We start from the raw sequence: 51716 nt of genomic DNA, 5'->3' as shown, positions 1-51716 counted from the left end.
GATTCAATGCCTATGATTATAGCATAACATTGGTGAAGTCCGACAGGCTGCTAGGCCGGTTGCCTGCCGTAGAGCACCGGAAATTCCTCCTTGATATAGGTCGCGAATTCCCGGTCGTCGCTCAGGACGTGCCGGACAAACCAGGCTTCGAAGAAACCGACCAGGTTTTCGCCCGACGGATTCCGCTGCAGCTTGTCCTCCAGTTCGTCCATCAGCTCGATGATTCTTGCGTGCCCGTAGCGATGTTCCTGCAGGTCAGGATAACGGGTGATTTCATGCAACGACTCCTCGACGGCGAGGTGGAACTTCATGTAGGCGGAAAGCTGCGACAGCAGGAAGTGCAGGATATGCCAAGGATCCCGCTTCGCAATCGAGTTTTCGATAGCCAACAGGTGCTCGAAGATTTGCTTGTGTTGATTGTCGATCGCCTCAATGCCGATCGCCAGATCGTTGTCCCACTTCATCATGCCGCCCTTCTCGGTGACCGTTAAAACCACAGTGCCTGCCGGTTGATCCTTACTTCAGCCGTCCACCACTTGCACGAATGATACCCGCCAGATCGCGGCACTGTTCGATATCGGCGAGACCCGCGGCTGCCAGCAGTTCACGCACAGGCTCGGCCTGATCGTAGCCGTGTTCGAGCCAGAGCCATCCACCGGACGCCAGATGTGCAGGCGCGGCGGCAAGGATGCAGCGAATTGCATCCAGTCCATCCGCGCCGCTTGCCAACGCCGCGGCCGGCTCGTGGCGCAGGTCGCCCGCAGCAAGGTGCGGATCGGCTGCCGCGATATAGGGAGGATTGGCCACGATCAGATCGAAGCGTTCGCCGCCAAGGGCCGAGAACCAGTCGCTTTGCAGGAAGCGCACGTGCGCACCGAGCCGTTCCGCGTTCTTGCGCGCGATCAGCAAGGCGGCTGCCGAAGCGTCCACCGCGGCAAGCTGTGCCTGGGGGATTTCCAGCGCCAGCGTGACCGCAATACAACCGCTGCCGGTACCCAGATCGAGAATCCTCGCCGCAGCGGACTCTGCCTGCCGGGAATTCCGCTCGCCCGCCGCGAAGCGGAATCCCGGGTGTGTCGAGACCGCGGGCCGGCAAGCGCCGACTTTTGCCAGGGCGATTTCGATCAGCAGTTCGGTTTCGGGACGCGGGATCAGCACTGCCGACGAGACCTCGAATTCACGCCCGAAAAACTCGCGAAACCCGACCAGGTAAGCGATTGGCTCGCCGCCCGCACGCCGCGCCACCAGCGACGCGAAGGCCAGCAGTTCGTCTTCATCGAGCACCTGGTCGTCATGGGCAAGCAGCCAGGCCGCCGATTGTTGCAGGACATGCCCCAGCAGCAGGCGCGCCTCGCCGGCCGGCAGCTTGGCCCGCGCTGCGACAAGCGCCGCCGCTACTGTGGTCATTCGGCCAGCGCCGCCAGCAGTTCCGCCTGGTGCTCGGCGGTCAGGGCGCCGACCAACTCGTCCAGGTCGCCGTCCATGATGGCGTCGATCTTGTACAGCGTCAGGTTGATGCGGTGGTCGGTGATCCGTCCCTGCGGAAAGTTGTAGGTGCGGATGCGCTCGGAGCGATCGCCGGAGCCGATCAGGCTCTTGCGCTGCGAGGCGATCTGCTGCTGCTGGGAGCAACGTTTGGCGTCGTTGATGCGGGCGGCCAGCACCGACATGGCCTGTGCCTTGTTGCGGTGCTGCGAGCGGTCGTCCTGGCACTCGACGACGATGCCGGTCGGGATGTGGGTGATGCGCACCGCCGAGTCGGTCTTGTTGATGTGCTGGCCGCCGGCGCCCGAGGCACGGAAGGTATCGATGCGCAGGTCGGCCGGATTGATGTCGATGTCGACCAGCTCGTCGGCCTCGGGCATCACCGCGACAGTGCAGGCCGAGGTGTGGATGCGGCCCTGGGTTTCCGTTACCGGCACGCGCTGCACGCGGTGGCCGCCCGACTCGAACTTGAGCTTCGAGTAGGCGCCCTGGCCCTCGACGCGGGCGATGATTTCGCGGAAGCCGCCGAGGTCGGATTCGCTGCGCGAGACGATCTCCACCTTCCAGCGCTGGCGCTCGGCATAGCGGCTGTACATGCGGAAGAGATCTGCGGCGAACAGCGCCGACTCGTCGCCGCCGGTGCCGGCGCGGATTTCCAGGAACAAATTCCTGTCGTCGTTGGGATCCTTCGGCAACAGCGCGGTCTGCAGCTCGATTTCGAGCCGGGCCATGGCTGCACTGGCCGATTCCTGTTCGGCCTGGGCCAGTTCCTTCATCTCGGGATCGCCGAGCATTTCGCCGGCACTTGAATAGTTGGCGCTGGCGCTACGGTAAAGATGAAACAGGTCCACCACCGGCGTGATGTCGGCGCGCTCGCGGGTTAGTTTGCGGTAACTGTCCATGTCGCGAGCGGCGTGTTCGCCGCCCAGCAGGCCGTCGATTTCGGCCAGGCGTTCGCTCAGGCGTTCAAGTTTGTCGAGTATGCTTTTTTTCATGGGATCAGGTCAGTTTGCCGGCGAGGATGCCGCGCGGGCGATGAGTTGTATGCTTTGGCGCACATCGGCGGCGAGCAGCAGTTCGGTCTGCGCCGCGGCGAGGGTGATGCGTTCGTCGAACTGCAGCAAGCCGGCCTCGTCCACCTGCAGGATTTCGGCATCGATCAGATTGCGGATCACGTTGCCGAACAGCAGTTTTTCCGAAAACTCGGCCGAGTTGAACTGGTAGAGCATGGTCAGCCGCTGCGCCAGCAGGTGAGCGGCTTCCTCCAGCGCATTGCGGGTCAAGCGGCCGCTGCCGTGATGCTGCAGCAAGGCCAGGGTGAGGAACTGGCGTTCCAGCGTGGGCCGGATGATTTCGCCGAGTTGCCGCAGTTCGGGACTGGCCTCGCTGTTGGGCGGCGGCGCACGCAGAATCTCGCTCTGGCTGTCGCCGAGGATCAGGCCGCGCCGGGACAATGTCGCTTCGGTGCGATCGATCACCGCATCGAGTTCGGCGGGTTCCCACGGCAGGAACAGTTCGGCGCGCAGCAGGCCGTAGATGCCCTTGATCGCCTCCCGAGCGCGCTGCCGCGGCAGCCGCTGGTTGTGGCTGATTAGGCAGGCCAGCAGCGCGGGCAGGGCGAACAGGTGCAGCACGTTGTTGCGGAAGTATGCCAGCAGCGCCGCCTGCTGCTCGTCGGCGCGGATGATGTCGCCCAGGGGATGCGGATGGCATTGCACCAGGTCGAGCCGGCGCACGTAGTCGATCACCTCGCCGGCCGGCAGTTGGCAGGGAACGATCTCGCCCCACGCCGTCTCGGCCAGCAGGTACTGGATGTGCTCGATCTGCTTCTGCAACAGCCGCAGATCGGCGGCGTGCTTGGGCGTGGACAGCAAGGTCAGCGCCAGCAGATTGACGGGGGTGACCACCGCCTGGGCATTGATGCGGCGCGCCAGGGCCGTGGCCGTGGCCTCCACGGCATTGCGCAGCCACGGCGCCCTGGCATCGAAGCTCTCCTCCCGCCATGCCGGGTGCTGCGTGTCGAGAAACTCGGCCAATGCCAGGGGCGGGCCGAAATTCACATGGACCTTGCCGAAGTTGCGCTTCAGCAGCCGCGCCGCGGCGAGCAGGTCGCTCAACGACTCGGACTGCTTGGGCCGACCATGGAGTTCGGCCAGATAGCTGCCGCCTTCCATCAACTTCTCGTAGCCGATGTACACCGGCACGAAGACCAGCGGTCGCGCGCGGCTGCGCACGAAGCTCTGTATGGTCATCGCCAATATGCCGGCCTTGGGTGCCAGCATGCGCCCGCTGCGGCTGCGCCCGCCCTCGATGAAGTACTCGATCGGAAAGCCGCGGTCGATCATCAGGTGCAGGTACTCCAGAAACACCGTCGCATAGAGCTGCTCGCCCTTGAACTTGCGGCGCAGGAAGAAGGCTCCAGAACGCCGCAGCACGGAGCCGAGCAGCGGCAGATTCAGGTTGGCCCCGGCCGCGATGTGCGGCACCATCAGGCCGCGGTTGAAAATGATGTAGGACAGCAGCAGGTAATCGACGTGGCTGCGGTGACAGGGTACATAGACGATGCCGTGGCCCGGCGCCACCGCCGTGACGCGCTCGAAGTTGTGCACTTCGACGCCGTTGTAGACCTTGTTCCAGACCCAGGTCAGGAACAGCGAAAACGCCCGCACCACAGCATAGCTGTAGTCGGAAGCGATCTCCAGCGCGAACTCCCGCGCTGCGCGCTGCGCGGCGACTTGCGAAATCGACTTGGCCTGCGCTTCGGCAACGACGGCCTCGCGCACCGCAGGCGTGTTGAGCAGGGCGCGCAACTGGGTGCGGCGATGCGACAGATCGGGACCGATCGCCATTTCGCGCTGGCGCCGGAAGTGCACGCGCAGGATACGTCCCAGCTTGCGCAGCGCGCGGGGCTCGTCGATGTCTTCGGAGAGCAGTTCGCGCAGCGAGATCGGCGCATTGAAACGCACCACGGTATGACGGCCATGGATCAGGATGGCGAACAACTGCCGCAGCGTGCTGACCGACTGCCAAGTCTCGGCGAACAGGGCCTCGAGTATCGAGTCCTGCTTGCCGGGTTCGCGCCCCCAGAGGATGGTCACCGGCACCAGTTGCACGTCGAAGCGGGGATCGGCGACCGCAGTCCGCACCAGCGACTTGAGCAGCGCCGAATGCTCGCTGCGCGGATTCGGCGCGAATTGCCCGCGCGTATTGCGCGAGAGGAAAAAGAAGGATCGTCGCGCGGAAAACGCCGCATCGCGCAGGGGCCGCAAGGCGGGCGGCAGGCCCAGTTCGCGGCATTCCCGGTCGAGTACCAGCAGATTCGAAAGACGACGCACGTCAAGTACGTAGCAAACCGCCAGGTCGGGTCGCAGCTTGAGCATTTCCGGAGTTTCCGGGAATACCCGGGTACGCGTCGCCAGGTAAAGAATTCGACGCAGAAGGTCCAGCGTCCAGCCGGTTAAATCGAAGAAGGACTGGCGGCTCACTGGCGGACAGGCTTCTGCGCCGTGCAGGCGCCGGACGGTCGATGCGGGACCACGCACCTACTCCCCGGAATTCAGGCGATAGATACGGGAGATTAGGGCTGAAACCTCGGTGCGCTCGGCGCCTTCCGCCTGATTCAGGGCGTGGGTCGGGGCATGCAGCAGCTTGTTGGTGAGGCCGTGCGACAGCGCGTCGAGCACCTTGGCCGGATCGTCGCCGCGCGCCAGGAGCTTGAGCGCGTGCTCGACTTCATGGCGGCGCGCGCGTTCGGCGGCATCGCGCAGGGCGCGGATGGTCGGCACTGTCTCGCGCGATTCGAGCCAGTGCAGGAAACCCGAAACGCGATCGGTGATGATGGCCTCGGCCTCGACCACGGCGGCCTGGCGCGACTCGAGGCCGGATTCGACTATCTGGCCGAGGTCGTCGAGCGTGTAGAGAAACACGTCGTCCTGCCGGCCCACTTCTTCCTCGATGTCGCGCGGCACGGCCAGATCAACCATGACCATCGGCCGATGGCGGCGCGCCTTGAGGGCACGCTCGACCATGCCGAGGCCGATGATAGGCAGCGAACTCGCGGTGCAGGAGACCACGATGTCGTAATCCGCCAGGCGCTCGCCGAGCTGGTCCAGTTTCATGGCATCGCCGCCAAAGCGCGCGGCCAGATCGGCGCCGCGCTCCAGGGTGCGATTGGCGATGGTGAGCCGCTTGGGCTTCTGCGCGGCGAAATGCGCGGCACACAACTCGACCATCTCGCCGGCGCCGATGAACAGCACTTTTTGCTCCGTCAAGCTGTCGAAAATGCGCGCAGACAAATGCACGGCCGCCGCCGCCATGGAAACCGTGTTGGCGCCGATCGCGGTGGTCGAACGCACTTCCTTGGCCACGGCGAAAGTGCGCTGGAACAGTTTGCCCAGCAGCGTGCCAAGGGTTCCGGCCTCTTCCGCGGCACGCGCCGCCTGCTTCATCTGGCCGAGGATCTGCGGCTCGCCGAGCACCATCGAATCAAGCCCGGCAGCAACACGGAACATGTGGCGCACCGCATCCCGCTGCGGATGCTGGTAGAGGTAGGGATGGATTTTCTGCGGCGACAGCGAGTGATATTCGGCCAGCCAGTCCGCCGCGACCTGCGGATTCTCGGCGGCGCAATACAGTTCGGTGCGATTGCAGGTCGACAGGATCGCGGCTTCGCGCACCGATTTCGCCCGCAACAGGTCGTGCAGAGCCTGCCCCATGTGCGATGGGTCGAACGCCACCTGCTCACGTACTGCCAGCGGGGCCGTATGGTGGTTGATACCCAGAGCGAACAACTGCACGGAGATATGACCTTGAAGCGACTGGAAAATGGCCGATGGTGAGTATTAGAAACCGATCGGCCCCAAACAACAAGACCAGCCGCTGCTCCCGCAGTCGACCGGGCAGGGCTAGACTTCGCATTATATTGGGGCGGCGCGGCGTTCGGGAGATGCCGCGCCGGCTCATTTTCAAACGGAGCGATCCACTAACCGACTCGTGACGGAACCATGAACAACGACATCCTGCAGTCCGCCCTCGCCGATTACTTTGCGCCCTGGGTTCAGGCCCTGGGCCTCAAGGTGGAAGCCGGTTCGCCGGAATCCGTTCTCCTGCGCCTGCCGCAGAACGACCAGTTGTCCCGCGTCGGCGGCATGCTTTGCGGCCAGGCCATGATGGCGGCGGCCGATTCGGCCATGGTGCTGGCCTTGATCAAGCACTTCGGCGAATTCCGCCCCTGCACCACAGTGCAGCAATCCACCAGCTTCCTCAAGCCGCTCTCGGGCCAGGATGCGCTGATCGAAGCCCGCGTGACCCGCGCCGGCAAGGCGCTGGCCTTCGGCGAAATCGACATTCGCGGTGCGGCCGACGGCAAAAGCGTCTGCCGCACCAGCACGACCTACGCGCTGCTCTGAACTCAAACAGGTAAAATCGCGCCCTTTCGCGGCGTTCGCCGGCGACAATCGCCGTATCGCCAGCGCCGACTCTTGGAGAATTTCAGTGCAACTCGTCTGTCTCGACCTCGAAGGCGTACTCGTTCCCGAAATCTGGATCGAGTTTTCCAAACGCACCGGCATCCCGGAACTTTCCCGCACCACGCGCGACGAGCCGGACTACGACAAGCTGATGAAGTACCGGCTGAACCTGCTGAAAACCCACAAGCTGGGCCTGCCCGACATTCAGAAAGTGATTGCCGACATGGGGCCGATGGCCGGCGCCAGGGATTTCCTCGACGCGCTGCGCCGCGACTACCAGGTCATCATCCTCTCCGACACCTTCTACGAATTCGCCATGCCGCTGATGGCGCAGCTCAACATGCCGGTGCTGTTCTGCCACAAGCTGGAGACGGATGCCGCCGGCTTCGTGGTCAACTACCACCTGCGCATGCCGAACCAGAAAATGGAATCGGTGAAGCGCTTCAAGGAACTCAACTTCAAGGTGATCGCCGGCGGCGACTCCTACAACGACACGGCGATGCTGGCCGAAGCCCATGCCGGCATCCTGTTCCATCCGCCGCAGAACGTGATCGACGAATTCCCGCAGTTCCCGGTGACCATGAACTACGCCGAGCTGCGCACCGAAATCGACAAGGCCTCGACCAGAATCTGATGCACGCATCCGATGCATAAAGCGCGCTTCTACACGCTGACCGCCTCCTGCCCCGACCAGGTCGGCATCATCGCGCGCGTCACCGGCTTCATCGCCGAGCACAAGGGCTGGATCCTCGAATCGAGCTTTCATGCCGATGACGTCCTCGCCGCCGAGCCGCCCCAAGGCGGGGACAAGACAATACCCGGAGCCGGCGGCGCCGGCGAACTCCAGTCACCTCCTTCCACGGGAAGGGGGCGGGGGGAAGGCCAGCCGAATGGCCGTTACTTCATGCGCATCGAGGTCAGGGCCGATTCCCTGCCCTTCCATCTCGCCGAGTTCCGCAGCCGCTTCCAGCCCCTTGCCACGGAACTGCAACTGGACTGGCGCATCAACGATTCGGCGGTGAAAAAGCGCGTGGTGGTGCTGGTCTCGAAGCAGGAGCATTGCCTCTACGACCTGCTGGCGCGCTGGCAGTCGAAGGAACTCGACATCGAGATCGCCTGCGTGATTTCCAATCACGATACCTTCCGAGGCTTCGTCGAATGGCACGGTATCCCCTTTCACCATGTACCGATGCCGGCCGAGAACAAGGCCGCGGCCTATGCCGAGGTCAAGCGCCTGTTCGAGCAAACGCGCGGCGACACCATGGTGCTGGCGCGCTACATGCAGATTCTTTCGCCGGAACTGTGCGCCGCCTATCCGGGGCAGATTCTCAACATCCACCACAGCTTCCTGCCCTCGTTCGTCGGCGCCAAGCCCTACCACCAGGCCTACACGCGCGGCGTCAAGCTGATCGGCGCCACCTGCCACTACGTCACCGCAGACCTCGACCAGGGCCCGATCATCGAGCAGGACGTGATCCGCATCGACCACTCGGATTCGGTCGAGGACATGGTGCGCTACGGCAAGGACATCGAGAAAACGGTGCTGGCGCGCGGACTGCGCTATCACCTCGAAGACCGCGTGCTGGTCCATGGCAACAAGACCGTGGTATTCCGCTGAGATCTTGTGAATAAATCTACTGCGCGTGCCGGATCGGGGCTTGGGCGGTGCTCGCTATCCTCATGTACAGAAACGTACATTCCGGTAGCTGCGCTCCGGCCGCACCCCGCTGCGGCCCGCTCGCTACGATTTCTTCACAAGCTCTGAGATCTGAAGACTGAAGGATTGATCCGGGCTTTTCGGCGGCCGATCGGCACCGAGCGCTCCGGTCCATGCCGCGCCGCTGGCGCTTACGCCGCCGCTTTCAGTTTGCGGTAGAGCGTGCGCATCCCCAGATTGAGGCTGGCCGCGAGCGATTTGCGATCGCCGTCGAACCTGGCCAACAGCCAGCGCAGGTAGCGGCGTTCGAGTTCATCGAGAGCCAGCGCGGAGTCGACGACGAACGCGGTTTCAGGCAGTGCTGCTGAAACCCGCCGAGCAGGCGGCGGATCAGCCAAGGTGGATTCCATATCGAGATGCTCCGGGGCAATCTCGTTACCGTCGGCCAGGATGGACGCGCGCTCCACCAGATTGCGCAACTCGCGGATGTTGCCCGTGTAGGTTCGCTCCTTCAGCGCGGCCAGCGCCGCGGCAGAGAAATGCAGCCCGCGATCGCCGGCGACGCGCTGGAGAAAGGAATTGGCCAGTAGCGGAATGTCCTCGACGCGCCGGTCAAGCGCCGGCACGGCGATCGGAAAAGTGCTGATCCGGTGATACAGATCGCGGCGAAAGCTTTCTTTTTCCACCATGCTCACGATGTTCCGGTGTGTCGCACAGACCAGCCGGAAATCGGAGCGCAGCGTCTCGACCCCGCCGACGCGCCGGTAGGTCCCCGATTCGAGCAGGCGCAACAGCTTCACCTGCAGTGTCAGCGGAATGTCACCGACTTCGTCGAGAAACAAGGTGCCGCCGCTGGCCGCCTCGACCAGGCCGATCTTGCGATGGCTGGCGCCGGTGAAGGCGCCTTTCTCATAACCGAACAGTTCGCTCTCGAACAGGGACTCGGTCAAACCCGAGCAGTCGACGACAACGAATGGGCCATCGGAGTTGCGGCCGGCCTCATGCACCACCCGCGCCACGAGTTCCTTGCCGGTGCCCGTCTCGCCCAGCAGCAGCACCGCCGCGTCGGTCGGCGCGACGCGCATCACCAGCGACAGCATCCGGCTGAACGAGGCGGCGCGCCCGACCAATCCTTCGGCAGCCGGGCGGCTCGACGCGTGCTTGACCACGCGCATGGTCTCGACAAAAAAAGCCATCCTGCCCTGCTCATCGCGGATCGGCGCCGTCGCGACGTCGACGTGCTCTTCGCCGCGCGGTGTGTGGTGCAGGTGCAGAGCGCGATGCATTTGACCGCTGTGCCGGCTCATCCGCAGCGGACAGGATTCCCCGGCCTGGTCGCAGGGTACGGCGAAGTGATGCGACACCTCGTAGCAAAACTTGCCATTGACATCCTGCCCCTGGGCGAATTCCTCCGTGTAGGCCTTGTTGGCACCGACGATGCGGTACTCGGCGTCCATGACGATGCTGGGTTCCGGCTGTCCGTCGAGAAAGGAAATCAGCTCGGGAAACGACTTGGTCGCAGAACTCATGGCGGATAGTGTCTAATTTGGCAGTTGATTAGACCATAAATTGCATTTGCGTCATTGTTGTCACTTCGAAATCTGCAGAGCCATCCGCGAGCGCGTCCGGGCGATAGATAAATATCATATTATTCATTGTGTTACATGTTAACAAGGATCGCAATCGCTCTCTGGCACATAACTCGCAGTAGTAGTGGCATTCCAAGTAGGAGTGCCGGATATGAACACCTGCAGTCATGATGATCAACGCCGCAAGCTGGTGTTCGCGGTATCCGCAATTGGGGGGCTGGGCGCGGCGGCAGCGGTTGTCCCGTTCGCCGCCAGCCTGTTGCCGTCGCAGCGCGCCAAGAGCGCCGGCGCCCCGGTGGAAGTCGATATCGGCAAGCTGCAGCCGGGCCAGATGATCACCGTGGAATGGCGCGGCAAGCCGGTCTGGATCGTGCATCGCACGCCGGAGATGCTGGCCGGCCTGGAAAGTTTGTCGAGCCGATTGACCGATCCCGAATCGGCGCGTCCGATGCAACCGGAGGACTGTCGCAATACGCAGCGCTCGATCAAGCCCGAGATTCTGGTCGCCGTAGGCATCTGTACCCATCTCGGTTGCTCTCCCAACGAGAAGTTCAAGCCCGGCCCAGAATCCGCGATTGACGCGGACTGGCTCGGCGGCTTCTTCTGCCCTTGCCACGGGTCCACCTTCGACCTGGCCGGCCGCGTATTTCGCAACAAGCCGGCCCCCGACAATCTCGAAATCCCGCCCCATCGCTACCTCAGCGCCACCCGCCTGATCATCGGCGACGACACCCAGGCGTGAGTGCCCTCCGTTTTTCCATTCCTGCAGGAGCACATCCATGAACAAGCCAAGTCTGCACTCGAAGTCGCTGACGATCGCCTCCATCCTTTTCGGGGTACCGATCCTGTTCGCATTCGTCATCGGCAGCATCCCCGTGTTGATCCCGATCCTGCTGTTCCGCTGGCTCGCGCGCCTGATCAAGCCCGTGACCGTCGAAGCGCCGGCAATCGCTCTGCCGGCCTGAGCAATCCGTCCTTGCCGCCAACCAATCGAGACCCCGATGAACCAAGCGTCCGGCACTACCGCCAGCGTTGCTCAGGGTCGACGTGATCCGCGACCAAGGCATGCTCGGGCGCGGGGTTGAAGGCGGGCTGATCGAGAACGCCTACACCCTGCGCATCATGAACAGCGACGAGAAGCTGCGCCGCTATCGGATAGCCGTGTCGGGCCTCAACGGGATTGCGCTGGGCAAGGTGCCAGACGCCGCGGTGGATGCCGCCAGCACCCATTCATTGGTAGTGTCCGCACTGGTAGTGTCCGCGCGCGTGTCCCCGGAGGCGGGAGCAAAGGGTTCGCTGCCGATTCGCTTCGATATCGAAGCGGCGGAAAACCCGTCGCTACGGCGGCAGGAAAAGGCCGTGTTCATCATGCCCTGAACGGGTCATCGCCTCACGCTGCTGCAGAACGAATCTGTTTATCGAGCAGCGACGCCGTGCCGCCATCCGCAGCGGCGAGGAGAGCGTACTTTGCTCGACCGCCTTGCTGCGCAGGGGCTTCATCAGCGCCAACTTTCATTTTCCGGCGGAAGGTTTCCTCAGCAACAGCCAGAACCCGATCAGCACCATCGGCAGGCTCAGCCACTGCCCCATGCTGACCACGTAGGACACGCCGAAGATGCCGTGATCCGGTTCGCGGAAATATTCGGCGGCAAAACGCAAGCTGCCATAGCCGACCAGGAACATGCCGGAGACGGCTCCCACCGCACGTTGCCGCGCGGAAAATAGCCAGAGGATCGCGAACAGCAGCAGGCCTTCGCCGGCCGCCTGGTACAGCGGCGAGGGATGGCGCGGCAAGCGGTCGACATGCGGGAATATCATCGCCCAGGGCAGGCTCGGATCGGCCACCCGCCCCCACAGTTCGCCGTTGATGAAGTTGCCGATGCGCCCGGCCATGAGGCCCAGCGGCACCAGCGGGGCGATGAAATCGGTGACCTGAAAAAATGTCCTGCCGGCCTTGCGGCCCCATAGCGCCATGGCCACGAACACGCCGAGCATGCCGCCGTGAAAGGCCATGCCGCCCTTCCATACCGCGAGGATTTCCAGCGGATGCGCCAGGTAATAGCCCGGCTCGTAGAACAGCACCTGGCCCAGGCGCCCGCCGAGGATCACGCCGAGCACGCCATAGAACAGCAGGTCGTCGACGTCCTGCGCGCTCATTGCATGCCAGGGCTGGGACGCGGCGCGGCGCTTGCCGAGCCAGAGGAAGGCGACAAAGCCGGCCAGATACATGAGGCCGTACCAGCGCACGGCCAGCGGGCCAAGCTGGACGGCAATCGGGTCGAACTGGGGATGGATCAGCATGGAGGTCGTATAGGTCGGTGAAAAGTTATGCGAAGCGGTATCCCCGGGGGCGGCGCTGGCGCTACGGCGTCCCGCCTATTCCGGCTGCGGCGAGTTTGCCGTGATTTCCCACGGATTGAACACCACCGGCAAGGCCGCCGCAAAGTCACGATCGTTGCGCGTCACCAGTACCAGGCCGTGTTCGACCGCCATCGCCGCGATGATCGAATCGAAGGCAGCCATGGTGCGTCCGCCGGCTTCGACGCGGGCGCACATTTCGCCCCAGTAGGCGGCGGTCTCGCTGGTGAAGGGCATTATCCGGTCGGCGAACCCGGCCTGCAATTGCTCAAGCCAGGCTCCCAGATCCGTCTTGCGCCGCGACGCGGGCAAGCGCGCCACGCCGCGCCACAATTCGGCCAGCGTCATCGCCGAGACGTACAGATCGCTTTCGGCGCGCGCATTGATCCACGTCAGCACCCTGGCCTCCGGCGTCGTCTTGACGAATTCCGACAGGACGCAGGTGTCGAGCAGATACTTCACAAGTCGAGCGCCCGCACCGCCTCGGCGGAACGGGAAACATCCAAGGCTGCGCCACGCGGAGCGCCGTTCAACACTGTCAGCAAGGACGGCCCAGCCAACAGGCGCCGGTATTCCGGCGCGGCAATCACGACCACCGCCTCTTCGCCACGCCGCGTGACGAGCTGCGGCCCTTCGGCGAGCGTGCAATCCACCAACTCGCTGAAGCGGCTTTTGGCCTCCTGCAATTGCCACGTGTGCATGATGATCTCCTTGCCAATTAACTAGTCAGACTGACCAGTTAATCATGATTGAATGCTCGCCGGATGTCAATAAGACCGATACCACGGGGCGTCAGCTCGATACATCAAGAGTCGGCGCTTGCCGGCCCGCAAAGCGGAATCCCCGGCCGACAGAGTCCGCGACGGTGATTTCGCTCGCCACAGGGCTTCCGCTAGAATTGACGGCACTTTTCCGGCCGTCGCGCCCATTGCAGGAGTTCACCATGCCCGCCTACCGTTCCCGCACTTCCACCCACGGCCGCAACATGGCCGGCGCCCGCGCCCTGTGGCGCGCCACCGGCATGCAGGACGGCGATTTCGGCAAGCCGATCATCGCCGTGGTCAATTCCTTCACCCAGTTCGTGCCGGGGCATGTGCATCTGAAGGACATGGGCCAGCTCGTCGCCCGCGAGATCGAGGCGGCCGGCGGCGTGGCCAAGGAATTCAACACCATCGCGATCGATGACGGTATCGCCATGGGCCACGGCGGCATGCTGTATTCGCTGCCCTCGCGCGAGCTGATCGCCGACTCGGTCGAGTACATGGTCAACGGCCATTGCGCCGATGCCATGGTCTGCATCTCCAACTGCGACAAGATAACTCCGGGCATGCTGATGGCCAGCCTGCGGCTCAATATTCCGACGATCTTCGTTTCGGGCGGCCCGATGGAAGCCGGCAAGGTGAAATGGCACGGCGAATACCGCATGGTCGACCTGATCGACGCGATGATCGAAGCCGGCGACAGTAAGAACAGCGACGCCGAAGTGGCGTCCATGGAGCGCTCCGCCTGCCCGACCTGCGGCTCCTGCTCGGGCATGTTCACCGCCAACTCGATGAACTGCCTGACCGAGGCACTGGGCCTCTCGCTGCCGGGCAACGGTTCGCTGCTGGCAACCCATGCCGACCGCGAGAAGCTGTTCCTCAAGGCCGGCCGCCAGATCGTCGAACTCTGCCGGCGCTGGTACGAGAAGGACGACGCCTCCGCGTTGCCGCGCTCGATCGCCTCGTTCGCCGCCTTCGAGAACGCCATTGCGCTGGACATCGCCATGGGCGGCTCGACCAATACCGTGCTGCACCTCCTGGCCGCCGCCCAGGAAGCCGGCGTCGACTTCAACCTGGCCGACATCGACCGCATGTCGCGCAAGGTGCCCTGCCTGGCCAAGGTGGCGCCGGCGACGCAGAAGTACCACATGGAAGACGTGCATCGCGCCGGCGGCATCATGGCCATCCTCGGCGAACTCGACCGCGCCGGCCTGATCAACCGCGATTCGCCCACCGTGCTCTATCCGACCCTGGGCGAAGCGCTCGACTGCTGCGACGTCAAGCGCAACCACGCTCCGGCCGTGCATGAGTTCTATCGCGCGGCGCCGGGCGGCGTGCCGACCCAGGTCGCCTTCTCGCAGCATCGTCGTTACCCGACGCTCGACCTCGATCGCGCCGCCGGCTGCGTTCGCGACCGGGCCCACGCCTACTCGCAGGACGGCGGCCTGGCCGTGCTCTACGGCAACATCGCGGAGAAGGGCTGCATCGTCAAGACCGCCGGCGTCGATGACTCGATCCTCAAATTCACCGGCCGCGCGCGGGTCTGCCAGTCGCAGGAGGAAGCCGTGGAGAAGATCCTCGGCGACCAGATCGTCGCCGGCGACATCGTGATCGTGGTCTACGAAGGGCCGAAAGGCGGCCCCGGCATGCAGGAGATGCTCTATCCGACCTCGTATCTCAAGTCCAAGGACATGGGCAAGGTCTGTGCGCTGCTCACCGATGGTCGTTTCTCCGGCGGCACCTCGGGGCTGTCGATCGGCCACGCCTCGCCGGAAGCCGCCGCCGGCGGCGCCATCGGCCTGGTCGAAGAGGGCGACACGATAGAAATCGACATTCCCAACCGGCGCATCCACCTCGTGGTCGAAGAGTTGGCGCTGGCGGCACGGCGCGCGGCGATGGAAGCCCGCGGCGTACATGCCTGGAAACCGCTCAAGCGCCAGCGCGAAGTCTCCAATGCACTGCTGGCCTATGCGGCAATGACGACTTCAGCCGACACCGGAGCAGTGAGGGACGTTTCACAGCTTGGTTGACCTACGTCAAATTTCCATCGGTATATAAGCAGATAATTATTTTCAAGTTACTTGTTATGCAATTTCCGATGGAGATGATTCATGAGACATGCACTTACCCGCGCTGCGCTGCTGCTGTGCAGCGCCGGCTGGCTGGTCACCGCCGGCGCCGCACTGGCTGAGGAAGCACAGCCGGAACCTAAACCGCTCAAGCTCACCACCACCGCCGACCACACCAAGTTCAAGCAACTGCAGAAGACCTTCAATTCCGGGCCGGAAGTCACCAAGGCCTGCTTGGAATGCCACACCGAAGCCGCCGGCCAGATCCACCGCACCAAGCACTGGAAATGGGAGTATCTGAATCCCGAAACCAAGCAAATGCTGGGCAAAAAGACCGTCGTCAACAACTTCTGCATTTCCATCGCCTCGAACTACGCATCCTGTACCGCCTGCCACGTCGGCTACGGCTGGAAGGACGCCAGCTTCGACTTCAAGTCCGAAGAGAACGTCGATTGCCTGGCCTGCCACGACACCACCGGCAATTACAGGAAGCCGCCCGGCTTCGCCGGCAACCCGGTGGTCAAGGACACCGAGTTCCCGCCCGGTTCCGGCAAGACCATCAAGGGCATCGATCTCTCCAAGATAGCGCAGAAAGTCGGCAAGTCCAGCCGCGACACCTGCGGCGCCTGCCACTTCAACGGCGGCGGCGGCGACGGCGTCAAGCATGGCGACATGGACAGCTCTCTGGCCGCGCCGACCAAGGAACTCGACGTGCATATGGACGCCGAGGGCCTTGATTTCACCTGCGGCACCTGCCACAAAACCTCCAGCCACGACGTCGCCGGCAGCCGCTACACACCGACGGCCAAGGACAGCAAAGGCGCTCACGTCCGCGGCAAGGCCGACAATGGCAACCCGGCAACCTGCGTCGCCTGTCACGGCAACGGCCCGCACAAGAAGGAAGCACGGCTGAACCTGCACGCGACCAAGATCGCCTGCCAGACCTGCCACATTCCGACCTATGCGCGCGGCGGCATCCCCACCAAGATGGTGTGGGACTGGTCCACCGCCGGCAAGCGCGATGCCGAAGGCAAGCACATCACGAAGAAAGACGCCAAGGGTCACATCATCTACGAATCGCGCAAGGGCGACTTCACCCTGGCCGAGAACGTCAAACCCGAATACGCCTGGTTCAACGGGCAGGTGAACTACACGTTGGTGACCGACAAGATCGAGAAGTCCGAGCAGCGCACCCAGATCAACAAGATGGGCGGCAGCGCCAGCGACGGCAAATCGATGATCTGGCCGATGAAGGTATTCCGCGGCTCGCAGCCCTACGATCCGGTGAACAAGACCCTGGTCACGCCGCATACGGCCGGCAACGACGACACCGGTTACTGGAAGAACCTGGACTGGGACAAGGCCATCACGGTCGGCATGAAGGATTCCGGCCACCCCTACTCGGGCAAGATGGAATTCCTCAAGACCGAAATGTCCTGGCCGATCACCCACATGGTCGCACCCAAGGAAAAGGCGCTGGGCTGTGCCGAGTGCCACAGCAAGGATGGCCGGCTGGCCGGTATCCAGGGCATCTACATCCCGGTCCGCGACAACAACAAGCTGCTGGACACCATCGGCTGGGCAGTCGTCTTCCTGACCCTGTTCGGCGTGTTCGGTCACGGCGCCCTGCGCATCGTCACCAGCCGTAAGCACTAAGGAGAACTGAAATGGCTGAATGTATCTACGTCTTCAAGCGCTTCGAGCGTTTCTGGCACTGGTCGCAGGCCGGTCTGATCATGTTCCTGATGCTGACCGCCTTCGACATCCACGGCACCTACACCATCTTCGGCTTCGAAAAGGCGGTGGCCTACCACACCATCGCGGCCTGGTCGCTGATCGGGCTCTGGGTGTTCGCGATCTTCTGGCACTTCACCACCGGCGAATGGAAGCAGTACATCCCGACCACGGAAAAAGTCGTGGCGATGATGAACTACTACCTGTTCGGCATCTTCAAGAATGCGCCGCATCCGTTCAAGTTGACGCAGTTGCGCAAGCACAACCCGCTGCAGCGCCTGGCCTATCTCGCCATCATGGTTTGCGTCGGCCCGCTGATCTGGGTCACCGGGGTGCTCTACCTGTTCTATGACAACTGGGCAGCCTGGGGGCTAGGCAAGCTGTCGCTGGAATGGGTCGCCAACGGCCACATCGCCGGCGCCTTCATGATGCTCGCCTTCCTCATCGCCCACGTCTATCTGACCACGGCCGGACACACGCCGATGGCCCACATCAAGGCCATGATCACCGGCTGGGAAGAAGTGGATTGATCACCAAATTTTAATAAGGAGTATGACCATGAAATTCAGCACTCAACTCACGGTAGGCGTCGTGCTTTCGCTGCTCGCCTCCGCCGCCTTCGCCTACGACGCCGACTGGAAGCGCGGCCGCGTCTACTACCGCAGCGTGTGCACCTCCTGCCACGCGGTACAGCCGGTCGGCACCATCAACCCGAGTTCCAAGACCAAGGCCGAATGGGCGGCCTACCTCAAGGCCGACAAGCATGCCAAGAGCAAGGACACGGTCAAGCAATATGTCAGCAAGGCCTACCGCGCCAGCATCAAGTCCGGCAACAAGGCTGCCGAGAAATTCGCCGCCGTGCCCGACCAGGAACTGCTCGATGACGTCGCAGCCTTCCTGACCAAGGGCGCCAAGGACGGCGACTCGCCGGCCAGCTGCAGCTAACAGGGGCAGAGCCGAAGGCGTGCGCCTCGCGGGGCGCACGCACCGGCTTCGCACCCGATTGTCAATGAGATAGACGCCCGACAGCGACAGCGATTCGGCCATCGAAAGGCAAACATCATGAGCACAGCAGAAAAGCACGGCAATCCGGAAATCAAACCCTTTTGGCCACCCCTGGCTGCAGGCATCGCGCTCGGCTTGGTCTTGCTGCTGACCTTCGTTCTTTCCGCTCACGGCCTGGGGGCCAGCGGGGCGGCTACCGACGTGGTCGCCGGCGCGGGGCTGACGCTGGCGCCGGAGGCAACCCGGGCGAACGGCTACCTGGGCCCGATGGTGGCGGACGGCAGCCCGATCGGCTCATGGATGACCTGGGAAATCCTCGGCGTCGCCATCGGCGCGCTGGTGGCGGCTTTCACGGCGGGTCGCTTTCGCGTGCAACTGGACGGCGCGCGCAGCGTCGGCACCTCGAAGCGCCTGATCACCACATTGGGCGGCGGCTTCCTCGCCGGCTTTGGCGCCCGCATCGCGGGAGGTTGCACCAGTGGTCTGGGGCTGTCGGGCGCCGCGGCACTGGGTATTTCGGCCTTTGTCTTCCTGGCTTTGTTTTTTGCCGCCGGGATGATCGTCAGCCGCTTGGTCAAAGGAGTTTGACATGTTCCCCTTCAATGAAACTGGCATGCTGTCGGGTCTGCTGAGCGGAATCCTGTTCGGCTACGTGCTGGAAAATGCCGGATTTGGCAGCCCAGTCAAATTGAGCGCCCAGTTCAAGCTGACCGACTGGGCGGTATTCAAGGTCATGTTCACCGCCATCGTGGTGGCGGCGGTCGGCCTGTGGCTGCTACGGCTCGTCGGGCTGATGCGGCCCGACTCGATTGCCGTACCGCAGGCGGCGCTGATGGCATCGGCCGTGGGCGGCGCGCTGGTGGGCGCGGGGTTTGCGGTGGGCGGCTACTGCCCGGGCACTTCGGTGGCGGGCCTGTTTTCCGGTCGCCTCGACGCCCTGGTATTCGTCGTCGGCGTGCTGCTCGGTACTACCGGGTTTGCGGTCTTTTACGGGACAGCGCTCAGGTCCCTGAAGGCCGCCTGGCTGATCGCGGAAGGTGACACCTTTACCGACGTTTACGCGGTTCCGGAACCCGTTGTCCTGGCCATTCTCGGAGTCGCGCTGATTGCCGTGTTCTATTTCGGCTCCTGGTTCGAGCGCCGCGGCACCGGTACGGTCACCGCGCAGCAAGCCGTGGAGGGTGCCCGATAGCTGCCAGGTAGCGCACCTGCAGTACCGCCACACCTCGGTTTGTCGCGCAGGACGGATAGGAAAAGAACGATGAGCAGCAACAACGAGTCCGCTTGGCGCGCCGGGTTCAAGGCCGACTACCAGACCATTTTCGTCGAGGAATGGTCGCCCTTCGTCGGCGCCATGCTTTTGGTCCTGGTAATCATCGGCCTGATGCTCTCCGGCCTGGTCTGGGGAGTGTTCGGCGGCGTCAAATTCTGGGGCGACTGGTTCAACAACCTGATCGGCCTCGGTCCCCTGCTCGGCCTGCCGCAGCAAACCGACAGCTTCCTGATGCACCGCATGTCGCTGATGAACATCATGCTGGTGGTCGGCGCCCTGAGTGCCGCCTTGCTGTCGCGGCAGTTCAGCCCGAACCGGCCGCCGCCCCTCGAATACCTCTGGGCCGCCCTCGGCGGCAGCCTGCTCGGCATCGGCGCCGCACTGGCCGGCGGCTGCACCACGGGCGGCTTCTTCAATCCGGTGCTGCACTCGTCGCCTGCCGGCTGGGCGATGTGGGCGGGCCTGCTGGCCGGCGCCGCGATCGGCCTCAAGCTGCTGCTATGGACCCTCGACCACATCGAATGGGGCATGCAAGCGCCGCCGGCGCTGGACATCCCGCCGAGCGTCACGCAACGCTACCCCTGGCTGGGCCTCGCCATCGTCGTCGGCGTGCTGATCTGGGCCACGCAGTGGTACGGATCGAGCGACGAGAAGCTGGCGGCACGTGCCGTGATCGTCATCGCCGGATTCGCCATCGGCTTCATCATGCACCGCTCGCGCCTGTGCTTCGCGCGGGCCTTCCGCGAGCCCTTCATGACCGCCGAAGGCGACATGACCAAGGCCGTGATCCTGGCGCTGGCGATCGGCCTGCCGATCGCCGCGCTGCTGTTCGAGAAGAAGGTGATCGACCCCTACCTGGCGATTCCGCCGGCCTTCTGGATCGGCTCGCTGGTCGGCGGCCTGATCTTCGGCATCGGCATGGTCTTCGCCGGCGGCTGCGCCTCCGGTTCGCTGTGGCGCATGGGTGAGGGCCACCTCAAGCTGTGGGTGGTCATGTTCTTCTTCTCCTGGATGGGATCGACCGCCAGCGCCGTGTTCAAGAAACTCAAGCTGACCGCGATCGACGAAACCAACGTCGAAACCTACGAAATGACCAATGTGGGCTTCCAGGCCTACCTGCCCGAAATGCTCAACGGCTGGGGTTGGACCCTGGCCATCGGCGGCGGCCTGCTGCTGCTCTGGTACGCCCTGGTGCGCTACAACGAATCCACCGAAAAATTCACACTTCTCTAGGAGATCATCATGAGAACCAAGCAACTATCCCTTTACGTCGCCGTCCTCGCCTGCCTTGCCGCTGCGCCGATGGTATTTCCGGTGACGGCCTGCGCCGCCGATGCTGCGGCGATCCAGCCCAGGGACGGCTGGTACAACAAGGCTCTGGTCGATTTCGACTTCGTGAACCAGAACGTCAGCATCCCGCCGAAGAAGGGCGTCATGATCATCGACTCGCGCCCCGCCGCGCGCCAGTACGACCCCGGCCACATCCCCGGTGCGATCAACATCCCCGACAGCCAGTTCGACAAGCTGGTCGACAAGCTGCCGGCCGACAAGGCGACGCTGCTGCTGTTCTACTGCGGCGGACTGGAATGCATGCTGAGCCACAACTCGGCCTTCAAGGCGGAGAAGCTCGGCTATACCAACGTCAAGGTCTACCCGGCCGGTTCACCCGACTGGAAGGCCAAGGGTGGCCAGATCTCGGTATCCGCGGCCTACCTCAAGAAGCTGATGGATGAAAAGTCGCCCTATGTCCTGATCGATGCGCGGCCCAAGCGCGTGGCCGACAAGGGCATGATCCCGACCGCGCTCAACATCTCCGACACCGAGTTCGACAAGCAGGTCGACAAGCTACCCGCGGACAAGGCGACGCCGCTGATCTATTACTGCGGTGGTCTCGAATGCGTGCTCTCCGACAAGTCGGCGGAAAAGGCCAAGAAACTCGGCTACACCAACGTGCTGACCTATCCGCCCGGCTATCCGGACTGGGAAAAGATCCATGGTGCGCCGGCGCCTACCGTCGCCGCGGCGGCTGGCGCTGCTCCGGCGACCGCCGCCACGGCCGCCCTGGTCCCGGGCAAGGAGAAGGGCTCGGTCACCGTGGCCTCCTTCGAGCAGGTGTGGAAGACCAACCCGGGCTCGATCGTGCTGGTCGACGTGCGCGATCCGAAGGAGGTTGCGGCCGGCACCATCAAGGGATCGATCAACATCCCGATGAACGAACTGGAGAAGAAGATCGCCACGCTGCCGACCGACAAACCGGTGGTCTTCGTCTGCGGCACCGGCGCACGCTCGGGCGAGGCCTACGACACCGTCAAGTTGCTGGGTGGCAAGGTGCAAGCCTACTTCCTCGATGCCGACACCAAGTTCAATGCCGACGGCAGCTACGCCATGGTGGCCAAGAAGTAGTCATGCAACGAGCGCTGGATGGCACCCTGCCGTCCGGCGCCCCCGTATCGAATCAGCGGAGAACAAAAATGCATAAACTTTCCCTCGCCCTCGCACTGGGTCTTGCCTGTGCGCTTCCGGCTCACGCCCAGAGCCCGGCCGAACTGTTTGTCGGGGTCAATTCCGGCATTGCGCAAACCCAGGGCGTCGCCCTGGTACTCGCCAGCCAGGCGCTTGCGCAGAAGGCTGCCGTGCGCGTATTGCTCTGCAGCGAAGGCGGTCAGTTGGCGGTCAAGGACAAGGAATCGCCCGCGCTCAAGCCCAGCAACAAGTCGCCCAAGGAAATGCTGCAGGGCCTCATGAAGGCGGGCGCCAAGGTCGAGGTCTGCGCCCTGTTCCTGCCCAACGGCGAGCTCAAGGCCGGCGACCTGATCGAAGGCATCGGCGTCGCCAAGCCGGCCGACGTGGCGGCCTACCTGTTGCAACCCAATGTGAAATCCCTGACGTATTGAACCCCGCAGGAACGATCGGCGCGTCAGCTAAAATTCTGGCGTGACGACCACAAGCAGCCCAACGACGGAATTCCAGCGCCTCAACACCGGCCGCCTCTGGTCGGTGCTGGGCTGGGACCAGTTGACCGCGCTCTGGCAGCGCATCGACCCCGCCGCCGGCTGGTATCTGCATGCGATCGGCGTCTCACCAGCGCCAACTCTTGCGGATGCCGCCGCCGTCGGCGCCTTCATCGCGCGGATCGACGCCCTGCTGCGGGCCGAGCACCATGAATCCTACTGCGGCATCGTTTACGCCGATGACCTCGAAAATCCTCGCCTGATCAAGATCTACGATCCGAACAATCTCGGCTCGTCCTGCGGCTCGTCGAAGAATCCGCCGGGACCGGGATGGATCATGAGCCGCGTAAAACCCGACGAAATGCCGGCAGGCCGCCCGGCCCCGGAAAACCGCAAGCGCTGGTGGCGGGGCTTGCTCGGAGATAGCTAGGCAGTTCCGGCCCGTATTCCCGGTTTTGGCCCGCGGGTGGCTGAGGCATAGTGCCGGCTATGGCGACACCGACCGAATCCATGCCCGATCGCACCGCACTCCGGTTCCTGGTGGTCGATGACTTTTCGACCATGCGCAGGATCGTGCGCAACCTGCTGAAAGAACTGGGCTTTACCAACGTCGACGAGGCTGAGGATGGCGCCGTGGCGCTGACCAAGCTGCGCGAGGGCAACTTCGAGTTCGTCGTTTCCGACTGGAACATGCCCAATATGGACGGCCTCACGCTGCTGCAGAACGTGCGCGCCGACGCCCAGCTGAAATCCCTGCCCTTTCTCATGATCACCGCCGAAGCGAAGAAGGAAAACATCACCGCGGCGGTGCAGGCCGGCGCCTCGAACTACATCGTCAAACCCTTCACGGCCGCCACGCTGCAGGAAAAGCTGGACAAGATTTTCGAGAAAATGGGTATCTAGCAGTCGGGCAGGCGCAGCAAGCCTATACCCGACTAAATCCATCAGGTATAATGCGGGGTCCGAAGCGGACCCGCCATGTCATCGTCACTTTCCAACCGGCTCTCTGCCGAAACTTCGCCTTATCTGCTGCAGCACGCCGCCAACCCGGTTGCCTGGCAGCCCTGGGATGAGCAAGCACTCGCTCTGGCGCGGCAGGAGAACCGGCCAATCCTGCTCTCGATCGGCTATTCGGCCTGCCACTGGTGCCATGTCATGGCCCACGAATCCTTTGAGGACGCGGCGGTGGCGGCGGTCATGAACCGCCTGTTCGTGAACATCAAGGTCGACCGCGAGGAGCGTCCCGACCTCGACCAGATCTACCAGACCGCGCACCAGATGCTGACCGAGCGCCATGGCGGCTGGCCGCTGACCATGTTCCTCGCCCCGGACGGCACGCCCTTCTTTGGCGGCACTTACTTTCCCCGCGAGCCGCGCTACGGCCTGCCCGGCTTCACCGAGCTGTGCGAAAAGGTGGCCGAAGCCTTCCAGAATCGCCGGGCCGACATCGAAACCCAGAACGCCGAGCTGCGCCGCGCGCTGGCCGGCACCACGCCGACCGCGGCGGCGAGCGGCGGGCTCGATGCCGACGCGCTGGCGGCGGCGGGAAAAGCCCTGGCCCGCGCTTTCGATCCCCGCCACGGCGGCTTCGGCAACGCACCGAAATTTCCCCATCCGACCGATCTGGCCTTCCTCCTGCGCCGCGACGATGCAGCCCTGCGCCAGATGGCGCTGACCACGCTGACGCGCATGAGCGAAGGCGGCATCTACGACCAGATCGGCGGCGGCTTCTGTCGCTACAGCGTGGATGAGCGCTGGGAAATCCCGCATTTCGAAAAAATGCTCTACGACAACGGCCCGCTGCTGGGCCTGTGCGCCGACGCCTGGGCGCACAGCGGCGATTCGCTGTATGCGCGCGTCGCCGACCAGACCGCGGGCTGGGTGCTGCGCGAAATGCAAGCGGCCGAGGGTGGCTATTACTCCGCGCTCGACGCCGATTCGGAGGGCGAGGAAGGCAAGTACTACGTCTGGGATCGCGGCGAAATCGAGCGCCTGCTGAGCCCGCAAGAGTTGGCGCTGGCGACACGGCGCTGGGGCTTCGACGGCCCGCCGAATTTCGAAGGCCGCCATTGGCACGCGCGGGTCGCGGCGCCCCTGGCCGCCGACCAACTGCCGCTGCTCGATGCCGCCCGGCAAAAGCTGTTTGCCGCGCGCGAACAGCGCATCCGTCCCGGCCGCGACGACAAGGTGCTGAGCAGCTGGAACGCGCTGATGATCGAAGGCATGGCGCATGCCGCGCGCGTATTCGAACGCAGCGACTGGCTGGCCTCGGCGCAGCGCGCGATGGACTTCATCCGCAACACGATGTGGCAAGACGGCGCCCAGCCGCCGGGCCGCCCCAAGGCGGGGCAAGCCGGCGAACCGGAGCCACGTAGCGACGAACATGCGTCACCACCGCACGAGCGCGGGCCGGGGGGTGGGGGCCGTTTGCTGGCGACCGCCAAGGACGGCCGCGCCCATCTCGACGCCTATCTCGACGACCACGCCTTCCTGCTCGCCGCGCTGCTGGAACTGATCCAGGCGGAATTTCGCGGCGAAGATCTGGCCTTCGCCATCGAACTGGCCGATACCCTGCTGGCCAGATTCGAGGACGAACAACACGGCGGTTTCTTCTTCACCGGCCACGATCACGAGGCGCTGATCCACCGCCCCAAGACCGGCCATGACAATGCCACTCCTGCCGGTAATGGCATCGCCGCATTTGCCTTACAACGCCTCGGACACCTCCTGGGCGAGGCGCGTTACCTTGCCGCCGCGGAAAAAACCCTACTGCTCTTCTGGCCGCAGATGCGCCGCTCGCCGGGCGGCTTCGGCAGTCTGCTGCGGGCTCTTGAAGAAGCGCTCACTCCGCCGGAAATCATTATCCTTCGAGGTCCGGCGGCGGACATGGCGGAATGGCAGCAAGCCCTCGGCGCCGCCCCGCAGCGGCTGGTGCTGGCGCTGCCCAACGGAATCCGCGGCCTGCCCGCCGCCCTGGCCAAGCCGGAAAGCGATCGTGTCAACGCCTGGGTCTGCCGCGGCGTTACTTGCCTGCCCCCAACGGCAAATTTGAGAAGTGTTACAAATTGATATGAAGCATTTTCAGCAGACTTCGAATGCGTTAGGATGCGCAACGTTTTAGGTTCGGCCGCTGCGCTTTCCGCCGACAATGCCGGCGGTGGCCTTCACTGAAATTTTGTTTTCCCCGGCACAACTCAATCTTTTCCACACGACAAGGAACTCAACATGAAATCGGTATTGATCTCCGCGCTGGTTGCTGCCGGCGTTATGGCTTCGGCCCCGGCATTCGCCAACAAGGACCTCGCCACCAAGAGCGGCTGCATGGCCTGCCACGCTGTCGACAAGAAACTGGTCGGCCCGGCTTACCAGGACGTCGCCAAGAAGTACAAGGCCAGCGATGAAGCCATGCTGGTTGCCAAGGTCAAGGCCGGTGGCAAGGGTGTGTGGGGCCAGATCCCGATGCCGCCGAATGCCGCGGTCAAGGAAGCGGATCTGCACACGCTGGTCAAGTGGATTCTCGCCGGCGCCAAGTAATTCCGCCGCAGGCAGCAGAAAAAACCAGTCCCGCGCGATGCGGGGCTGGTTTTTTTTCGTCTCATGGAGCGTGCCGGGCAGCATTGACAAGTCCATGACAGCAGGCAAGAATCTGCCCGGCTGATTCGCCCGCAGCCTTGTCCCTGTAATTCCAGACCCGAACGGAGCATTGCCATGAACCTGCCCACCAAAGCCCTCTCGCTTTCCGTGATCGCCGCCGTCGCCATGATGGGTTGCGGCAAGGAAGAACCGCCGCCGCCCCCGCCGGTCCAGGCACCGCCCCCGCCGCCGATGGTGGTCAAGATCGGCAGCGTCGCCCCGCTCACCGGCGGCATCGCGCACCTGGGCAAGGACAACGAGAACGGCGCGCGCCTCGCGATCGACGAAGCCAATGCTGCCGGCATCAGCCTGGGCGGCAAGAAGGTCAAGTTCGAACTGCTGTCGGAAGACGACCAGGCCGATCCCAAGGTCGGCAATACCGTGGCGCAGAAATTGATCGACGCCAAAGTCGCCGGCGTCGTCGGCCACCTGAATTCCGGCACCACGATTCCCGCCTCGGCCATCTACAATGGCGCCGGCCTGCCGATGGTGTCCGGCTCCGCGACCAATCCAGCATTGACCGAACAGGGCTTCAAGGGCGTGTTCCGCGTCGTCGGCCGCGACGACCAGCAGGGCCCGGCCGTCGCCAACTATCTCGCCGGCCAGAACAAGCCGAAGACCGTCGCCGTGATCGACGACGCCACTGCCTACGGCGAAGGCCTCGCCAACGAAGTCGAGAAGACGCTCAAGGCTGCCGGCATCAAGGTCCTGCCGCGCGAGAAGGGCACCGACAAGACCGTGGACTGGAAGGCGGTGCTGACCAAGCTCAAGGGCAAGCGTCCCGACGCGGTGTTCTACGGCGGCATGGACGCCACCGCCGGCCCGCTGATCAAGCAGGCGCGCGAACTCAAGATCACCGCCGTGTTCGCCTTCGGCGACGGCGCCTGTACCGACAAGATGGCCGAACTCGCAGGCCCCGCCGCGGAGGGCCTGCTCTGCTCGCAGGCCGGTATCCCGGTGCAGGCCGCGGGCAAGAAATTCCTCGACGCCTACAAGGCCAAGTTCAAGGTCGATCCGATCCTCTACTCGCCTTTCACCTACGACTCCGCCAACCTGCTGATCGCCGCGATGAAGAAGGCCGATTCGGCCGATCCGGCGAAATACCTGCCGGCACTCGCGGCGAGCAACCACAACGGCGCCAGCGGCAACATCCAGTTCGACGAAAAGGGCGACCGCAAGGATGCCGAGATGACGATCTTCACGTTGAAGGAAGGCAAGATCACGCCGGTCGCCATTCTCAAGAGCGGCAAGTCGCTGACCCTCGACGAGTACGCCGCACTCTCCGCGCCGGCCCCTGCCGCCGTGGCGCCAGCGCCAACTCCCGCGGCTGGGGCACCCGCTGCAGCAGCGCCCGCAGCGGCTGCGGCGGCACCCGCCGCACCTGCTCCGGCTCCAGCTCCGGCACCTGCTCCAGCCAAGTAAGCCGCCGCCGCTCGCCACCAACGGGGAAGACGCTTAGCGCCTTCCCCGTTTTTATGTTCCCGCGGGATGCGGGGACGGTATCCTCAGGATTCGAGCGCTCCCCGACCATGGACATCCTGCTGCAGCAGATCATCAACGGCCTCACCACCGGCAGCGTCTATGCCGTGGTCGCGCTCGGCTACACCATGGTCTATGGCGTGATCCAGCTGATCAATTTCGCCCATGGCGAAGTCGTCATGATCGGCGCCATGGTGGCCTTCTCGGTCATCAGCGCGCTGGCCGGCAGCAGCCTGCCGCCGCTGCTCATCGTGCTGGCCGGCGTCATCGCGGCAATTCCGGCCTGCATGGTCATGGGCTACCTGCTGGAACGCGCGGCCTATCGGCCCTTGCGCCACGCGCCGCGCCTGGCGCCGCTGATCACCGCGATCGGCATGTCGATCATCCTGCAGCACCTGGCCCTGCTGGTCTGGGGCCGCAACCCGTTGGCCTTTCCGCAGATCATCGACAACCGCGTGTTCGGCATCGGCGGCGCGGCGATCAGCAGTGTGCAGATCGCCATCATCGCCTTGTCATTGACCATGATGGCCGGCCTGTCCTGGTTCGTCTATCGCACGCGCTTCGGCATCGCGATCCGCGCCACGGCCGAGAACGTCCATGTCGCCGGCCTGATGGGGATCAACGCCGACCGCGTGATCGCCGCCACCTTCGTCATCGGCGCCGGGCTCGGCGCCGTCGCCGGCGTCATGTACGGCAGCTACTACGGCATCGCCCACTACACGATGGGCTTCAGCCTCGGCCTCAAGGCCTTCTCGGCGGCCGTGCTGGGCGGTATCGGCAACATCGCCGGGGCCATGCTCGGCGGCATCCTGCTCGGCCTGGTGGAAGCGCTAGGCACCGGCTACGTCGGCGACCTCACCAACCTCTGCCGCTGGCCCGGCGCCGGCGAAGGCATGGGCTGGATGGGCGAGCGCTGCGCCGACGGCGCCCACTTCGTGCTGTTCGGCAGCAACTACCAGGAAGTGTTCGCCTTCCTGATGCTGATCCTGGTGCTGGTGTTGCGCCCCTCCGGCCTGCTCGGCGAGCGGGTTTCCGAGAGGGCCTAACCATGGCAACAATCCCCCCGACCCCCTTTCCGCGAAAGGGGGCGACCAAGGTTCAGCCGCTAACGCGGCTTCCGGGTTCTGACTTGCTGCCTCCTTGGGGCGGCCCGGCAGAGGCAGCATGAGCACTACGAAAGAACGTTTCGGGCTGGCCCTGATCGCCGTCGCGCTGATCGCCCTGCCCTTCGTGCTGGCCTCGGCCGGCACGGCCTGGGTGCGCATCACCAACTTCGCCATGCTGTTCGTGCTGCTCTCGCTCGGGCTCAACATCGTGGTCGGCTTCGCCGGCCTGCTCGATCTCGGCTACGTGGCCTTCTATGCGGTCGGCGCCTATGTCTATGCGCTGCTGGCTTCGCCGCATTTCGGCCTGCACCTGCCGTTCTGGGTGATCCTGCCGATCGGCGCCGCCGTCGCCTGCATTGCCGGCGTCATACTGGGGGCGCCGACCCTGCGCCTGCGCGGCGACTACCTGGCCATCGTCACGCTGGGCTTCGGCGAGATCGTGCGCATTTTCATGAACAACCTCTCTTCACCGATCAACCTGACCAACGGCCCCAAGGGCATCAGCCGCATCGACTCGTTCCAGATCGGGCCGGTGAACTTCGCCGGCAGCGACACCTTCGCCGGGCTGGTCTTCAGCGGCCCGATCAAGTACTACTACCTGCTGATGCTGGTACTGCTGGGGGTCATCGTCATCAACCGCCGCCTGCAGGATTCGCGCATCGGCCGCGCCTGGGTCGCCATCCGCGAGGACGAGATCGCGGCCAAGGCCAGCGGCATCAACACGCGCAACATCAAACTGCTGGCCTTCGCCATGGGCGCCTCCTTCGGCGGCATCGCCGGCGGCATGTTCGCCGCGATGCAGACCTTCGTCAGCCCGGAAAGCTTCGTCCTCAACGAATCCATCATGGTGCTGTCGATGGTGGTGCTGGGCGGCATGGGCAACATCTGGGGCGTGATCGCCGGCGCCGTGCTGCTCTCCTTCGTCCCCGAGTTGCTGCGCTATACCGTGGAGCCGGCGCAGATCGCGCTGTTCGGCAAGCTGCTGATCGATCCGGAAGTGCTGCGCATGCTGGTGTTCGGCGCCGCGCTGGTGCTGACCATGCGCTTCCGCCCCGCCGGCCTGTGGCCGGAAACGCGGCACCGCCGCGAGATGAACGAGAACCGCGCATGAGAAACAACGGCATTAGCCACAAAGGACACAGAGATCACAGAGGAAAACCTCCCCTGATCGTCTCTGTGCCCGCTGTGTCCTCTGTGGCTCGGTGGTTTCCCGATGTCTGACATCCTTCTCGAAGCCCGCGGCATTGCCAAGCGCTTCGGCGGCGTGCAGGCGCTGAAGGATGTTTCGCTGACCATCAAGAGCGGCGAAATCTACGGCCTGATCGGGCCCAACGGCGCCGGCAAGACCACGCTGTTCAACGTGTTCACCGGCCTCTATCCGCGCGACGGCGGCGCGGTGCAGTTCGCCGGCGCGCCGCTCAGCCTGGAAAGCCCGCATGCGGTGGCCGCGGCAGGTATCGCGCGCACCTTCCAGAACATCCGCCTGTTCGGCAACATGACCGCGCTGGAAAACGTCATGGTCGGCCGCCACCTGCGCACCCGCGCCGGCGTCTTCGGCGCCATCCTGCGCACCCGCGCCGAGCGCGCCGAGGAAGCCGCGATCCGCCGCCGGGCCGACGAGCTGCTGCATTACGTCGGCATCGCCGACCGCGCCGGCGACCTGGCGCGCCACCTGTCGTATGGCGACCAGCGGCGGCTGGAAATCGCCCGCGCGCTGGCCACCGAGCCGAAGCTGCTGGCGCTCGACGAACCCGCCGCCGGCATGAACGCAACCGAAACCGCGGCGCTGCGCGGCCTGATCGAAGGCCTGCGCCGCGACGGTCTGACCGTGCTGCTGATCGAGCACGACGTCAAGCTGGTGCTGGGCCTGTGCGACCGCGTCGCGGTGCTCGACTACGGCGTAAAAATCGCCGAGGACGTGCCCGAGGCGGTGCGCTCCAATCCCAAAGTCATCGAGGCCTACCTTGGCGCCTCCCACTGACGCGACAATTTCGAGCGCAGCGAGCGAGCACAGTCACCCCCTTTCTGGGGAAGGGCGGCGGGGAGATGGCCGTCCCATGCTTGCCGTAGTGAATCTTCAGATTCACTACGGCGGCATTTCCGCCGTGAAAGGCATCTCCTTCGCCGTCGAGCAGAACGAGATCGTCTGCCTGATCGGCGCCAACGGTGCCGGCAAGACCTCGACGCTGAAGGCGCTGGCGCGCATGATTCCCTCGCGCGGCGAGATACACTACGGCGGCGAGCGCATCGAAGCGCTGCCTAGCCACGAACTGATCGGCCGCGGCCTGGCGCTCGTGCCCGAAGGCCGCGGCATTTTCGCCCGCCTGACGGTCGCCGAAAACCTCGCCATGGGCGCCTACCACCGCCGCGACAAGGCCGGCATCGCCGGCGACCTGGAGCGCATCTACGGCCTGCTGCCGCGCCTCAGGGAACGCGCCGCGCAGGTGGCCGGCACCCTGTCCGGCGGCGAGCAGCAGATGCTGGCGATCGGCCGCGCGCTGATGGGCTGGCCGAAACTGCTGCTGCTCGACGAGCCCTCGATGGGCCTGGCACCGCTGATGGTGGAGAAAGTCTTCGAGGTGATCCGCGCCGTCGCCGCCGAAGGCATGACCATTCTGCTGGTCGAGCAGAACGCCCGGCTCGCGCTGGAGGTCTGCTCGCGCGGCTACGTCATGGAAAGCGGCCTCATCACGCTGGCCGACAGTTCCGCCGCGCTGCTCGCCGATCCGCGCGTGCGCAGCGCCTACCTCGGCGAATAGCCAGAAAGTTGGCGCTGATGAAGCCCCTGCGCTACAAGGCGGTCGAGCAAAAAACGCTCTGATGAAGCCCCTGCGCAGCAGGGCGGTCGAGCAAAGTACGCTCTCCTCGCCGCTGCGAATCCTCGCCGTAGCGGATGGCGCCACGGCGCCTGCAATGCCGCGCAGTGCCGGCTTCAAGCTCAGTTCGCCGCGATCGGGCCGATCAGGCGCGGTTCGCGCGTGCCATTCAGCTCGAACACGCTGCCGCCGCCCGACACCGTGCCCGCGCCAGCCGCTCGCCGAGCGGCACGACATCGGCCGCCCCTGCGCCGCCGGCGAGGGAAGCCACACAGAGCATCGAAAGGAAAGCGCGCCTCATGCGGCGAAATGCTAGCGGAACTCGACGCAGCAGAGGTCCTACCGGCGCAAGGGTCAAGCGGACTGCGCAGCCCGCGCAGTCCAGGCCGATCCTTTTGCTTTACCGCAAGAGTTGATGCTGGCGACTCGGCGAAGAGCCGTCACGAAGCACTGCTGCGCGCCCATGCCGGCCGGCTGGCAACGCTGGAACAGGTGAATCAATGCCCGCGTCCCGCTTCGCGGCGGGCCAGACCGAGCTTGGCCGAGCGCTCGATTTTTTCCAGGAAGTCGGGAAAATCCAGTCCGTACTTGGCGCGCAATTCCCTGGCCAAAGCACGCAGCCGGCGCCAGTCGGGTTCGAACAGGGGATCCCTGAAGGCCAGCAGCACATGGTTATCGTCCTCCGGCACCGGAACCACGATGACCTGATCGTCGAAGAGCTGCATGACCACCCCGATCAGCCCGTCATAGCGCTGCTTGTCTCCCGCCAGATTCACCACCAGCACGCCGCTTCCCGTCAGCCTGGAGTGGGCTTGCTCGAAGAATTCCCGGTTGGCGAGACTGGGAGCGAAACCGGTGCTGTCGAAGGCATCCACCAGCAACACGTCGATTCCCTTTTCCGTTTGCTCCAGATACTCCGCACCGTCGGCCTCCAGCACCTTGAGATTGGGGCTGTCGGGCGGCACCAGGAAGGCCTCCCGCAAGGCGATCACGTCGGGATTGTTTTCCAGCACGGTCACATGCGTGGCCGGCAGCCGGGCGTGGCAGAACTTGACCAGGGAGCCACCGCCGAGACCGATCAACACGAGACGCCGCGGCCTGGAACGGAACAGCAGGAAGGACATCATCTTTTGCGTGTAGCGCAGGTCCAGCTCGTTGGGCGCGGCGAGACGCATGGCGCTCTGGATCAGGCGTTCGTTGAAATGCAGAAAACGCCGCTCGCCGTCGTCCATGACGTAGGGCTTGGGGTAAGTCTCGTCGAGCAACTGCGACTGCAAGGCCTCCGCGCAAGCCCAGGGCGGCTCCAGCATCAGCACCCGGCCACCGTCGGGATCGAAGGGATTGGGCATTTCAAACCAGGGTAATGCGGATGACATGGAGATCGATGGATGGCGAAGGAAGGCAGGAAAGCCCGAAGCAAATTTTAATGCGCTTCGCCACAAGTCTTCTGCCCGCAGCGTTGGTGCTTTTTCCACAAGGCGGCCGCCACCGATGGCTCGAAGCGAGTCCGAGGCGCCGGCCGACAAAACGCAGCCGATCCGCTCAGGGCTTCACCTCGGCGGATTCCAGGTTGGCGCGCAACATGTTGCAGAACAGCGCGCCCTGCTCGATCGCATCGTCCAGCGCCACGTGAGTGTGGGCAAGCGGGTCGAACCACGCGGCCGGCATGGAGCGCTTGCCGCAGGCACGGTAGGGTTTGCGCAGCATCGCCATGGCGTAGGTCTTGATGTCGATCGCCGAATAGCCGAAGGGATTCTCGCCGGCAAACTGCGTGAGGTACCAGTACACGAAGGAAAAATCGAACACAACCGGGTAGGCGACGAAGACCGGCTTCCCCGGCAAGGCCTTGAGCCACGCCAGGTAGCGCGCCATCGCAGCGCCGGGACTTTCGAGGTTCTGCCTGCAGGCCGACCAGGCTTCCGGCTGCGTCGCCCACCAGGCAGCGGTCACCGGGTCGGCGGTGAATCCGGCCAGCGTTTCCAGGTTGGCGGAGAAGGTCGACAACAGTTTCTTGTCGGCCGAATACGCCGCCGATCCCATGCTCAGCATGGAATGCCTTCCTGCCACCGGGCCGTCGGTTTCGACGTCGGTGCTGACGTAGATTTCATGCATGGGCTTTCCTTCCTGATTAACGGACCGCGCGGCCGGCGCCGGCTATTCTGCTGCTGCCTGGCCGATGTCCTCGTTCCAGAGGGCCGGGCTCATTGCGATGAATTGTCGCATCAGGGAAATGCAGTCTGGAGCCTGAACTACCTCGACGACCACGCCGCGGGAACGCAGCAAATCCTCTTCGCCCATGAAGCTTTGGTTTTCGCCGACCACGACTCTGGGGATGCCATACAGCAGAATTGCACCCGTACACATCGCGCAGGGCGACAGCGTCGTGTAGAGAACCGATTCCCGATAAACCAGGGCAGGCTGCCGGCCGGCATTTTCCAGGGCATCCATTTCGGCGTGCAGGATGGCACTACCCTGCTGTACGCGCCGGTTGTGGCCGCGGCCGAGGATGACCCCACGATGAACCAGTACGGATCCGATGGGGATGCCTCCCTCGCTGAATCCCGCCCGGGCCTCCGCGATGGCGGCTTGCATGAAGATGTCCACGATTCGCTCCCCTTATCACAATTGACTGGCCTGGCGCGGACGATGACGATGGCTTGGCTCCTGCCGCCAAGGCCGTCGACGTCGGCTCCGTGCCTCCTCGGCCGGGAACACGGTTACACGGTTACCCGGTACTCAGCGTTCAGGCAACAGTCGGGGACCTCGAATCGAGCAGAGCTATCAGCCCGGCAGTCCGTGCCAGGTCATCGACGCTGCCTGAGGTTTCGACGTGCATGTGCAGGTTACGCGCCAGATTTCGCATCCGCCAGGCAATCTCTGGGATGATCAGGCAGACCTCGCCCATGACCTGCGTATCCTGGTCCAACAGGTCAAGCTGGGGCAGGTCGGACACGCCGGTTGCGCGCAGACTCTTTTCGATGTGTTCCAGTATCGACAACGCGTAGTCGACGGAAGATCCGACCGGCCCGGACCGATCGGCGGCCAGGAGTGTCTCGGCCGTCGTCCGGACGTCGCCCAACTGCTTGAGCACCGACAAGATCCGACTCGTGCAGTTGCATGGCGATTCATTGCAGGATTCTTCGGCAATGCCGCGCAAGGCATAGTTGATCGACGACACCGCACCGCGATCGAACTCTTCGGGAACGATGCTCAGCGCAACCTCGATCTTTCGGCGCAGGCCATTGCCGCCACGCAAGACCAGCGCGGAAACCACGTCGGCCACCGCGAGCAGGGTACTCAGCCGATCCAGCGCCTCGACGCGGAGCCGGAACGGATAGCCGCTGCCGTTGAGGCGCTCGTGATGATGCAGTATGCAGACAGCAACCGCCGAGGGAAAGGTGGTGAACTCGCGGATGAACGCGTAGCCGACGCAGGGATGGGAGGCAACGTGTTTCCATGCGGACGGCGGCAGCGACTGGGTGGAATTGAGATATTCCGGATTGATATACATCTCGCCGACATCGTGCATCATTGCCGCGAGGATCAGATTGCTGGCGTCGGGCTCGCCAAGCCCCAACCGCGCAGCCATCCCGGCAGAAACGATCATCGCCGCAAGACCGTGCGCATAGCTGGCCTGGCGGTTCTCACGGGCCGACGTCAACAACAGCTTGAGCGGACCCGTCAAGGGAAATTGGCGCATGTCGCGCAGCAGCCCGCGGGCCAGGCTTGATCCGGCAAACGCCGTCAGAACGGCATCTTCCTCGATCCTGGCGAGCGCGTCGGCCACGATGTTTTCCATCGTGATGCCGCCGGAAACGGTCAGGCTCGACTCCAGCGGATGCTTCAGCTTGCGCCGTAGCAACTTCTCCTGAAGCTCGGGAGAAATCGCGTAGCCCCGCGCCAAAAGCTTGTTGCCGTGCTCATCGTGGATGTCGTCGGCACAGACGATCTGACGCGTCTTTGCCAGTTCCACGATGTGCCCCAGACAATGCGGATTCACATTGTGGAATCCGGCATCGTCCCCGAATGATGTGGCAGTCGTATGCGAAGCCATGATTTCCATAATCCGTTATCGATACAAGCGCCAAGCTTCATCCCTCACTATTCGGGGCCGTTGCTCGGTATGGATTTATCTTCGGCTGATGCTCGATTATACCCATGCAATATGCACTGTACATGCCATTCGCCGGCACAAGCATTCGGTTTGCGCGAGATCGGAAATTTTTCGACTTATGAAGGAGATATGGCCAAAAGCCAAAGAAAGCCATTTGCCGCGCTTCTCTAGATGCGGAAATTCATTCCAATTTCTGGTAAGCCGACGCGCTAGGCGTCGCAGCGCTCTAGTAGTCAGTCAACAGGGAAAAGGCGTATTCCCTGTAGGAACGAGCTTGCTCGCGATAAGCCGCTATCGCGAGCAAGCTCGCTCCTACATCCATCGGTTTCAACATGTCTGCGTACTAGGCCTTCGGCCGCCGGAAGCGGCCGAGCAGTTCCAGCAGCATTTTCTTTTCGGCGATCGTGAAGGGCTTGCAGACTTCCTTCTCGTGCAGGCTGGCACGCCGGATCGCCTCGGCCAGCAACTCACGCCCGGCCTCGGTCAGGTGCAGGTGATTGTGACGGCGGTCGGTGGTCGAGGTGCGGCGCTCGACCAGGCCGCGCTTGGCCAGCTTGTCGAGCAGGGGCACCACCGAGGAACGCTCCAGGCTGACCGCCGCAGCGAGCTTCGACTGGGTGATGCCATCGTTCTGCTGCAGCACCTCGAGCACCGAAAAAATCGCCGGCGTGACCTCGATCTCGTCGAGGCGGCTGGCGAAATGCTCGAACACCGCCAGTTGCGCCAGGCGCAGGTGGAAGCCGACGTGGCTGGCAAGGCAGCCGATGGCAGGGGGCTTGCGATTGGCGGGCATGGCTTCGGACGGGTTTCCCTGAAATGGTTCGCCTTCCAATTTTATATCGAACAAGCTGACTGTGTTGGTATTGGCCGCCGGTGTCGCGGCAAAAAACACAAGCCAGGCAACATATTAGAAATGGATTATGTAACTTCAGCCTTAATAGTTTGATATAAAACAGGTTGACTTCGACTTACATGCTCGCCACAATCCGTTCCTCATCCGCAGTCCGCAAGACGCGACAAGCCGTCACCGGACCATGCAATGCGGCGTAGACAAGTATCGGAGGAGCGATGGGCAAGATTTCGCAACGAGCTGCGGTGGCGTGGTCGCGCCGCGGACCTGAACAGGCACCGGCGCAGGCACCAGCGTGAACGCCTCGGTCGCCCTGATCCTGATCCAGGACGGCGTCACCAACGGCGCGATCTACGCGCTGCTGTCGCTGGCGCTGGTGCTGGTGTTCGCCGTCACCCGCGTCATCTTCATCCCGCAGGGCGAATTCGTCGCCTATGGCGCGCTGTCCATGGCGGCGGTCACCGCCGGATTCCTGCCGCCGACGATGTGGCTGGTGGTCACGCTGGGCATCGCCGTGGCGCTGGTGGAGAGCGTCGCGGCGCTGCGCGAGGGGGCCGCCGCGCGGCTGCCGATGATCATCCTGAAGAATGCCGCCTTGCCCATCCTGGCGCTGATCGCGGTGCGCTACCTGCCGCTGAAATCCCTGAGCTATCCGCTGCAGATAGCGGTCGCATTGCTGTTCGTGGTGCCGCTCGGGCCGCAGATATATCGCCTGGCCTTCCAGCCGGTGGCCGAGGCCACGGTGCTGCTGTTGCTGATCGTATCGGTCGCGGTGCATTTCGTGCTGCTCGGACTGGGCCTGTATTTCTTCGGCGCCGAAGGCGGCCGCACCCCGGCCTTCACCGACGGCGGCTTCAATCTCGGCAGCAGCTACATCCAGTTCCAGACGCTGTGGATCGTCGGCATCGCGGCGCTGCTGATCGCCGGCCTGGCGCTGTTCTTCGAGCATTCCATCTACGGCAAGGCGCTGCGCGCGACCGCCATCAACCGCACCGGCGCGCGCCTGATGGGCATCTCCGCCGATCTCGCCGGCAAACTCTGCTTCACGCTGGCGGCGCTGGTCGGCGCCTTCTCCGGCATCCTCATCGCGCCGATCACCACCATCTATTACGACACCGGTTTCCTGATCGGGCTCAAGGGTTTCGTCGGCGCCATCGTCGGCGGCCTGGCCTCCTATCCGCTGGCCGCGGCCGGCGCGATCCTGGTCGGCCTGCTCGAATCCTATTCGTCCTTCTATGCCTCGGCCTACAAGGAAGTCATCGTGTTCACGCTGATCATCCCGGTGCTGCTGTGGCGTTCGCTGACCACGCATCACGTCGACGACGAGGAGCATTGAGGTGGACCTGTACGCCTATCCCCCGCCCCCGGCCCCACGGCCGGCTTTGCACAGCCGGCCGGCTACGGCGGCGCGGAGCAATGCTCCGCGAAACCCCGCCTTCGCCCCGAGGAAAGGGGTGACCATGGTTCGGCGGCGTTGCCGCCTCCAGATGAAAACGCCGCAGGCCTCCTTGGGACGGCCCGGCGGAGGCCTGCAATGATCACCCCCAATCGCGCGCTGATCGCCTTCATGCTGGCGGTGGCCATGGTGCCGCTGTTCGCCGCCCAGTTCACCGTGACGCTGGTCAATTACATCGGCCTTTCGGCGCTGGTGGCGCTCGGCCTGGTGCTGCTGACCGGCATCGGCGGCCTGACTTCCTTCGGCCAGGCGGCCTTCGTCGGCCTCGGCGCCTACACCACGGCCTACCTGACCACGCGCCACGGCATGTCGCCCTGGGGCACGCTGATCGTCGGCATGGCGGTGACCACGGCGGTGTCGCTGGCGCTGGGCTTCATCACCCTGCGCCTGTCGGGGCACTTCCTGCCGCTGGGCACCATCGCCTGGGGCATTTCGCTCTACTTCCTGTTCGGCAACATGGAGGCGCTGGGCGGCCACGGCGGCATCGACAGCATTCCGCCGGTCGACCTGTTCGGCCTAGAACTCGGCTCCAGCCGCGCCTTCTTCTACGTGATCTGGGTCACGCTGCTGGCGGCCATCGTCACCACCCGCAACATGCTCGATTCGCGCGAGGGCCGCGCCATGCGGTCCTTGCGCAGCATGACCATGACCGAGGCGATGGGCATCAACACGCTGCGCTACCGCATGGTGCTGTTCATGATCGCGGCGCAGTTCGCCTGCGTCTCGGGCTGGCTCTACGCCCATCTGCAGCGCTTCGTCAATCCGACGCCATTCTCGCTCGGCCATGGCATCGAGTACCTGTTCATGGCGGTGCTGGGCGGCGCCGGCGCGGTATGGGGCGCGGTGTTCGGCGCCGGCGCGGTGACCTTCCTCAAGGAATGGCTGCAGGACCTGCTGCCGAAACTGCTCGGCGCCAGCGGCAATTTCGAGATGGTGGTGTTCGGCCTGCTGACCATCGCCGTGCTGCATCGCGCCCGCGACGGCATGTGGCCGATCCTGATGCGCGCCTTCGGCAACCTGGCGCCGCGGCGCGCGCAGGCGAGGACGGTGGAGCCGGCGCTGGTCCTGCCGCGGCGCGATCCGCAGCCGCACGGTCGCGAGGTGCTGCAGGTGGTCAAGGTCACCAAGCGCTTCGGCGGCCTGGTCGCCAACAACAGCATGAGCCTCACGGTGCGCGCCGGCGAAGTCATGGCGCTGATCGGCCCCAACGGCGCCGGCAAGAGCACGCTGTTCAACTGCATCTCCGGGGTCAATCCGCCGAGCGAGGGCGAGATCCATTTCATGGGCCAGCGCATCGACGCCCTGGGCTCGCGCCAGATCGCCCGGCTCGGCATGAGCCGCAGCTTCCAGCACGTGCGCCTCAACCAGGACATGACGGTGCTGGAAAACGCGGCGCTGGGCGCCCACCTGCGCGGGCGCAAGAATTTCGTGCAATCGGCCTGGCGCCTCGATCGCGAGGAAGAGCGCCGCCTGCTCTGGGAGGCCGCGCACCAGTTGGAGCGCTGCGGTCTCGGCGAGCACCTGTTCGACGCCGCCGGCAGCCTGCCGCTGGGCAAGCAGCGTATCGTCGAAATCGCCCGCGCGCTGTGCAGCGACCCGACCCTGCTGCTGCTCGACGAACCCGCCGCCGGCCTGCGCCATCTCGAAAAGCGCGCGCTGGCCGAGCTGCTGGCGAAATTGCGCGGCGAGGGCATGGCGATCCTGCTGGTCGAACACGACATGGACTTCGTCATGGGCCTGGCCGACCGCGTGGTGGTCATGGAATTCGGCGAGCATCTGGCCGAAGGCCTGCCGCAGGAAATCCAGACCAATCCGAAAGTTCTCGAAGCCTACCTGGGCGGGGTCGAGACATGACGCGCCTACCGCAGATCGAAACTCTTTCAACGCAGAGATCGCAGAGACGCAGAGGACGCAGAGGAAAGGCGAAGACATACCCAATAGGTGTTCGCATTTGCCTTCTCTGCGTCTCTGCGTCCTCTGCGTCTAAAGCGGTCAACCGGGGTAAATTGCCATGAAGCCGCTGATACTCGAAACCCAGGACCTCTGCGTCGCCTATGGCCGCGTCGAGGCCATCCACAAGGTTTCCATCCGCATCCGCCAGGGCGAGATCGTCACCGTGATCGGCCCCAACGGCGCCGGCAAGACCACCCTGCTTTCCGCGCTGATGGGCCTCTTGCCGGCGCGCGGCGAAATCAGATACCAGGGGCAGCTCACCTCAGGCGGCATCGCGGTCGACGCGCTGGTCGGCCGTGGCCTGGTACTGGTGCCGGAAAAGCGTGAGCTGTTCGGCTCCATGTCGGTGGCCGACAACCTGCTGCTCGGCGCCTTCGCCCGCCACCGGCGCGGCGAGCGCGATCATGCCAAAACCATGGACGAGGTGTTCGCCATCTTCCCGCGCCTGGCCGAACGCCGCACGCAGGAGGCCGGCACGCTCTCCGGCGGCGAACGGCAGATGCTGGCCATGGGCCGCGCGCTGATGGCCAAGCCGACGCTGCTGATGCTCGACGAGCCCAGCCTCGGCCTGGCGCCGCTGATCGTCCGCGAAATCTTTCGCATCGTGCAGCAGCTGAAGGCGATGGGCGTCTCGATCCTGCTGGTCGAGCAGAATGCGCGCGCCGCGCTGCAGGTCGCCGATTACGGCTACGTGCTGGAAAACGGCAGCGTGGCACTGGAGAACGACGCCCGCGCCCTGCTCGACGACCCGCGCGTGATCGAAAGCTATCTCGGTCTTGGCGGCAGCCATTCGATCGCCGCCTGATTTCGCAGCCGCATTACCCGCAGCCCAACCGCAACCGAGTTTCACACCAACAACACGAGGAGAAAACATGAAAGTCAAACTGTCCGTCAAGCCGCTGGCCATTGTCCTGTCGCTGTTCGGCGCAACTGCCGCACTGGCCGACATCAACATCGGCGTCAGCGTTTCCGCCACCGGCCCGGCCGCCGTGCTCGGCGGTCCGCAGAAGAACACGACCCAGTTGTTCCCGACCAGCATCGCGGGCGAGAAGATCAACTGGATCGTGCTCGACGATGGGTCCGATCCGACCAACACCTCGAAGAACGTCGCCAAATTCCTTACCGAGAGCAAGGTGGATGTGCTGATCACCGGCACCACGACGCCCGGCGTCATGGCGGCTGCGGGGCCCGCGGCGGACAGCAAGACGCCGCTGATCGCGCTGGCGCCCAACCGCCTCGACGGCGAGAAGTTCAAGTGGGCCTTCACCATGCCGCAGCCCATCGGCCTGATGGCGGAGCCGCTGCTCGAACACGCCAAGTCGAAGGGCTACAAGACCCTCGGCTTCCTCGGCTACCATCCCGATGCCTACGGCGAGGTGTGGATCAAGGCCCTTGAAGCGACCGCCGGCAAGTACGGCATCAGCTTCGGACCGATCGAGGGCTTCGCGCGGACCGACACCTCGGTCGCCGGCCAGGTGATCAAGCTCATCGGCGTCAAGCCGGACGCCGTCATCGTCGTCGCCTCGGGTTCTCCGGCGGCAATGGCGCACGCCGCGCTGGCCGAACGCGGCTACAAGGGCCAGATCTACCAGACGCACGGCGCGCCTTCGCCGGTGTTCCTCAAGAACGGCGGCAAGTCGGTGGAGAACGGAATTCTCGTAGCCGGTCCCCTGCTCGAGTGGGAGCAGTTGCCCGATTCGCATCCGTCGAAGAAGGTCGGCGGCGAATACGCCAAGGCTTACGAGGCGAAGTTCGGCAAGGGCTCGCTGTCCTCCTTCGGCGGCCATATGTGGGATGCCTGGGCGATTGCCTCGCGTGCGATTCCGGTCGCGCTGAAGAAAGCCAAGCCGGGCACCGCCGAGTTCCGCGCCGCGCTGCGCGACGCGATCGAGAGCGAGCGCGAAATTGCCGGCGCCCATGGCGTGTTCAACATGAGCCCGACCGACCACTCCGGCTTCGACGGCCGCGCCCGCGTGCTGCTGCAGGTGCAGAACGGCGCCTTCAAGGTCGTTTCCAAGTAAGCGCCGCGTCGATGCAATAAAGCCAAAGGACGTCGTATGAACCCCATTGCCCGCAAGCCGGCCGAACTGTTCGTCGATCCGGCCGTGATACTCGAAGCCAGGCCGGACGGCACGCGGCTGTTCCGCTCGGCCCTGGCCCTGCCCGTCTACGCGCGCTGTTCCGGCGAGTGGCTGGAGCGATGGGCGGCCGAGACGCCGGACGCCGTCCTGATCGCCGAGCGCGGCGCGGATGGCGCCTGGGTCAAGGTGACTTACGGCGAGGCTCTGGCGCGCGTCCATCGCATCGCCGCCTGGCTGCTCGGGCAGAAGCTCTCGCCCGAGCGGCCGGTGCTGGTGCTTTCCGACAACGGCATCGAACACGCCCTGCTGATGCTGGCCTGCCTGCATGTCGGCGTGCCGATCAGCCCGGTCTCGCCGGGCAATTCGCTGCTCTCCAAGGACTTCGCCAAGCTCAAGGCCAACGTCGAACTGCTGCGCCCCGGCGTGATCTACGCCGACGGCATCGAGCGCTTCATGCCGGCGATCAATGCGATAGCCGATCTGCATGACGCGGTGATCGTGGCCGGCAGCAGGAGTGCGAACGGCGGCGCGCCGCAGCCGGGCACGATTCCCTTCGCCGAGATTGAGAAAGTTGGCGCTGATGAAGCCCCTGCGCAGCAGGGCGGTCGAGCAAACGACGCTCTCCTCGCCGCTGCGGATGACGACGCGGCGAATTCCGTGGCCGTGCGCGCCGCCTTCAACGCCATCACGCCCGATACCATCGCCAAGTTCCTGTTTACCTCCGGTTCGGTCGGCGCGCCCAAGGCGGTCATCACGACCCAGCGCATGATGTGCTCGAACGCCGAGATGAAGTCGGTGATCTGGCCCTTCCTCAACCAGCAGAAGCCGGTCATCGTGGACTGGCTGCCGTGGAGCCACGTCTTCGGCGGCAGCCACAACTTCAACAAGGTGCTGCGCTTCGGCGGCAGCCTCTACATCGACGACGGCAAGCCGCTGCCGGCGCTGCTGCCGAAAACCGTGAAGAACCTCACCGAGATCTCGCCCACCATCTATTTCAGCGTGCCGCTGGCCTACGGCCTGCTGGTGGCGCAACTGCGCGACAACGCCGCACTGCGCAAGAGCTTCTTCGCCCGCCTGCAGATCATTTTCTATGCCGGCGCGGCGCTGCCGCAGTCGACCTGGGACGAACTGGAACGCCTGGCGATCATGGAACTCGGCCACCCCGTCGTCATGCTCTCGTCGTGGGGTTCGACCGAGACCGCGCCGGCCTGCACCGACTGCCACTTCCAGGCCGTGCGCTCCGGCGTGATCGGCGTGCCGATTCCCGGCACCACGCTGAAACTGGTGCCGGTGGCGGACAAGCTCGAAGTACGGGTCAAGGGTCCCAACCTGTTCCCCGGCTACTGGAAGCAGCCCGCGCTGACTGCCGCCGCCTTCGATGACGAAGGTTTCTACATGATCGGCGATGCCGTTTCCTTCGTCGATCCGGCGCGCCCCGAACAGGGCCTGCTGTTCGACGGCCGCGTCGCCGAGGATTTCAAGCTGCTCTCCGGCACCTGGGTGCATGTCGGCAGCCTGCGCGTGGCCGGCATCAGCGCGCTGTCGCCGGTGGCGCAGGACATCGTGGTCACCGGCCACGACCGCGACGACATCGGCTTCATGATCTTCCCCAACCTCGCCGAGTGCCGCCGCATCGCCGGCCTCGGCGACGACGCGGCGGTATCCGCGGTGCTCGGCCATCCGGCGATCAAGGAGCGCCTGCGCGAAGGCCTGGTGCGCCTCAAACAGCAGGGCGGCGGCTCCTCGACCTATCCGGCGCGCGCGTTGCTGATGGCCGAGCCGCCCTCCTCCGAGGCCGGCGAGCTGACCGACAAGGGCTACATCAACCAGCGCGCGGTGCTGACCCGCCGCGCCGACCGCGTGCTCGAACTGCATTCCGACGTGCCCGATTCGAGCGTCATTTTCATCTGACGCTGCCTTGTGCCGAGCGCCAGCCGCCGAGAATGAAACCCGCGAAGACCTTTAATCGCCCGCCCCCCTTCCCCCCTCGCGGGGGGTGACTGATTGGCGCGCTGCGCGCGGCGATTGCAGGGGACTTCGAACCCAATGTTTAATGTTTCAAAGGACCACACCGTGACCGACAAACTCGTAAGCCATACGCTCGACGGCCAGATCTACACCATCACGCTGAACCGGCCGGCCAAGCGCAACGCCATCAGCGACCGCCTGCTCGAAGCGCTCGACAAAGCCTGGGAGGCGCGGCCCGAAGAGGCGCGCGTGGTGATCCTGGCCGGCGCCGGCGAGCACTTCTGCGCCGGCCTCGACCTCACCGAGCACCAGCACCGCGAACCTCCGGGCGTCATGTTGCACTCGCAGGGCTGGCACCGCGTCTTCGGCAAGATCCAGATGACCGGCATCCCGGTGGTGGCCGTGCTGCACGGCGCCGTGATCGGCGGCGGGCTGGAGCTGGCGACATCGACCCACGTCCGTATCGCCGAGCCCAACACCATGTACCAATTGCCCGAAGGCCGCCACGGCATCTACGTCGGCGGCGGCGCCTCGGTGCGCGTGGCGCGCATCGTCGGCCCCGGCCGCATGGCCGAGATGATGCTGACCGGCCGCATGCTGAGCGCCGAGGAAGGCCAGGCCCTGGGCCTGTCGCACTACCTGGTGGGCAAGGGCGAGGGCATGGCCAAGGCGCAGGAGCTGGCCGCGCGCATCGCCGAGAACGCGCCGCTGGCCAACTATGCGATGGTCACCACGATCCAGCGCATCAGCAACATGTCGTCCGACGACGGCCTCTATGTCGAGTCGCTGATGGCGGCAGTCGCCCAGACCAGCCCCGAGGTGGTCGGCCGCATCGGCCAATTCCTCAACCGCAAGAAGGATGCGAAATGAGCAATCCGTATGCCGCATCCGAAGCGCGCGCCGTCGTCTCCACCTGGGACGACATCTACCTGGTCGCCGGCCTGCGCACGCCCTTCGCCGACTACATGCAGGAACTGGCCGAAGTCTCGCCGACCGACATGGGCATCTATGCCGCGCGGGCGCTGTTCGCCAAAAGCGGCATCCCCGCCGCCGACGTCGACTGCGTGATCGGCGGCAACATGGCGCAGGCCAGCTTCGACGCCTATTTCCTGCCGCGCCACATCGGTCTGTATTCCGGCGTCGATCCCAGCGTGCCGGCGCTGCTGGTGCAACGCCTGTGCGGCACCGGTTTCGAGACCATCATCACCGCCGCCGACCACATCAAGCTGGGCAAGGCGAAACTGGTGCTGGCGGTCGGCACCGAATCGATGACGCGCAATCCCGTCGCCGCCTATACCCACCGCGCCGGCTTCAGGATGGGCCAGGTCGAATTCAAGGATTTCCTCTGGGAAGCCACCAAGGACACCGCGCCCGGCGCCGGCATGGGCGACACGGCGGAGAACCTGGCCAAGCGCTACGGCATCAGCCGCGAGGAAGTCGACCGCTACGCCGCGCAGAGTTTTGCGCGCGCCGTCGCGGCCCAGGAAGCAGGCTACTTCGACGACGAAATCGTGGCGGTGACCAATGCTTCTTTCGAACTCCCCGGCTACAACACACGCAGCCTCAAGCTGCCGCGCAAGGTCGAGTCGTTCGCCCGCGACGGCCACGCCAAGGCCACCAACTACGAGACCCTGGCCAAGCTGCGCCCGGCCTTCGGCGGCGTGCAGACCGGCGGCAACAGCTCGGCCATCGTCGATGGCGCCGGCGCGGTGCTGGTGGCCTCCGGCGACTACGTGCGCGCCCACGGCCTGAAGCCGCTGGCGCGCCTGGTCGGCGGCTGCGCGGTCGGCGTGCCGCCCGAGATCATGGGCATCGGCCCGGCGCCGGCGATCCGCGCGCTACTGGCAAGGAAAGGCATGACGCTGGACCAGGTCGGCCGGGTCGAGATCAACGAAGCCTTCGGTGCCCAGTACCTCGCTTGCGAAAAGGAACTCGGCCTCGCGCGCGAGCACGCCAACGTGCATGGCGGCGCCATCGCGATCGGCCATCCGCTGGGTGCCAGCGGCGTGCGCCTGACCACCACGGTAGCGCGCGAACTCAGGGAAGCCGATCTGCAGTTCGGCATTTCGTCCGCCTGCTGCGGCGGCGGCCAGGGTGTGGCGATTTTGGTCGAGAACGTCTGAACGCAATGCCCTAAGTTCAATCCGCAGATTACAGCCTGGTCAAGCGACGCTTTTGATTCATCTGCGTCAATCTGCGTAATCTGCGGACAAAATGCTTTTTGCAACATAAAGGACAGCACATGAAATTCGAAAATTCCACTTTCATCGTCACCGGCGGCGCCTCGGGCCTCGGCGAAGCCACGGTCCGCGCCTTCCACGGCAAGGGCGCCAATCTCGTGATCGCCGACCTCAATGTCGAGCGCGGCGAAAAGCTGGCGGCTGAGTTGTCAAATGAGCTCGGCACGCGCGCCGTGTTTCAGCGCACCGACGTGTCTTCCGAGGCCGACGCCCAGGCCTGCGTGGCCAAGGCCGTATCGAGCTTCGGCAGCCTGCAGGGCCTGATCAATTGCGCCGGCATCGGCATTGCGGAAAAGGTGCTGAACAAGGACGGCCCGCAGAAGCTGGCCAACTTCGCCCGCGTCATCAACATCAACCTGGTCGGCACGTTCAACATGACCCGCCTCACCGCCGAGGCGATGTCCAAGGGCGAAGCAAACTCCGCCGGCGAGCGCGGCGTGATCGTCAACACCGCTTCGGTCGCCGCCTGGGACGGCCAGATCGGCCAGCCGGCCTATGCCGCATCGAAGGCCGGCATCGTCGGCATGACGTTGCCGATCGCGCGCGAGTTGGCGCGCTTCGGCATCCGCGTGTGCACCATCGCGCCGGGCCTGTTCTACACGCCGATGATGGAGTCCTTGCCGCCCGAGGTGCAGGAATCGCTCGGCAAGTCCGTGCCCTTCCCGCCGCGCCTGGGGCGGCCGGAAGAGTTTGCCCAACTCGCCGCGCATATCGTGGAGAACGAAATGCTCAACGGCGAATCGATCCGCCTCGACGGCGCCGTGCGCCTCGCGCCGAAATAGACCTGGAAGTTCGATCCGCAGATTTACGCAGATTAACCAGGCAGAGTTCTGCCCCATCTGCGCTAATCTGCGAAATCTGCGGACCCCATGCTTTTTCGATAAATCACCGTCCCGCCAGCGCCGACTTTCATGAGCGCCACAAACGGCCGCCCGAAGGGGCGCAAGTCACAACATGGAGCCGCGCAGCGGCGAACCCCAATCACCCCCTTCCCCGGGAAGGGGGATGGGGAGAAGGTATTACGATGACCGATTACAACGCTCCGCTCACCGACATCCGCTTCCTGCTCAACGAAGTCGCGGGCCTGCCCGGGATTGCGCAAAGCCCAGGCTGTGAGGAAGCCACGCCCGATCTGGTCGATGCCGTGTTGGAGGAAGCCGGCAAGTTCGCCGCCGGTGTACTGGCGCCGCTCAACAGCGCCGGCGACCGTGCCGGCTGCCGCCTCGAAGACGGCAAGGTCCTTACGCCGCCGGGCTGGGCCGAGGCCTACAAACAGTTCGCGGCAGGCGGCTGGGTCGGCCTCGGGCTCTCGCCCGAGTACGGCGGCCAGGGCCTGCCCAAGTGCGTGGCGACTCCCGTCTGGGAAATGTGGTTCTCCGCCAACACCCGCCTTCACCATGCTGCCGCAGCTCAACACCGGCGAAGCCGAAGCCATCCTGCTCGCCGCCAGCGACGAACTCAAGGCCACCTACCTGCAGAAGCTGGTGACCGGCGAATGGGGCGGCACCATGAACCTGACCGAGCCGCAGGCCGGCTCCGACCTCGCCGCGATCCGCTGCCGCGCCGAGCCGCAGGCCGACGGCAGCTATCGCATCAGCGGGCAGAAGATTTTCATCTCCTACGGCGAGCACGAAATCACGCCCAACATCGTGCACCTGGTGCTGGCGCGCCTGCCCGATGCGCCGCCGGGCGTGAAGGGCATTTCGATGTTCCTCGTGCCCAAGTTCCTGGTCAATCGCGATGGCAGCCTCGGCGCGCAGAACGACGTGCGCTGCGTCGGCCTCGAACACAAGCTGGGCATCCACGGCAGCCCGACCTGCGCGATGAGCTTCGGCGACAAGGGAGGAGCTGCGGGCTGGATCGTCGGGCAGGCCAACCGCGGCCTCGAATACATGTTCATCATGATGAACGAGGCGCGCTTCGGCGTCGGCGTGCAGGGCATCGGCATCGGCGAACGCGCCTACCAGCAGGCGCTGGCCTTCGCCCGCGAGCGCGTGCAGGGACGCGACGCCGTCACCGGCGCGGTGGGGCAACCGATCATCAATCATCCCGACGTCAAGCGCATGCTGCTGACCATGCGCGCGCGCATCCTGGCGGCGCGCGCACTGGCCTACACGGCGGCCGGCTGGTTCGATATCGCGCGTCATTCCACCGACCAGGCCGCAGCCGGCAAGGCCAAGCGCTACGTCGACCTGCTGATGCCGGTGGTCAAGGGCTGGAGCACCGAGCTGTGCCAGCAGGTCTGCTACGACGCGATCCAGGTGCACGGCGGCATGGGCTTCGTCGAGGAGACCGGCGTCGCCCAGCACTATCGCGATGCGCGCATCATCACCATCTACGAAGGCACCACCGGCATCCAGGCCAACGACCTGGTCGGGCGCAAAGTCCTGCGCGAAAACGGCGCGACATTGCGCGAACTGATCGTCGAAATGCGCGGCGTCGCCGCCGAACTCGCGGCGGCCGAGGGCATGCAATCCATGGCCGGGCGCCTCACCGAGGACATCGCGGCACTGGAACGCGCGCTGGACTGGATACTGGCCAACGGCCGCGACCAGCTTGCCGCCGTGCTGGCCGGCGCCGTGCCTTTCCTGCACTTGCTGGGTTCGGTCTGCGGCAGTTGGCAACTGGCGCGGGTCGCGCTGGCGGCACGCAATGCGGCCGGCAAGGCCGCCTACAGCGCCGACTACCTGCGCAGCCTTGACCAACTGACCCGCTTCCATGCCCACGCCCTCGCGGTGCAGGCGCCGGCGCTGGCCGCGGCGATAGTTGGCGCTGGCGAGACGGCGGCGGCGTGCGCTCTGGACGCCTGGTAAGGCGGCAAATGCCTTAAGGCGGCGGCAAGGCCCGCCGCGCCGCAGCCGGCTTCAGGACTGCGGATCCGGAAAGTGGAAGCGGGCGAGCTTCTCGCGCAGCACGTCGGGAATCGACACGCCGCGCAAACCATCGATGGCGGCGACCACCCTGACCATCAGCGCGCGGATGCGCACCTCGCCGCCGACGCTGCCCTCGATCATCAGCGTAAATGACTTGTTGCCGATGCGCTTGACCACGAGCCGCAGGCCGAGCGAATCGCCGATCTTGCTCGGCGCGATGAAGTCCACCTCGATGCGCGCCGCCGGCACGCCGATGCGCTGCTCGGCATGCAACTGGGCAAAGTTGACCTGCAGCCCTTCGTTGAACCAGTCCTCGATCAGCTCGTCGAAAATCACCAGGTATTCCGGGTAGAACACTATGCACGCCGGGTCGCAGTGGTGGAAGCGGATCAGGTGGGATTTCTCGAAGGCGACGGGAGCGGACATGTGATCGATCTTTCGTGGGGTTGGCGCGCCGGCGCATTGTCATGTCTCGCAGCCGGTCCTGGGCGCAACGCGGGACGTCGGTTTTCGGCGCCGCGGAGGCCTTCGATTGTACCGCCGAACGCCGGCGGGTTTGGATGTTCGCGGGCGTTCAGGCGCCGCTGATACCGGCGGCGCGAGACGCACTGGACTTCAAGAGGCCCAGTAGTTCGTAGATCTGGTCGCGATGGGTTTCGTCCATCGCGCCGAACAGGTCGAGTATCCACTTCTCGTGCGCCAGCGCCATTTTGCGGAAGCTGCGGCTGCCCTCCGGCGTCAGCTTGACGATGTAGGAACGCCGGTCCTTGGGGCAGTCCTCGCGCACCACCAGGCCCTCGGCCGCCAACTGGTCGGTTATCCCGGTGACATTGCCGCCGGTGACCATCATGCGCTTGGACAGTTCGCCCATCTGCAGGCCTTTTGGCGAGCGTTCGAGCTGGGACATCAGGTCGAAGCGCGGCAGCGTGATGTCGAACTCGGTGCGCAGGCGCACCCGGACGTGGCTTTCGATCAGATTGGTACAGGCCAGCATGCGCAGCCACAGCCGAAGATCGAACGCATGCTCGGCCGTGGCGCGCGTCTCGGTGTCGGTGGTGATCCGGGGTCGTTTATTGGCCATGACATTAGTCTCGGGTGTCGTGCTGCAGAGGAGGCTCGGCCGCTCAGGCGGCCATCTGGCAGGGAATGGCGGCACGCTGTCGCAGGATCCGGTTGCCCGCATCGACGTAGACCAGGCGCGGCTCGAAGCGGCGCAGTTCCTCCTCGCTGGCGCTGCCATAGCTGGCGATGATCAGCAGGTCGCCGGGCGCGGCCTTGCGTGCCGCGGCGCCATTGACCGAAATGATGCCGGAGCCGCGCGCGCCGCATATGGCGTAGGTGGTGAAGCGTTCGCCGTTGTTCACGTTGTAGATGTCGATCTGCTCGTACTCGCGGATGTCGGCCGCCAGCAGCAGATCTTCGTCGATGGCGCAGGACCCCTCGTAGTGCAGCTCGGAGTGGGTCGTCGTCACGCGGTGAATTTTTCCCTTGAGTACGGTTCGATTCATTTTGCATGTCCCCGGTGTGAACTGCAGTCAGTTGCTGAACGCCTGAATCCCCGTCTGTGCCCGGCCCAGGATCAGCGCATGGATGTCGTGCGTGCCTTCGTAGGTATTCACAACTTCCAGATTCACGACATGGCGGATCACGCCGAACTCGTCCGAGATGCCGTTGCCGCCCAGCATGTCCCTCGCCATGCGGGCGATGTCGAGCGACTTGCCGCAGGAATTGCGCTTCATGATCGAGGTGATCTCGACCGCCGCCGTGCCCTCGTCCTTCATCCGACCCAGGCGCAGGCAACCTTGCAGGGCCATCGTGATCTCGGTCTGCATGTTGGCCAGCTTCAACTGGATCAGCTGGTTGGCGGCCAGCGGCCGGCCGAACTGCTTGCGGTCCAGCGTGTATTGGCGTGCCGCATGCCAGCAATACTCTGCGGCACCCAATGCCCCCCAGGCGATGCCGAAACGCGCCGAGTTGAGGCAGGTGAACGGTCCCTTGAGGCCGCGCACATCGGGGAAGGCGTTTTCCTCGGGACAGAAGACTTCGTCCATGACGATCTCGCCGGTGATCGAGGCGCGTAGCCCCACCTTGCCGTGGATGGCCGGCGCGGTAAGTCCCTTCCAGCCCTTTTCGAGCACGAAGCCGCGAATCTGGCCGCCGTCGTCCTTGGCCCAGACCACGAAGACGTCGGCAATCGGGCTGTTGGTGATCCACATTTTCGAACCCGAGATGCTGTAGCCGCCGTCGACGGCACGGGCGCGCGTGATCATGCTGCCGGGGTCGGAGCCGTGGTTCGGCTCGGTCAGGCCGAAGCAGCCGATCAGTTCGCCGGTGGCGAGCTTGGGCAGATACTTCCTGCGCGCGGCTTCGTTGCCGAACTCGTAGATCGGCACCATGACCAGCGAACTTTGCACGCTCATCATCGAGCGATAGCCCGAATCGACGCGCTCGACTTCGCGCGCGGCGAGGCCGTAGCAGACGTAGTTCATGCCGGCGCCGCCGTATTCCTCGGGGATGGTGGTGCCGAGCAGGCCGAGTTCGCCCATCTCGCGGAAGATCGCCGGATCGGTTTTCTCGTTGCGGAAGGCTTCGAGCACGCGCGGCGCCAGCTTGTCCTGCGAATACGCCGCTGCGGTATCGCGCACCATGCGTTCGTCGTCGGTCAGCTGCTGGTCCATCAGCAAGGGGTCTTCCCAGTTGAATCTCGGTTGGCTGCTCATGTCGCGTCTCCGCCGGGCCGCCCCACCGAGGCGCCGATGCCCTGTCCGGCGCCGGTGACGATGGCGACCCTATCCTT

The 51716-nt window shown here is 64.7% G+C and carries 50 protein-coding genes and 2 pseudogenes; 34 read left to right on the top strand and 18 right to left on the bottom strand.

Annotated elements, in window-relative coordinates; translation table 11 throughout:
- Window positions 1-50 precede the first annotated feature (50 nt).
- Genes RMO95_RS17960 through hemA form a run of 5 tightly spaced genes read right to left on the bottom strand, consistent with a single transcriptional unit; the run spans window position 51 to window position 6281 of the window.
- The gene (locus RMO95_RS17960; protein WP_310452033.1) at window positions 51-467 is read right to left on the bottom strand and encodes a hemerythrin family protein; all 417 of its coding nucleotides are present in this window, start codon (window positions 465-467) and stop codon (window positions 51-53) included.
- Between the two features lie 49 nt (window positions 468-516).
- Window positions 517-1407, bottom strand: coding sequence for a peptide chain release factor N(5)-glutamine methyltransferase (gene prmC, locus RMO95_RS17955; RefSeq protein ID WP_310452032.1), 891 nt, complete (start codon window positions 1405-1407; stop codon window positions 517-519).
- Window positions 1404-2480, bottom strand: a complete 1077-nt coding sequence (gene prfA / locus RMO95_RS17950) for a peptide chain release factor 1 (RefSeq protein WP_310452031.1) — start codon at window positions 2478-2480, stop codon at window positions 1404-1406. The genes prmC and prfA overlap by 4 nt, the downstream gene beginning before the upstream one ends.
- A 9-nt stretch (window positions 2481-2489) precedes the next feature.
- The gene (gene plsB, locus RMO95_RS17945; protein WP_310452030.1) at window positions 2490-4970 is read right to left on the bottom strand and encodes a glycerol-3-phosphate 1-O-acyltransferase PlsB; all 2481 of its coding nucleotides are present in this window, start codon (window positions 4968-4970) and stop codon (window positions 2490-2492) included.
- A 57-nt stretch (window positions 4971-5027) separates the two neighbouring features.
- Entirely contained in the window at window positions 5028-6281 is a 1254-nt protein-coding gene (gene hemA / locus RMO95_RS17940) for a glutamyl-tRNA reductase (protein WP_310452029.1), read from the bottom strand.
- Between the two features lie 207 nt (window positions 6282-6488).
- Here hemA and RMO95_RS17935 point away from each other — a divergent pair, with 207 nt between their 5' ends.
- The 3 genes from RMO95_RS17935 (at window position 6489) to purU (ending at window position 8571) form a co-directional block, all read left to right on the top strand.
- The gene (locus RMO95_RS17935; RefSeq protein WP_310452028.1) at window positions 6489-6893 is read left to right on the top strand and encodes a PaaI family thioesterase; all 405 of its coding nucleotides are present in this window, start codon (window positions 6489-6491) and stop codon (window positions 6891-6893) included.
- 85 nt (window positions 6894-6978) lie between these two features.
- Window positions 6979-7587, top strand: a complete 609-nt coding sequence (gene thrH / locus RMO95_RS17930) for a bifunctional phosphoserine phosphatase/homoserine phosphotransferase ThrH (RefSeq protein WP_310452026.1) — start codon at window positions 6979-6981, stop codon at window positions 7585-7587.
- A gap of 12 nt (window positions 7588-7599) precedes the next feature.
- Complete coding sequence (gene purU / locus RMO95_RS17925; RefSeq protein ID WP_310452025.1) at window positions 7600-8571, top strand: formyltetrahydrofolate deformylase; 972 nt, start codon at window positions 7600-7602, stop codon at window positions 8569-8571.
- Window positions 8572-8801: 230 nt separating this feature from the next.
- Here purU and RMO95_RS17920 read toward each other — a convergent pair whose 3' ends face one another.
- Entirely contained in the window at window positions 8802-10139 is a 1338-nt protein-coding gene (locus RMO95_RS17920) for a sigma-54-dependent Fis family transcriptional regulator (protein WP_310452024.1), read from the bottom strand.
- A gap of 211 nt (window positions 10140-10350) precedes the next feature.
- Here RMO95_RS17920 and petA point away from each other — a divergent pair, with 211 nt between their 5' ends.
- From petA to RMO95_RS17905, 3 genes are all read left to right on the top strand, one after another.
- Complete coding sequence (petA, locus tag RMO95_RS17915) at window positions 10351-10941, top strand: ubiquinol-cytochrome c reductase iron-sulfur subunit (protein ID WP_310452023.1); 591 nt, start codon at window positions 10351-10353, stop codon at window positions 10939-10941.
- A 37-nt stretch (window positions 10942-10978) separates the two neighbouring features.
- Window positions 10979-11164: a hypothetical protein gene (locus RMO95_RS17910; RefSeq protein WP_310452022.1), complete on the top strand. Its 186-nt coding sequence runs from the start codon at window positions 10979-10981 to the stop codon at window positions 11162-11164.
- Between the two features lie 82 nt (window positions 11165-11246).
- A complete protein-coding gene (locus RMO95_RS17905; protein ID WP_310452021.1) occupies window positions 11247-11576 on the top strand; it encodes a FixG Ig-like domain-containing protein in 330 nt (109 codons plus the stop codon).
- 135 nt (window positions 11577-11711) lie between these two features.
- On the opposite strand, the gene lgt is transcribed toward RMO95_RS17905, so the two are convergent.
- The 3 genes from lgt to RMO95_RS17890 form a co-directional block, all read right to left on the bottom strand.
- Window positions 11712-12500, bottom strand: coding sequence for a prolipoprotein diacylglyceryl transferase (gene lgt, locus RMO95_RS17900; RefSeq protein ID WP_310452020.1), 789 nt, complete (start codon window positions 12498-12500; stop codon window positions 11712-11714).
- A 75-nt stretch (window positions 12501-12575) separates the two neighbouring features.
- Window positions 12576-13019 (bottom strand): type II toxin-antitoxin system VapC family toxin, encoded by a 444-nt coding sequence (locus tag RMO95_RS17895; protein ID WP_310452019.1) that lies wholly within the window; start codon window positions 13017-13019, stop codon window positions 12576-12578.
- Entirely contained in the window at window positions 13016-13258 is a 243-nt protein-coding gene (locus RMO95_RS17890; RefSeq protein ID WP_310452018.1) for a type II toxin-antitoxin system Phd/YefM family antitoxin, read from the bottom strand. Before RMO95_RS17890 ends, RMO95_RS17895 begins: the two co-directional genes overlap by 4 nt.
- A gap of 242 nt (window positions 13259-13500) precedes the next feature.
- Here RMO95_RS17890 and ilvD point away from each other — a divergent pair, with 242 nt between their 5' ends.
- From ilvD to RMO95_RS17800, 18 genes and pseudogenes are all read left to right on the top strand, one after another.
- Complete coding sequence (ilvD, locus tag RMO95_RS17885; protein ID WP_310452017.1) at window positions 13501-15348, top strand: dihydroxy-acid dehydratase; 1848 nt, start codon at window positions 13501-13503, stop codon at window positions 15346-15348.
- An 81-nt stretch (window positions 15349-15429) separates the two neighbouring features.
- Entirely contained in the window at window positions 15430-17043 is a 1614-nt protein-coding gene (locus RMO95_RS17880; protein WP_310452016.1) for a tetrathionate reductase family octaheme c-type cytochrome, read from the top strand.
- A gap of 11 nt (window positions 17044-17054) precedes the next feature.
- Window positions 17055-17651, top strand: coding sequence for a cytochrome b/b6 domain-containing protein (locus RMO95_RS17875; RefSeq protein ID WP_310452015.1), 597 nt, complete (start codon window positions 17055-17057; stop codon window positions 17649-17651).
- A gap of 28 nt (window positions 17652-17679) precedes the next feature.
- The gene (locus RMO95_RS17870; RefSeq protein ID WP_310452014.1) at window positions 17680-18066 is read left to right on the top strand and encodes a cytochrome c; all 387 of its coding nucleotides are present in this window, start codon (window positions 17680-17682) and stop codon (window positions 18064-18066) included.
- 117 nt (window positions 18067-18183) lie between these two features.
- The gene (locus tag RMO95_RS17865; protein WP_310452013.1) at window positions 18184-18714 is read left to right on the top strand and encodes a YeeE/YedE thiosulfate transporter family protein; all 531 of its coding nucleotides are present in this window, start codon (window positions 18184-18186) and stop codon (window positions 18712-18714) included.
- 1 nt (window position 18715) lies between these two features.
- Window positions 18716-19870 (top strand): annotated as a pseudogene (locus RMO95_RS17860) (DUF6691 family protein); the annotation flags it as partial.
- Window positions 19850-20632: a YeeE/YedE thiosulfate transporter family protein gene (locus RMO95_RS17855; RefSeq protein WP_310452034.1), complete on the top strand. Its 783-nt coding sequence runs from the start codon at window positions 19850-19852 to the stop codon at window positions 20630-20632. The pseudogene RMO95_RS17860 and the gene RMO95_RS17855, both read left to right, overlap by 21 nt.
- 9 nt (window positions 20633-20641) lie before the next feature.
- Entirely contained in the window at window positions 20642-21802 is a 1161-nt protein-coding gene (locus RMO95_RS17850) for a rhodanese-like domain-containing protein (protein ID WP_310452012.1), read from the top strand.
- A 68-nt stretch (window positions 21803-21870) separates the two neighbouring features.
- The gene (locus RMO95_RS17845; protein ID WP_310452011.1) at window positions 21871-22293 is read left to right on the top strand and encodes a DsrE family protein; all 423 of its coding nucleotides are present in this window, start codon (window positions 21871-21873) and stop codon (window positions 22291-22293) included.
- A 40-nt stretch (window positions 22294-22333) separates the two neighbouring features.
- Window positions 22334-22780 (top strand): hypothetical protein, encoded by a 447-nt coding sequence (locus RMO95_RS17840; RefSeq protein WP_310452010.1) that lies wholly within the window; start codon window positions 22334-22336, stop codon window positions 22778-22780.
- An 80-nt stretch (window positions 22781-22860) separates the two neighbouring features.
- Window positions 22861-23253 carry a chemotaxis response regulator CheY gene (gene cheY / locus RMO95_RS17835; protein WP_310452009.1) on the top strand — a complete coding sequence of 131 codons (393 nt, stop codon included), beginning with the start codon at window positions 22861-22863 and terminating at the stop codon, window positions 23251-23253.
- Between the two features lie 75 nt (window positions 23254-23328).
- Window positions 23329-25419, top strand: coding sequence for a thioredoxin domain-containing protein (locus RMO95_RS17830; RefSeq protein ID WP_310452008.1), 2091 nt, complete (start codon window positions 23329-23331; stop codon window positions 25417-25419).
- A gap of 156 nt (window positions 25420-25575) precedes the next feature.
- Window positions 25576-25884 (top strand): c-type cytochrome, encoded by a 309-nt coding sequence (locus RMO95_RS17825; protein WP_310452007.1) that lies wholly within the window; start codon window positions 25576-25578, stop codon window positions 25882-25884.
- Between the two features lie 174 nt (window positions 25885-26058).
- Window positions 26059-27405 (top strand): branched-chain amino acid ABC transporter substrate-binding protein, encoded by a 1347-nt coding sequence (locus tag RMO95_RS17820; RefSeq protein ID WP_310452006.1) that lies wholly within the window; start codon window positions 26059-26061, stop codon window positions 27403-27405.
- A gap of 107 nt (window positions 27406-27512) precedes the next feature.
- Window positions 27513-28508 (top strand): branched-chain amino acid ABC transporter permease, encoded by a 996-nt coding sequence (locus tag RMO95_RS17815; protein WP_310452005.1) that lies wholly within the window; start codon window positions 27513-27515, stop codon window positions 28506-28508.
- A 118-nt stretch (window positions 28509-28626) separates the two neighbouring features.
- Window positions 28627-29679 (top strand): ABC transporter permease subunit, encoded by a 1053-nt coding sequence (locus tag RMO95_RS17810; RefSeq protein ID WP_310452004.1) that lies wholly within the window; start codon window positions 28627-28629, stop codon window positions 29677-29679.
- Window positions 29680-29781: 102 nt separating this feature from the next.
- Window positions 29782-30549: an ABC transporter ATP-binding protein gene (locus RMO95_RS17805; protein ID WP_310452003.1), complete on the top strand. Its 768-nt coding sequence runs from the start codon at window positions 29782-29784 to the stop codon at window positions 30547-30549.
- Window positions 30550-30625: 76 nt separating this feature from the next.
- Window positions 30626-31327 (top strand): ABC transporter ATP-binding protein, encoded by a 702-nt coding sequence (locus tag RMO95_RS17800; protein ID WP_310452002.1) that lies wholly within the window; start codon window positions 30626-30628, stop codon window positions 31325-31327.
- 554 nt (window positions 31328-31881) lie between these two features.
- On the opposite strand, the gene RMO95_RS17795 is transcribed toward RMO95_RS17800, so the two are convergent.
- From RMO95_RS17795 to RMO95_RS17775, 5 genes are all read right to left on the bottom strand, one after another.
- Window positions 31882-32760 carry a fused MFS/spermidine synthase gene (locus tag RMO95_RS17795; protein ID WP_310452001.1) on the bottom strand — a complete coding sequence of 293 codons (879 nt, stop codon included), beginning with the start codon at window positions 32758-32760 and terminating at the stop codon, window positions 31882-31884.
- Between the two features lie 166 nt (window positions 32761-32926).
- Window positions 32927-33496, bottom strand: a complete 570-nt coding sequence (locus tag RMO95_RS17790) for a hypothetical protein (protein ID WP_310452000.1) — start codon at window positions 33494-33496, stop codon at window positions 32927-32929.
- A gap of 42 nt (window positions 33497-33538) precedes the next feature.
- Window positions 33539-33988, bottom strand: a complete 450-nt coding sequence (locus tag RMO95_RS17785) for a nucleoside deaminase (protein ID WP_310451999.1) — start codon at window positions 33986-33988, stop codon at window positions 33539-33541.
- A gap of 139 nt (window positions 33989-34127) precedes the next feature.
- Window positions 34128-35447: an HD domain-containing phosphohydrolase gene (locus tag RMO95_RS17780; protein ID WP_310451998.1), complete on the bottom strand. Its 1320-nt coding sequence runs from the start codon at window positions 35445-35447 to the stop codon at window positions 34128-34130.
- A 394-nt stretch (window positions 35448-35841) separates the two neighbouring features.
- Entirely contained in the window at window positions 35842-36291 is a 450-nt protein-coding gene (locus RMO95_RS17775) for a MarR family transcriptional regulator (RefSeq protein WP_310451997.1), read from the bottom strand.
- A gap of 352 nt (window positions 36292-36643) precedes the next feature.
- Between RMO95_RS17775 and RMO95_RS17770 the strand changes: the two genes are divergently transcribed.
- The 10 genes and pseudogenes from RMO95_RS17770 (at window position 36644) to RMO95_RS17725 (ending at window position 48859) form a co-directional block, all read left to right on the top strand.
- Window positions 36644-37684 (top strand): branched-chain amino acid ABC transporter permease, encoded by a 1041-nt coding sequence (locus tag RMO95_RS17770; protein WP_310451996.1) that lies wholly within the window; start codon window positions 36644-36646, stop codon window positions 37682-37684.
- Window positions 37685-37882: 198 nt separating this feature from the next.
- On the top strand, window positions 37883-39658 hold the full coding sequence (locus RMO95_RS17765; RefSeq protein ID WP_310451995.1) for a branched-chain amino acid ABC transporter ATP-binding protein/permease: 1776 nt from the start codon (window positions 37883-37885) through the stop codon (window positions 39656-39658).
- 169 nt (window positions 39659-39827) lie between these two features.
- On the top strand, window positions 39828-40562 hold the full coding sequence (locus RMO95_RS17760) for an ABC transporter ATP-binding protein (protein ID WP_409574972.1): 735 nt from the start codon (window positions 39828-39830) through the stop codon (window positions 40560-40562).
- Window positions 40563-40629: 67 nt separating this feature from the next.
- Window positions 40630-41778, top strand: a complete 1149-nt coding sequence (locus tag RMO95_RS17755; RefSeq protein WP_310451993.1) for an ABC transporter substrate-binding protein — start codon at window positions 40630-40632, stop codon at window positions 41776-41778.
- Between the two features lie 36 nt (window positions 41779-41814).
- Entirely contained in the window at window positions 41815-43749 is a 1935-nt protein-coding gene (locus RMO95_RS17750) for a feruloyl-CoA synthase (protein WP_310451992.1), read from the top strand.
- 162 nt (window positions 43750-43911) lie between these two features.
- Window positions 43912-44676: a crotonase/enoyl-CoA hydratase family protein gene (locus RMO95_RS17745; RefSeq protein ID WP_310451991.1), complete on the top strand. Its 765-nt coding sequence runs from the start codon at window positions 43912-43914 to the stop codon at window positions 44674-44676.
- Window positions 44673-45929 carry a thiolase family protein gene (locus tag RMO95_RS17740; RefSeq protein ID WP_310451990.1) on the top strand — a complete coding sequence of 419 codons (1257 nt, stop codon included), beginning with the start codon at window positions 44673-44675 and terminating at the stop codon, window positions 45927-45929. The genes RMO95_RS17745 and RMO95_RS17740 overlap by 4 nt, the downstream gene beginning before the upstream one ends.
- Window positions 45930-46048: 119 nt before the next feature.
- Window positions 46049-46828 carry a 3-hydroxyacyl-CoA dehydrogenase gene (locus RMO95_RS17735; RefSeq protein WP_310451989.1) on the top strand — a complete coding sequence of 260 codons (780 nt, stop codon included), beginning with the start codon at window positions 46049-46051 and terminating at the stop codon, window positions 46826-46828.
- A gap of 242 nt (window positions 46829-47070) precedes the next feature.
- A pseudogene (locus RMO95_RS23135) lies at window positions 47071-47127 on the top strand (acyl-CoA dehydrogenase N-terminal domain-containing protein); the annotation flags it as partial.
- Window positions 47128-47443: 316 nt separating this feature from the next.
- Window positions 47444-48859 (top strand): acyl-CoA dehydrogenase, encoded by a 1416-nt coding sequence (locus RMO95_RS17725; protein ID WP_310451987.1) that lies wholly within the window; start codon window positions 47444-47446, stop codon window positions 48857-48859.
- 51 nt (window positions 48860-48910) lie between these two features.
- Here RMO95_RS17725 and RMO95_RS17720 read toward each other — a convergent pair whose 3' ends face one another.
- From RMO95_RS17720 to RMO95_RS17705, 4 genes are all read right to left on the bottom strand, one after another.
- Window positions 48911-49345, bottom strand: coding sequence for a thioesterase family protein (locus RMO95_RS17720; protein WP_310451986.1), 435 nt, complete (start codon window positions 49343-49345; stop codon window positions 48911-48913).
- Window positions 49346-49493: 148 nt separating this feature from the next.
- Complete coding sequence (locus tag RMO95_RS17715) at window positions 49494-50000, bottom strand: MarR family transcriptional regulator (protein WP_310451985.1); 507 nt, start codon at window positions 49998-50000, stop codon at window positions 49494-49496.
- Between the two features lie 43 nt (window positions 50001-50043).
- Window positions 50044-50427, bottom strand: coding sequence for an aspartate 1-decarboxylase (panD, locus tag RMO95_RS17710; protein WP_310451984.1), 384 nt, complete (start codon window positions 50425-50427; stop codon window positions 50044-50046).
- A 27-nt stretch (window positions 50428-50454) separates the two neighbouring features.
- Entirely contained in the window at window positions 50455-51639 is a 1185-nt protein-coding gene (locus RMO95_RS17705; RefSeq protein WP_310451983.1) for an acyl-CoA dehydrogenase, read from the bottom strand.
- Between the last annotated feature and the right edge of the window lie 77 nt (window positions 51640-51716).

Source organism: Sulfuritalea sp. (assembly GCF_031426875.1).
In the GTDB taxonomy this organism is placed as follows: domain Bacteria; phylum Pseudomonadota; class Gammaproteobacteria; order Burkholderiales; family Rhodocyclaceae; genus Sulfuritalea.
The sequence above is the reverse complement of the archived record's forward strand: the minus strand, read 5'-3'. Positions and strand labels throughout refer to the sequence as shown.

Coding starts and splice junctions, on each gene's coding strand:
- RMO95_RS17890 (WP_310452018.1), bottom strand. CDS start 13,258: ATGCACACGTGGCAATTGCAGGAGGCCAAAAGCCGCTTCAGCGAGTTG.
- cheY (WP_310452009.1), top strand. CDS start 22,861: ATGCCCGATCGCACCGCACTCCGGTTCCTGGTGGTCGATGACTTTTCG.
- RMO95_RS17740 (WP_310451990.1), top strand. CDS start 44,673: ATGAGCAATCCGTATGCCGCATCCGAAGCGCGCGCCGTCGTCTCCACC.
- RMO95_RS17830 (WP_310452008.1), top strand. CDS start 23,329: ATGTCATCGTCACTTTCCAACCGGCTCTCTGCCGAAACTTCGCCTTAT.
- RMO95_RS17735 (WP_310451989.1), top strand. CDS start 46,049: ATGAAATTCGAAAATTCCACTTTCATCGTCACCGGCGGCGCCTCGGGC.
- RMO95_RS17725 (WP_310451987.1), top strand. CDS start 47,444: ATGCTGCCGCAGCTCAACACCGGCGAAGCCGAAGCCATCCTGCTCGCC.
- RMO95_RS17715 (WP_310451985.1), bottom strand. CDS start 50,000: ATGGCCAATAAACGACCCCGGATCACCACCGACACCGAGACGCGCGCC.
- RMO95_RS17935 (WP_310452028.1), top strand. CDS start 6,489: ATGAACAACGACATCCTGCAGTCCGCCCTCGCCGATTACTTTGCGCCC.
- lgt (WP_310452020.1), bottom strand. CDS start 12,500: ATGCTGATCCATCCCCAGTTCGACCCGATTGCCGTCCAGCTTGGCCCG.
- RMO95_RS17705 (WP_310451983.1), bottom strand. CDS start 51,639: ATGAGCAGCCAACCGAGATTCAACTGGGAAGACCCCTTGCTGATGGAC.
- RMO95_RS17780 (WP_310451998.1), bottom strand. CDS start 35,447: ATGGAAATCATGGCTTCGCATACGACTGCCACATCATTCGGGGACGAT.
- petA (WP_310452023.1), top strand. CDS start 10,351: ATGAACACCTGCAGTCATGATGATCAACGCCGCAAGCTGGTGTTCGCG.
- RMO95_RS17825 (WP_310452007.1), top strand. CDS start 25,576: ATGAAATCGGTATTGATCTCCGCGCTGGTTGCTGCCGGCGTTATGGCT.
- RMO95_RS17790 (WP_310452000.1), bottom strand. CDS start 33,496: ATGCATGAAATCTACGTCAGCACCGACGTCGAAACCGACGGCCCGGTG.
- RMO95_RS17815 (WP_310452005.1), top strand. CDS start 27,513: ATGGACATCCTGCTGCAGCAGATCATCAACGGCCTCACCACCGGCAGC.
- RMO95_RS17765 (WP_310451995.1), top strand. CDS start 37,883: ATGATCACCCCCAATCGCGCGCTGATCGCCTTCATGCTGGCGGTGGCC.
- RMO95_RS17855 (WP_310452034.1), top strand. CDS start 19,850: ATGTGGGCGGGCCTGCTGGCCGGCGCCGCGATCGGCCTCAAGCTGCTG.
- RMO95_RS17870 (WP_310452014.1), top strand. CDS start 17,680: ATGAAATTCAGCACTCAACTCACGGTAGGCGTCGTGCTTTCGCTGCTC.
- RMO95_RS17910 (WP_310452022.1), top strand. CDS start 10,979: ATGAACAAGCCAAGTCTGCACTCGAAGTCGCTGACGATCGCCTCCATC.
- RMO95_RS17755 (WP_310451993.1), top strand. CDS start 40,630: ATGAAAGTCAAACTGTCCGTCAAGCCGCTGGCCATTGTCCTGTCGCTG.
- RMO95_RS17805 (WP_310452003.1), top strand. CDS start 29,782: ATGTCTGACATCCTTCTCGAAGCCCGCGGCATTGCCAAGCGCTTCGGC.
- RMO95_RS17795 (WP_310452001.1), bottom strand. CDS start 32,760: ATGTCATCCGCATTACCCTGGTTTGAAATGCCCAATCCCTTCGATCCC.
- ilvD (WP_310452017.1), top strand. CDS start 13,501: ATGCCCGCCTACCGTTCCCGCACTTCCACCCACGGCCGCAACATGGCC.
- RMO95_RS17750 (WP_310451992.1), top strand. CDS start 41,815: ATGAACCCCATTGCCCGCAAGCCGGCCGAACTGTTCGTCGATCCGGCC.
- RMO95_RS17865 (WP_310452013.1), top strand. CDS start 18,184: ATGAGCACAGCAGAAAAGCACGGCAATCCGGAAATCAAACCCTTTTGG.
- purU (WP_310452025.1), top strand. CDS start 7,600: ATGCATAAAGCGCGCTTCTACACGCTGACCGCCTCCTGCCCCGACCAG.
- RMO95_RS17820 (WP_310452006.1), top strand. CDS start 26,059: ATGAACCTGCCCACCAAAGCCCTCTCGCTTTCCGTGATCGCCGCCGTC.
- RMO95_RS17775 (WP_310451997.1), bottom strand. CDS start 36,291: ATGCCCGCCAATCGCAAGCCCCCTGCCATCGGCTGCCTTGCCAGCCAC.
- RMO95_RS17845 (WP_310452011.1), top strand. CDS start 21,871: ATGCATAAACTTTCCCTCGCCCTCGCACTGGGTCTTGCCTGTGCGCTT.
- panD (WP_310451984.1), bottom strand. CDS start 50,427: ATGAATCGAACCGTACTCAAGGGAAAAATTCACCGCGTGACGACGACC.
- RMO95_RS17875 (WP_310452015.1), top strand. CDS start 17,055: ATGGCTGAATGTATCTACGTCTTCAAGCGCTTCGAGCGTTTCTGGCAC.
- RMO95_RS17720 (WP_310451986.1), bottom strand. CDS start 49,345: ATGTCCGCTCCCGTCGCCTTCGAGAAATCCCACCTGATCCGCTTCCAC.
- RMO95_RS17850 (WP_310452012.1), top strand. CDS start 20,642: ATGAGAACCAAGCAACTATCCCTTTACGTCGCCGTCCTCGCCTGCCTT.
- prmC (WP_310452032.1), bottom strand. CDS start 1,407: ATGACCACAGTAGCGGCGGCGCTTGTCGCAGCGCGGGCCAAGCTGCCG.
- RMO95_RS17800 (WP_310452002.1), top strand. CDS start 30,626: ATGCTTGCCGTAGTGAATCTTCAGATTCACTACGGCGGCATTTCCGCC.
- RMO95_RS17960 (WP_310452033.1), bottom strand. CDS start 467: ATGATGAAGTGGGACAACGATCTGGCGATCGGCATTGAGGCGATCGAC.
- RMO95_RS17810 (WP_310452004.1), top strand. CDS start 28,627: ATGAGCACTACGAAAGAACGTTTCGGGCTGGCCCTGATCGCCGTCGCG.
- prfA (WP_310452031.1), bottom strand. CDS start 2,480: ATGAAAAAAAGCATACTCGACAAACTTGAACGCCTGAGCGAACGCCTG.
- RMO95_RS17880 (WP_310452016.1), top strand. CDS start 15,430: ATGAGACATGCACTTACCCGCGCTGCGCTGCTGCTGTGCAGCGCCGGC.
- RMO95_RS17920 (WP_310452024.1), bottom strand. CDS start 10,139: ATGAGTTCTGCGACCAAGTCGTTTCCCGAGCTGATTTCCTTTCTCGAC.